Here is a 55,423-nt window from a genome sequence, read left to right on the forward strand (position 1 = left end):
CCGCCGGAGCGGCGGCGCCCGCCGCGGGCGCGCCCTGCGCCAACGCGGCACCGGAGCCCGCCGCGACGAGGAGCGCGGCGAGGGCAGCGCGGCATGCGGCGTTACGCGTGCTGGCTGACTGCTGGATCAAAGACATCAGGAGAACCCTCTCGCTGGCCCGCTCGGCCCTTGCGGCGGACGCGGCCTCAAATCCGCCCGGCTCCTCGCCGCAAATTGCGGCGAGAGCTGGGCCGGCGAACTTCAGCCATTCCATAGCCTTCATTTGCGGACAGTTCCAGTTTCACGCTAACCCGGATTCGGTTCCCGGCAGGAAGCAGCAAGGACGAGAGCGCACGTGCGATTGGCACCAGGCCGCCGCTGGCGGCAGACGATAGCCGCCGCCCTCATCGCGATCCTCGGCCCGGGCACCGCCTTGGCCGCGCCGGCGCACGGCATCGCGATGCACGGCGATCTGGCGCTTCCCGCGGATTTCGCCCACCTGCCCTATGCCGATCCCGAGGCGCCCAAGGGCGGGCGGCTCGGCCTCGCCGCCGTCGGCACCTTCGACAGCCTCAACCCGTTCATCGTCCGCGGCACCGCACCGCGCGGCCTCTGGGACCTCACCTGGGGCAACAATGTCTGGGAGAGCCTGCTCGCGCGCAACAAGGACGAGGCCTTCTCGCTCTACGGCCTGCTCGCCGAGGCGGTCGAGACGCCGGACGACCGCTCCTGGGTGGCGTTCACGCTGAACCCGAAGGCGCGCTTCTCCGACGGCACGCCCGTGACACCGGAGGACGTCCGCTTCTCCTTCGAGCTCCTGGCGAAGAAGGGGCGGCCGAACTTCCGCTCCTGGGCCGATTCGGTGACGCGGATCGATCTCGTCGGCGAGCACGGCATCCGCTTCACGCTCGCCGAGGGTGCGAGCCGCGAGCTCCCGCTCCTCCTCGGCATGTTCCCCGTTTTCCCCAGGCACGCGACCGATCCGGATACGTTCGACAGGTCCGGCTTCTCCGTCCCGCCCGGCTCGGGCCCCTATGTCGTCGGCAGGGTCGAACCCGGCACCCGCGTCACGCTGAAGCGCGATCCCGCCTATTGGGGCAAGGATCTCCCGGTGAAGCGGGGCTTCGACAATTTCGACGAGATCCGCATCGAGTACTTCCGCGACGCGAACTCCTATTTCGAGGCCTTCAAGAAGGGCCTTTTCGACATGCTCGACGAGAGCGACCCGAATCGCTGGGCGACCGGCTACGACTTTCCGGCCGCGCGCGACGGGCGCGTGAAGCTCGAGAAGTTCGAGACCGGCATCCCCCAGCCGATGACCGGCTTCGTCTTCAACACGCGCCGGCAGCCTTTCGCCGATCCGAAGGTCCGCGAGGCGCTGACCTACCTGTTCGACTTCGAGTGGATCAACCGCAACCTCTATCATGACCTCTACCGGCGGACGGCGAGCTTCTTCGAGGGTTCCGAGCTGTCCGCGATCGGCCGGCCGGCCGGCGCGCGGGAGCGCGCATTGCTCGCGCCCTATGCCGGCTATGTCCGCCCCGAGGTGATGGACGGCACCTATGCGCCGCCGGCGGGCGACGGCTCCGGCCACGACCGCGGCAATCTCCGCAAGGGGCTCGATCTCCTCGCCGCGGCCGGCTGGGAGATCCGCGACGGCCGCATGGTGGAAGCCGCCACCGGCAGCCCGCTCCGCTTCGAGATGCTCGTGCTCTCGCGCGACCAGGAGCGGCTGGCCCTCGCCTTCCAGCGCACGCTGCGGCTCCTCGGCATCGAGCTCTCGGTCCGGCAGGTCGACGCCGCGCAATATTGGGAGCGCCTGAAGTCGTTCGATTTCGACCTCATCCAGTGGACCTATCCGTCCTCGCTCTCGCCCGGCAACGAGCAGCGCTTCCGCTGGTCGTCGCAGGCGGCGCGGAGCGAGGGGAGCTTCAACTATGCCGGCGTCGAGAACCCGGCGGTCGACGCCATGCTCGATGCGCTGGTGGCCGCCAAGGACCGGCCGGAATTCGTCGCCGCCGTGCGCGCCCTCGACCGCGCGCTGATCTCGGGCTTCTATGTGTTGCCGCTCTTCCACGCGCCGGAGGACTGGACGGCGCGCTGGGCGCGGGTGGATCATCCCGCCAAGCCGTCCCTCTACGGGCCGGAACCGACGACCTGGTGGGCGAAGGAGGCCGGAAAGTGACGGAAGCCGTCCGGGCGCTTGCCCTCGACGTCGTGTCGGACGTCGTCTGCCCGTGGTGCTATCTCGGCAAGAAGCGCCTGGAGAAGGCGCTCGCCCTCGCCGCCCCGCTCGTGGTGACCGTGCGCTGGCGGCCCTATCAGCTCGACCCGACCATCCCGCCGGAGGGGAAGAGCCGCGCGGCCTATCTCGCGGAGAAGTTCCGCGATCCCGCCCGCGTCGAGGCGATGCATCGCGACCTCGCCGCGCTCGGCGCCGCGGAAGGGATCGCCTTCCGCTTCGAGGCGATCGCGGTCTCGCCGAACACGCTCGACGCGCACAGGCTGTCCCGCTGGGCGCTCGGCGCCGGCGTGCAGGAGGCGGTCGTCGACGCACTCTTCCACGCCTATTTCGTCGAGGGCCGCGACGTCGGCGACCGGTCCGTCCTCGCCGGCATCGCCGGCGCCTGCGGCATGGACGCCGCCGAAATCGCCGATCTCCTCGCTTCCGACGCCGATTGTGCCCGCGTCGAGGAGGAGATCGCGCTCGCCCGCCGGATCGGCGTCACCGGCGTGCCGACCTTCATCGCCGGCGAGCGCTACGCCCTTGTCGGCGCCCAGGCTCCGGAGGCCCTCGCCGAGGCGCTTGCCGCGATCGCGGCCCGTCAGGACGCCGATTCCGCGCCGTGACGGAGCGGCCCGCCGCGGCGTCCCACCCTGACGCTATCGGCCTGCGGCGCCTCCGCTTGTTCTGTCGTCCTGCCCGGGCTGCTTGTTCTGCTCCGGCACCGGGCTGCCTGTTCCGCTCCGGCCCCGTGCCGCTTGCTCTGTCGTCATGCCCGGGCTCGACCCGGGCAGCCATCGGCCTCCCGTTCGGGCCCGCGACCTTCTTCCGGATCGCCGGATCAAGTCCGGCGACGACGACGGAAAATGGCGGCGAGACGCCCTCGACGTGACGCGCCCCGCCGGGCCCTGACGGGCGGCCTCATTCGCCGGGCGCGAGCGGAGGGATGTTCAGATTGCCGCGGAAGAGGTTCTCCGGGTCGTAGGCGGTCTTGATCGCCCGGAGCCGCCGGTAGAGCGCCTCGCCATAGGCTGCGCGGATGCGCCCCGGCGCCTCTTCCTCCGTCAGGAAGTTGACATAGGCCGCCCCCGAGCCGAACGGCTTCGTCGCCTCGAACGCACGCCGCACCCAGCCGATATGGAGGTCGTCTTCCGCGCCCTCCTCCCACGCCCCCTGCACGACCACGCCATATTGTGCGGCGCGGATGCCGACCGCGTTCGTGTCCGGCGCCGTGCGGGCGGGGGCGCCGCCGAGATGCATGACGAGGATCGCCGAGTGCGGCGAAGGATTGGCGGCCGCGCTTTCGCGCAGAACCGCCATCAGACCGTCCGCCATCGCGCCCGCTTCGTTCGACTTCCAGTAGTAGCGGCGGCCGAAGGGCTGTCCGCCGTCGAGGAAGCTCTGGAACGCCACGAAGTCCTTGGGTGCGATCGTATCGGCGGCCGGCGGGCCGAAGGCCTTGAGCCTTGCCATCGCCGCCGCCCCCTCGGCCGGATCGCCGGTCCAGTGCGCCGCGATCGCCGCGATCGGCTTGCCGTGAAGCTCCGCCGGGATGAAGGGCGCCGGCGGCGCCTTCCGCAGGATCAGCAGGCAGGTGAGCTCGTCCGGAGCCTCGGCCGTGATCGCGCGATAGAGCCGCATGACGGCATCGGCGCGCTCGAAGGGATGCACGACCATTCCGCAGAGCGCCTGCGGGCCGTGCCGGTGGGCCCGGAACGTGAACGACGTCACCACGCCGAAATTGCCGCCGCCGCCGCGAAGCGCCCAGAAGAGGTCCGAATGCTCCTCAGCGCTCGCCCGCACCGATCTGCCGTCGGCGGTGACCACGTCTGCGGTGACGAGATTGTCGGCCGTGAAGCCGAACCGGCGCGACGTCCAGCCGAAACCTGCGCCCAGGGTCAGGCCGGCCACGCCGGTCGCCGAGATGATGCCGCTCGGCACCACCAGCCCGTATTGCTGGGTTGCGGTGTCGACATCCTTCCACGTCGCGCCCGCCTCGACGCGGACCTCCATGGCGGCCGGATCGACCGCGACCGCGCGGCGGGTGCTCATGTCGATCGTCACGCCGCCGTCGCAGAGCGCCGCGCCGGCGACGTTGTGTCCGCCGCCGCGGACCGAGAGCGGCAGCCCGGTGCGGCGCGCAAAGGCGATCGCCTCCGCGATCTCGCCGTCGTCCCTCGGCCGCACGACCAGGGCGGGCCGGCGCTCGATCATCGCGTTCCAGATCCGGCAGGCCTCGCCATAGGCGGGGGCGCCCGGCAGGTGGGCGGAGCCCGCCAGGCGTTCCGCCAGCGCTCGCACCGCCTCGCCGTGGTCGCGGCCAGGCTTCTCCGTGTTCATTGCTATCACGCTCATCGCGGTTCCTCCTTGAGAACTGGCTTGAGAACCGGCCCGGATATTCGCCGGCGGGAGGAACGGCGCCAGTTCAGGAACTGAATCGCGGCGGTACAGAAACTGAACTATAGTTCGTTGCACGACACCGATGAATTCCGAGCGAGGCCGGACGCATGGTTCGCGAGAGCTACGGACAGTTCTGTCCGGTGGCGATGGCTGCCGAGATCCTCTGCAGCCGCTGGACGGTCCTGCTCGTCCGGGAGCTCGTCTCCGGCTCGACGCGCTTCAACGAGATCCGCCGCGGCCTTCCCCGGATGTCGCCGGCGCTCCTCTCCAAGCGCCTGAGGGATCTCGAGGAGGCGGGCATCGTCCGGCGCACCGCCTCGTCCGGGGAACCGGGCCTCGTCCAGTACCATCTCACCCAGGCGGGTCTGGATCTCCGGCCGGTGATCGAGACGATCGGCTTCTGGGGGCAGCGCTGGGTCGAGACCGAGGCCTCGCTGAAGAACCTCGACCCGGACCTGCTGATGTGGGACATGCGGCGCAATCTCGAGCCGGCACCCCTGCCGAGGCGCCGTTCCGTGATCGAGTTCATCTATTCCGACCAGCCGGCGAACCGCCGCACCTACTGGCTCGTCGTGCAGCCGGAGGCAGAGATCGACGTCTGCTCGGTCGATCCGGGCTTCGACGTGGATCTCTACGTGGCGACCGACCTGCGGACGATGACGATGATCTGGATGGGGCTCACCCCGCTCAGGGAGGCGCTCGCGGCGCGCAAGCTGTCGCTGACGGGGGACCGCGCGCTCGCCGGCAGCGTGGAGGCCTGGCTCGGCCTCAGCCCCTTCGCCGCGGAGAAGAAGCGCGCTACGGCGTGACGCCGGCAGGTGCCGTCGAGGAGGAGATCGCGCTCGCCCGCCGGATCGGCGTCACCGGCGTGCCGACCTTCATCGCCGGCGAACGCTACGCCCTTGTCGGCGCCCAGGCTCCGGAGACCGTTGCCGACGCGTTTGCCGCGATCGCGGGCCCGACAGGACACCGACGGCCGCACCACGCGGGTCAAGCGGCCGCAGTCGAACGGCATCGTCGAGCGGCTGCATCGCACCCTGCTCGACGAGCACTTCCGCGTCGAGGGGCGCCGCACCTGGTTCGAGACCATCGAGGAAATGCAGGCGGTTCTCGACACCTGCCTGGAGGAGTACCATCAGCGCCGGCCGCCCCAGGGCCGCGGCATGAACGGCAGGACACCGGCCGGCGCCTTCATCGACAGCCTGGCGAGCCCGCCACAGCAGAAGGAGGACAACCCAGCAGAAAGATGAACCGTCAAACAGGCCGCCTGAGCCCCGCTCACAGAAACGGCACTGTCAAGCAATTACCCTGTCTGTATATCCCGCTCCACCGATGCCGAAACACATCCCATAACGGCTTCCTCCCTTACCCAAGCCTGGAACGGAACGAAACTTAGGAGAACAGCTAAGTCTTATGTCAACCGTTCGCTCAATCACTGAACACAATTAGCCCAACAGTCGCGATTCTCGGCATAACAGCGGTGGCGCGCCTCAGTCGTCGTGACCGCCACACAGTGCGAAAATGTTATAGAGCAACTTGCCCGACATTGTCTTTCCACTGCCCTAGGCTCCTTACCATCGGCACATTGGTTGATGCGAATATTGTACATGTAATTACACATGGCATGACATACGGCGCCCGCCGGTTGCTCCCACGGGCATTCCATGTTGCACAGGGTGTCCACCTGTCTGACTTCGTCCTCACAACTCGCAGACACCGCATCTGCTGATAGCGCGGCCAGCAGTGAAAACACTAGAATCGGGAGCTGTCGTGGCTCATTTTTGGCGCACTGGTCTTCCAGGAGTGTTTGCGCAATGAAAAGGTCGCTAGCTTTCTCCAAGTTCGACTTCATCGACGATGCTCCCTTTTTGCGTGTTCTGATCGGTTTATAGGCTAACGTCTCCGAAATACCTTGTGCACAGTATGTCAATGTCCGACCCCGAGTGCTGACGCACCCGCTGTCATCATTCGTTATACAACTGAACATCGATCAGGACAAATGTCCTCATGTGGTGCCAAAGTCGGCCAGTGGAGCAGCGCCGTAGGGCGATCTACAATGTCCTCTTAAGCTTCTTTCCGTGCTAGGCTTGGGCAAGGGAGGAAGCTGTTATGGGACGCGTTCCGGCATCGGTGGAGCGGGAGGCGCGTGCGCACACCCCGCACCAACGGCTTTGTCGAGGGCTTCAACGGCACCGTCTTCGACGAGTTCTTCCGGGTGAAGATGCGCGACACCTTCTATGAGACGGTGGAGGCCCCTCCAGGCCGATCTCGATCTCTGGCTTGTCTACAACACCGAAGGCCCGCACGTTGGCTATCGAAACCAAGGCCGCAGGCCAATCAAGACTCAAGTCATTCGTCACTCAAGAATCTAAAGAGAACACTTTGTCATACGGGCGTAGCCGTGAAGAACCTGCCTCAGGTCCCGTCCTTGTCGATGGCGCTGATTCTGTCCCATCATACAGTGGGACGGAATACCTACCCTCGGGCGCGGACCACTGGAGCACGCTGCCGCCGGAGTAACCTGATCAGAATCTACAGCTTGGGTGTTTCAACAAGAGCTCTCCTGCCGTCCGAGCGACTTGCGTATGTGACCCTATTGACATATCTTAGCTCTTCCAATCAACCGGAGCAAGACCATGCCGGCCGGCTTCAGAACACCTCTCATCCTATCGATGCTCATTCTAGGGCTGATGCCGTTTCCGGCATTCGGATCGTCTACTCTAAACTTAGTTGCAGGCCTAATTTGCATTAAACCGCCAGCCCACGTACCGCGGCTGTTCCAGCTTGATCGCGTTCAAAACGCTTCATGTGTTTACTGTGAAGCGTGGTCTGACCGATGCCGGCAAATGTTGCCAGGCTGTCTAGATAGAAACAACTACTGTCGCCCTGAGGTGGTCTGCCCCTAACCATTCCTTCAGCAGCCAATCGATGCCGATAGCGGCTCACCAGCGGAAGGGGCAAAGTGGATTAACTGATCGACAGACATATCTGGAACGAGTTGAGTCACTGCGCGACTAAAATAATCAATTTGCATTACAGGAGGGGATCATGCGGCTAAAAGGTTGTTTTGTAATACTGCTTACAACGCTTTACTTTGTCGCAAGCCCGGCGTTGTCGCAAAGCGACTTTCTTTTTCAAATGCCTGAGACAAATGGCGATGGGACGGGCCGATTTAGCACCCAGAATCGGCCAACTGTTACAGAGACGTTAGGATTTCTTGGGAGAAAGCTGAGGGGCGCAGAGTCACGAATCCTGAATTACACCTACAATGATTGTATTTTTTTGCGGTCTTTTGAATCGGCTTACGTCAAGGACGGCCATCAATTAGGAGATATTATTGATGTAAGCATACTTGAAGGACCGGCGTTTGGGATCTTTCTAGACTTCCGAGGTGATAACTACTGCGATGGGCGGAGAAATCCAAGAGAGATCTCCTGGCGTATTATCATTGAGTATGAGAAGCTGCAGCATGTACGTGGCGGCAGAATATCAGGTATTCAGTCGTTCAGGTTAATATGTCACAACGATTATAGATGCATTCATATGAAATTTTCGGAGTCCCAGTCTGCGTTACCGTGGTGGAAGTCTTACAAATCATTCATTTGGATTCCGTTTACTGACGACGAAGATCGGATTTTTTCGGCATTTGTTAACATTACAAAATATAATTCCTTTCCCGATGATCCGTTCTGACCGAGATAATATTAATCGCCCTTGGGCTATGACTTAGTCAGGACCAGAATGCCTGTACAGAGAGCGTAATCGGTTGACAGTGCCGCTCCTGTGAGCGGGGCTCAGGCGGCTTGTTTGGCGGTTCGTCCTTCTGCTCGGTTGTCCTGCTTCTGCTGTGGCGGACTCGGCAGGCCCTCGATGAAGGCGACGGCCGGTATCCTGCCGTTCATGCCGCCGCCCTGGCGCGGCCGGCCCTGATTGTAGCCCTCCAGGCAGATGTCGAGAACCGCCTGCATTCGTCGATGGTCTCGAACCAGGTGCGGCGATCTCAGCAGGAGACACGTGAGCGCCCTTCTCACGCCGCCTTCTTCTCCGCCTCCTCGGCGATCCGGACCAGCCGGGTCATGATGCTCGCCGCTCCCTTCAGCCGGTCGTCCTCGCGCGGCCAGTCGCGCTGGAAGACGACCTTCTGGTCGGGGCGGATCTTCGCCATCGCGCCCTGCTCGCCGATATAGCGCACGAGCCCGGCGGGATTGGCGAACTCGTTGTTGCGGAAGGCGACGACGACGCCCTTCGGCCCGGCGTCGAGCTTCTCGACATTGGCGCGCCGGCAGAGCGACTTCACGAACACCACCTTGAGGAGATGCTCGACCGCGTCCGGCAGCGGGCCGAAGCGGTCGATGAGCTCGGCGCCGAAGCCGTCGATCTCGGCAGCGCTCTCCAGATCGGCGAGCCGGCGGTAGAGGCTCATCCGGAGCTGCAGGTCCGGCACGTAGTCCTCCGGGATCATGATCGCGGTGCCGAGCGTGATCTGCGGCGACCAGCGCTCCTCGCCCGCCTCCGCGTCGCCGCCCGCCTTCAGGCTCGCCACCGCCTCCTCGAGCATCTGCTGGTAGAGCTCGAAGCCGACCTCCCGGATATGGCCGGACTGCTCCTCGCCCAGGAGGTTGCCGGCGCCGCGGAGGTCGAGGTCGTGGCTGGCGAGCTGGAAGCCCGCGCCGAGCGTGTCGAGCGATTGCAGCACCTTCAGCCGCCGCTCGGCCATCTCCGTCAGCCGCTTGTCGGCCGGCACCGTGAAGAGCGCGTAGCCGCGCGTCTTGGAGCGCCCGATCCGGCCGCGGATCTGGTAGAGCTGGGCGAGGCCGAACATGTCGGCGCGGTGGACGACGAGCGTGTTCGCGCGCGGGATGTCGAGGCCCGATTCCACGATCGTGGTGGAGAGCAGGATGTCGTACCGCCCGTCGTAGAAGGCGTTCATGATCTGGTCGAGCTCGGAGGGCGGCATCTGGCCGTGCGCGACGGCGACCGTCGCCTCCGGCACCTCGGCGTCGAGGAACGCCTTGATCTCGGCGAGATCGGAGATGCGCGGCACGACGTAGAAGGACTGGCCGCCGCGCACCCGCTCCCTGAGCAGCGCCTCGCGGATCGTGAGCGGGTCGAAGGGCGAGACGAAGGTCCTGACCGCCAGCCGGTCGACCGGCGGGGTGGCGATCATGGAGAGGTCGCGCACGCCGGTGAGCGCGAGCTGCAGCGTGCGCGGGATCGGCGTCGCGGACAGCGTCAGCACGTGGACGTTGGCGCGGATCTCCTTCAGCCGCTCCTTGTGCTTGACGCCGAAATGCTGCTCCTCGTCGACGATGAGGAGGCCGAGATCGCGGAACTCGATGCCCTTGCCGAGGAGCGCGTGGGTGCCGATCACGATGTCGACGGTGCCGTCGGCGATCCCCTTCTTCACCTTGGCGAGCTGGGCGGAGCCGACGAGGCGCGAGGCCTGCTCGACCACCACCGGCAGCCCGCGGAAGCGCTCCTGGAAGGTGCGGAAGTGCTGGCGCGCGAGCAGCGTGGTCGGCACCACGACGGCGACCTGCTTGCCGTCCATCGCCGCGACAAAGGCGGCGCGGAGCGCGACCTCGGTCTTGCCGAAGCCGACATCGCCGCAGATGAGCCGGTCCATCGGCCGGCCGGCGACGAGATCGTCGAGCGTCGCATCGATCGCCGCCATCTGGTCGTCCGTCTCCTCGTAGGGGAAGCGGGCGGCGAACTCGTCGTAGACGCCGTGGGGCGGCGGCAGCTCCGGCGCCTTCCGGGTGAGCCGCATCGCCGCCGTCCGGATGAGCGCATCGGCCATCTCGCGGATGCGCTTCTTGAGCCGCGCCTTGCGGTTCTGCCAGCCGACGCCGCCGAGCTTGTCGAGATCGGCGTCCGAGCCCTCCGGGCCGAAGCGGGTGAGCAGCTCGATGTTCTCGACCGGGAGGAAGAGCTTGTCGCCGCCGGCATATTGCAGCTCCAGGCAGTCGTGCGGCGCGCCTCCCGCCTCGATCGACCTCAGGCCTACAAACCGGCCGACGCCGTGGTCCAGGTGGACCACCAGGTCGCCAGCCGCGAGGCTGGTCGCCTCGGTGATCGCGTCCGCCGCCCGCTTCCTCTTCCGCGCTGCGCGGACGAGGCGGTCGCCGAGCACGTCCTGGTCGCCGATGACGGCGAGATCGGGCGTCTCGAAGCCGGTCTCGAGCGGAAGCACGGCGAGCGCGGTCGCGCCGTTCGGCAACGCCTCCGCCTCTGCGGCCGTCTCCACCGCAACGAGCCGCTCCAGCCCGTGATCGTGGAGGACCTGCGTGAGACGGTCGCGCGCGCCGTCGCTCCAGGCCGTGAGGATCACGCGCTTCTTCGACTTGCGGAGCGCGGCGATGTGCTCCACCAGCGCGTCGAAGACGTTGACGTCGCCCGCCGCGCGCTCGGCCGCGAAGGTCCGGCCGGTACGCCCGTCGAGATCGATCGTCAGCCCGCCGGTCTCCTCGGGCTTGGCGAAGGGCGAGAGCACGGCGTGGCGACGGTCGGCGAGGAGCGAACGCCAGCCCGCGCCGCCGAGATAGAGGGCCTCGGGCGGAACCGGCTTGTAGGGGACCGCGCCGCCGGCGGCCGCCGCGTGAGCGATCCCCTCCTTCCGCGCGGCGTAATGGTCCTCGACCTGGTCGAGGCGCGACTTCACCGCCTCGTCGACGAGATGGCCGAGCACGACCGGCACGTCCGGGAGATAGTCGAGAAGCGTCTCGAGCCGCTCGTAGAAGAACGGCAGCCAGTGCTCCATGCCGGCGAAGCGGCGGCCTTCGGAGACAGCCTCGTAGAGCGGATCGCCGCCGGTGACGGCGCCGAAGGCATCGCGATAGGCCTGGCGGAACCGGCTGATCGTCTCCTCGGTCAGGATCACCTCGCTCGCCGGCACGAGGTCGAGGCGGGGGATCTGGCCGGTCGTGCGCTGGCTCGCCGGGTCGAAGGGGCGGATCGTCTCCAGCGTGTCGCCGAAGAAATCGAGGCGGATCGGCGCCGGCGAACCGGCCGCCCACAGGTCCACGATGCCGCCGCGGACCGCATATTCCCCGATCTCGCGGACGGTCGCCGTGCGGTCGAAGCCGTTGACCTCCAGCCATCCGACGAGCCCCTTCATGGGCGCCACGCTGCCGGCCTTGGCGCGCCATGCCCGCCCCTTCACGATTTCGCGCGGCAGCACGCGCTGGACGATCGCGTTCGCGGTCGTGAGAACGATCCGGGGTGCCTTGCTCCAGTCGTCGAGCGCCAGCGCGTGAAGCGCGCCGATGCGGCGCGCCGAGACGTCGTGGGCGGGGGAGACGCGGTCGTAGGGCAGGCAGTCCCAGGCCGGGAAGGTCATCAGGGAGACGTCCGGCGCGAAGAAGGCGAGCGCCTCCTCGGTCAGCGCGAGACGACGCGCATCCGGCGCCACGTAGACGAGCGTGCCCTCCGAGCGGGCGAGGTCGCCGAGGATGCGGCCCTCATAGCCGTCCGGGACGCCGCCGACGATCAGCCGGTCGTGCTGCTTCAGAAGCGCCGCCGGGCTGCCGGTGATGCTCTTCTTCATAGCGGCTGCCCCGCAATGCCGGCCTGGAAGCGAAGGATGCTCTCGTATACGGGACCGGCGAGCTCCGCCGGCGCCGGCTCGGCGCCCATGATCCAGGCGAGGAGCGCGTTGTCCGGCAGGTCGAGAATCATCTCGAACTCGGCGAGTTCCGCCTCGTCGAGCCGGCCGATCCTCGCATCAGCGAAGCGCCCGAGAATGAGGTCCATCTCGCGCGTGCCCCTGTGCCAGGCGCGATAGAGCGCGCGGCGGCGGCGCAGGTCGAGATCGTGGCTGGAGCGGGTGGAGCCGGTCATTGCCGCCGGATGTAGGAGCCGGCGCCAGCCCCGGTCAAGCAGGCGCGTGGAACCCCTCGACGGCCCCTGCGATCCCGACCGCCTCGCCGCCGCTTTGACCCGCACCCCTGCCGGGGCGATAAGGCGCCATGCGTCCCTCGCTCCTCGATCCGCTCTTCGCGCCGGCAAGCGTCATCCCCGGGGTCGGCCCGCGCGTCGCCGCGCTCCTCGGCCGCTTTCTCGGCGACGGAGGCGAGCCGATCGTCCGGGACGTGCTGTTCCACCTGCCGCACGCGGTGATCGACCGCCGCGTCAGGCCGCCCCTCTGGGCGCTGCCGCAATCCGGGACCGTGACGGTCGAGGGGGTCGTCGAGCGGCACGAGCCGCCGCCCGTCGGCTCGCGCGCGCCCTGGCGGGTGATCCTCGCCGAGGGCGGCGCGGCGGTGCAGGTCGTCTATTTCCACGCCCGCGCAGACTGGATGCTGAAGCTCTTCCCGGTCGGCGCGCGCCGGATCGTGAGCGGCGCCGTCGAGTGGTTCGACCTCCGGCCGCAGATTTCGCACCCGGACTACGTGCTCGCCCCGGAGCGTGCCGGGGATCTGCCCGCGCTCGAGCCGGTCTATGGCGGAACGGCAGGGCTGTCTCCCAAGGTGCTCCGCAAGGCAATTGTCGCCGCACTTGCCCGCCTGCCCGAACTGCCGGAATGGATCCCCGCCGATCTCAGGGCGCGGGAGCACTGGCCGTCCTTCTCGGACGCGCTTCGGCAGGTGCATGAGCCGGCCGAGCCGGCCGACGCCGATCCGAAAGGCCCCGCCTGGCGACGGCTCGCCTTCGACGAGATGCTCGCGAGCCAGCTCGCGCTCGGGCTGGTGCGGGCGAGCGCGAGGCGGGTGCGCGGCGAGGCGTGGCGGCCGGCGGGTGCCGTCGCGGCTGCACTCCGGGCCGCCCTTCCCTTCGCGCCGACCTCGTCCCAGGAGCAGGCGATAGCGGAGATTTCAGCCGATCTCGGCTCCGAGACCCGCATGATCCGCCTTCTGCAGGGCGACGTCGGTTCGGGAAAGACGCTGGTCGCGCTGTTCGCCATGGCCGCCGTTGCGGAGGCGGGCGGCCAGGCCGCTTTGATGGCGCCGACCGAACTTCTCGCGCGCCAGCATTTCGCAACCATGGCGCCGCTCGCCGAAGCGGCCGGCCTGGAGATCCGGCTCCTCACCGGCAAGGACAAGCCGGCCGAGCGCGCGGAGGCGATTGCGGCAATCGCCGCCGGCCGGACCAGGCTGGTTGTCGGCACGCATGCGCTCTTCCAGGGCGAGGTCGCCTTCAAACGGCTCGGCCTCGCCGTCGTCGACGAGCAGCACAGGTTCGGGGTGCACCAGCGCCTGGCGCTCTCCGCGAAGGGCATGAACCCGGACCTCCTCGTCATGACCGCGACGCCGATCCCGCGGACGCTCGTCCTCTCCTGGTTCGGCGACATGGACGTCTCGCGCCTGACGGAAAAGCCCGCCGGCCGCAGGCCGATCGACACGCGGCTCGTCTCGCTCGACCGCCTCCCGGAGCTCGTGGCTCGGATCGGCGGCGCGCTCGCGGCCGGCGAGAAGGCCTACTGGGTCTGCCCGCTCGTCTCGGAGTCCGAGCAGTCCGATCTCGCCGCCGCCGAGGAGCGCCACGCCGCGCTGCGGCGCACGTTCGGGGAGAAGGCGGTACTGGTCCACGGCCGGATGAGCGCCGCCGCCAAGGAGGCGGCAATGGAGCGGTTTCGCAGCGGCAACGGCATGGTCCTGGTCGCCACCACGGTCATCGAGGTCGGCGTCGACGTGCCCGACGCCACGATCATCGTCATCGAGCATGCGGAGCGCTTCGGCCTCGCCCAGCTCCACCAGCTCCGCGGGCGCGTCGGACGGGGCGCCGCCCGCTCGAGCTGCATCCTGCTCTATCGCGGGCCGCTCGGCGAGACCGCACGCGCGCGCCTGGAGATCATGCGCGAGACCGAGGACGGCTTCCGGATCGCCGAGGAGGATCTGAGGCTGCGCGGCGAGGGCGACCTCCTCGGCACGCGCCAGTCGGGCGTGCCGGGCTTCCGGATCGCGCGGGCGGACCTCCATGCGGAGCTCCTGCCCGTCGCGCGGGACGCGGCGCGGCTGATCCTTTCGCACGGTCCGCAGCTCGAGGGCGAACGGGCGGAAGCGTTGAAGCTCCTGCTCTATCTCTTCGGCCGCGACGATGCCGTCCGCCTGATGCGCTCCGGCTGACTATTCGGCCGCAACGGGAATTTCGCCCGCGCGCTCGGCGCCTTCCGCGAGCTCCCTCAGCCTGTTCTGATATTTCGGGGTGACCAGGCCTGCCGATATGACCAGCTTGGCGCCGTCCTCCACCGACATTTCGAGCTCGATCAGGTTGCGCCGCGGCACGAAGAGCAGAAATCCCGAAGTCGGGTTGGGCGTGGTCGGCAGGAACACGGAGATGAGGTCGTCCTCCTCCGGCACCTTGTGCGGAACCTCCCCCTTCGCGTCGGTCGCAATGAAGACGAGCGCCCACAGTCCCTTGCTCGGATATTCGATCAGCCCGACCTTCTTGAAGCTGCGCGCGGATTCCGACAGCACCGTCTCGAAGATCTGCTTAAGGGCCCGGTAGAGGTTCCGTACGACCGGCATCCGGTCGAGGAGGAGTTCGCCATAGCCGACGATTGTGCGCCCGACGAGATTGGCGGTCAGGAAGCCGAGCAGCGTCAGCAGGACGACCGCGACGACGAGACCGACCCCGGGCACCGAGAAGGGAAGATAGGAATCGGGATTGTAGGCCCGCGGGATGATCGGCTTCACCCAGCCGTCCACCCAGTGAATGATGGTCCAGCTGAGATAGATCGTGATCCCGATCGGCGCGGCGACCACGATGCCCGTCAGAAAGTAGTTCCGGAGCCGCATGCCAGCGTGTGACTTTCGCTTGGGCTCCGGCTCGAGTATCGGCTCCAGTTCCATACGACCTGCTCTCGATGGCCGCCGGAGGTCCCGTCAGGGGCGGGCCGAACGCCTCCGGCCAATATAGGAACCGGAGGCTGCATGCCGCAATGGATCGTCTATTCGACGGTGACCGATTTCGCCAGGTTGCGCGGCTGGTCGACGTCCGTCCCCATGACCACTGCGGTGTGATAGGCGATCAGCTGGACGGGCACGGCATAGACGAGCGGCGTGACTTCCTCCGCGGCGTCCGGCAGGACGATCGTCTCCATGGTCGCCATGTGCGTCGCGGCCGCTCCGGCCCGGTCCGTGACGAGGACGATCCGGCCGCCGCGTGCAGCCACCTCCTCCATGTTCGAACACGTCTTCTCGAACAGCCGGTCGTGGGGGGCGATCACGATCACCGGCAGCGTTTCGTCGATGAGCGCGATCGGGCCGTGCTTCAGCTCGCCGGCGGCATAGCCCTCGGCGTGAATGTAGGAAATCTCCTTGAGCTTCAGCGCGCCTTCCATCGCGAGAGGGAAGCTCGTCCCGCGACCGAGATAGAGCACGTCCTTGACCTTGGCGATCTCCTTGGCGAGGCCTTCGATGCGGCCTTCGAGCTTGAGGGTCTGCGAAACCAGCCGAGGCACCTCCATGGCTGCCGTGACGAGGCGTTCCTCGTCGGCGTCGCTCAGGATGCCACGCTGCCGCCCGGCCGCGACGGCAAGGGCGAAGAGGACCGAGAGCTGGCAGGTGAAGGCCTTGGTCGAGGCGACCCCGATTTCCGGCCCGGCGAGCGTGGGCAGCACGAAATCGGCCTCCCGCGCGATCGTCGAGGTCGGGACGTTGACGATCGCCGCGATCTTCTGGCCTGCCTTCCGGCAGTAGCGCAGGGAGGCGAGCGTATCCGCCGTCTCGCCGGACTGCGACACGAAGAGCGCGAGCCCGTCCGGGTCGAGCGGCATTTCCCGGTAGCGGAACTCCGAGGCGATATCGATGTCGACCGGCAGGCGCGCCAGCCGCTCGAACCAGTATTTCCCGACGAGACCCGCGTAATAGGCCGTTCCGCAGGCCGAGATGGAGAGCCGCGACAGCCGGCTGAAGTCGATCGGGGCTTCGGCCGGCAGCATCGTCCGGCCGGTCACGAAATCGACGTAGTGCCCGAGCGTGTGGGAAATGACTTCCGGCTGCTCGTGGATCTCCTTGAGCATGAAGTGGCGGTGGTTGCCCTTGTCGACGGTGAGGCTCGCCGCGACCGCATGGGTCATCGGGCGCTCGACGCGCCTGCCGCCCTCGTCGAAGATCTCGACGCTCCTGCGGGTGATGACGGCCCAGTCGCCGTCCTCGAGATAGGTGATGCGGTCGGTGAAGGGCGACAGCGCGATTGCATCCGAACCGAGATACATCTCGTCATGGCCATGCCCGATCGCGAGCGGGCTGCCCCGCCGGGCAGCGATCAGGAGGTCGTCATGGCCCTCGAAGAGCGCCGCCATCGCGAAGGCGCCTTGGAGCTTGCCGAGGGTTTCCGCCATCGCGTCCCGCGGCGAGAGGCCCCGTTGGAGCGCGAGCGTCAGGAGATGCGCGATCACCTCCGTGTCGGTGTCGCTGCTCAGCGTCCGGCCGGCCTCGCGGATTTCCTCGCGGAGCGCCTGGAAGTTCTCGATGATGCCGTTGTGGACGACCGCGACCCGCTCGGTCGCGTGCGGATGCGCATTCGCCTCGTTCGGTGCGCCATGCGTCGCCCAGCGGGTATGGCCGATCCCGACGAAGCCGGCGAGCGGGAGTTCCTTGAGGCGCGCCTCGAGGTTGACGAGCTTGCCCTGGGCGCGCCGGCGCGTCAGGTGACCTGACTCGAGCGTCGCGACGCCGGCCGAATCGTAGCCCCGATATTCGAGCCGGCGCAGCGCCTCCACCATCAGGGGTGCGACCGGGCTGCGCCCGATGATGCCGACGATACCGCACATGCCGAATTCTCCGGAGAATCCCGAAACGGCCTGATACCCGATCGGACCGGCTGATCTGAATCAAAAAGCATTTCATGGTTTAACGGCCGCTTAGCGACGATCCCTGCGGCCGGATTCGGACCGTCAGCCGCCCTTCTTCGGACGCCCGGCGGCCCAGCCCGGCTTCACCACCTGACGGGCGCGGCCGAGCGCGAGCGCGTCCGGCTCGACATCGTCCGTGATCACGCTTCCCGAGGCGACATAGGCGCCGTCCCCGATCGTGACCGGCGCGACGAGCGCGCTGTTGGACCCGATGAAGGCGTTCCGGCCGATCTCGGTATGATGCTTGTACACGCCGTCATAATTGCAGGTGATCGTGCCGGCGCCGATATTCGTCCCGGCTCCGATATGGGCGTCGCCGATATAGGTCAGGTGGTTCACCTTCACGCCCGCGTCGAGCACGGCGTTCTTGATCTCGCAGAAGTTCCCGACATGGACCCCCTCGCCGACATCCGCGCCCGGCCGGAGGCGGGCGAACGGGCCGACCAGCGCGCCGCTCCGGATCCGGGCGCCCTCGATGTGGCAGAAGGCGCGGATCTCGACATCGTCCTCGACCTCGACGCCCGGCGCGAAGACGACGTTCTGTCCGATCGTCACGTCGCGGCCGAGCCGCGTGTCGTGGGCGAAGTGGACGGTCTCGGGCGCGAGCAGCGTCGCGCCCTCGGCCATCGCGTCGGCCCGGCGGCGGTCCTGGTAGAGCCGCTCCGCCGCGCCAAGCTGGGCGCGCGTATTGATGCCGAACACCTCCGCCGCCGCGATCTCCACCGCCGCCACGCGCAGGCCCCGCCCGTTCGCGATCGCGACCGCATCGGTCAGATAGTACTCGCCCTGCGCGTTCCGGTTGCCGACGGACTCGAGGAGATCGAGCGCGAGCGCTCCCCGAAGCGCCATGACGCCGCCATTGCAGAGCGGAATCGCGCGCTCCGCCTCGCTCGCATCCTTGTGCTCGCGGATCGCGACGAGCTGGCCCTCCTCGACGATGAGCCGCCCGTAACCGGTCGGATCGTCCGGCACCATGCCGCCGACCACGATCGCGGCGCCCTCGCCGAGCGGTGCCCGCACGCGCGCGATCGTCGCCGGCGAGACGAACGGCGTGTCGCCGAACACGACCAGGAGATCGTCGCAGCCCGCCGCCAGCGCCTCCCGCGCCGCGAGCACGGCATGCGCCGTGCCGAGCCGCTCGTGCTGGACATGGATCGTGGCGCCCGGCGCATGGCGCGCGACCGCATCGGCGACCGGGCCGTGATCGGGCCCGATCACCACCGCGATTCGGTCGGCGCCACCTGCCGCCACCGCGCGCAGCACATGCGCGATCATCGGCAGATGCGCGATCGGGTGCAGCACCTTCGGCAGACGGGATTTCATCCGGGTCCCCTCGCCCGCGGCGAGGACAACGGCGAGACAGGTGCGCATCGGCGGTTCGGCTCCCCTCCCCGGGCGAGCACTGCCGCCGAAACATCGGCCGCTTGTCCCGGACCGGTCCGTGCGTTACCCCAAAACCCCGCCCCGAGGAACCCGCGTGCCTTCGATGCCGCTGCCGAAATCCGGGCGCGTCGCGGATTTCGCCGTGATCGCGCTGATGCCGCTCTTCTTCGCCTCGAATCTCGTGATCGGACGCGCCGCGGTCGCCCAGGTCCATCCGTGGACGCTCGCCGCGCTGCGCTGGTGGGTGGCGCTCGCGATCCTGCTGCCCTTCGCGTCCGCGCCTCTCCACGCCCACCGGCGCGCGCTCGCCCGGGACTGGCCCCTCGTCCTCGCCCTCGGATCCCTCGGCATGGCCGTCTCCGGCGGGGTCGTCTATCTCGGGCTCGAGCGCACGACCGCCACAAACGCGATCCTGATCCACACCTCGTCGACCGTGATGATCCTGATCCTGGAGCGGATCTTCCGGGGCCGCGCGATCGGGCTCAGGCAGATGCTCGGCGTGGCGCTCGCCATTGCGGGTGTCGGCGTCATCGTGCTGCGTGGCGATCTCGGTGGGCTCCTCCGGCTCGAGCTCAATTCCGGCGACATCTTCATAGCGGTCGCCGCCCTCGCCTGGGCCGTCTATTCGGTCTCGCTCAGGGCGCCTTCGCTCGCACGGATTCCGAGCATGCCTCTCTTCACCGCGATCGTGATCGGCGGCGTCGTCGTGCTCACGCCGCTGATGGCATGGGAGACGTGGCACACGGGTGCGTTTCCGACCGGCGGCCGCGCCTGGGCGTCCATCGCGGGGCTTGCGCTCGTCCCCTCCGTGCTCGCCTTCTCGTTCTACCAATACGGCATCCGGCGCTTCGGGCCCGCCGTGACGGGCATGCTGCTCTACCTGATGCCGCCTTACGGCGTGCTGATGTCGGTCCTGCTCCTCGGCGAGAGCTTCCGGCCGTTCCACGTCGCCGGCATGCTCCTCGTGCTTCCCGGCGTGATGCTCGCGACCGCGCCGGCCGGCCTGGTGCGCAGCCTCGGGGGCCGCTCGTGACCGCAGGAACCGAGCTCGACCTGGAGACCGAATACAACAACCGCGCCCGCGTGCCGGAACATCCCGCGATCCTGGAGGCATGGCGCCGCGACGCCGCCGCCTACCGCACGGCGCGCGCCCCTCTGGCGAGGCTCGGCCTCGCCTACGGGCCGCATCCGCGGCAGCGCATCGACTTGTTTCCGGCCGAAGCGGAGGAAACGGCCCGGCCCGTCCTTCTCTTCGTCCACGGCGGCTATTGGCAGGCGTTCGACGGCTCCTCCTCGAGCCATCTGGCGGCAGGCGCCAATGCACGCGGGCTGGCGGTGGCGGTCATGAGCTACCGCCTCTGCCCCGAGGTCCGGCTCGCCGAGATCGTCGACGACGTACGGCAGGCGGGTCTCTTCCTCTTCCGGACGACGCACCGGCCGCTCGTCGTCTTCGGCCATTCCGCGGGCGGGCATCTGACCGCAATGGCGCTCGCCACCGACTGGAAGGCGCTCGCCCCCGGCGTGCCGCGCGACCTCGTCCGGGGCGGGCTCGCAATCTCCGGTCTCTTCGACCTCGAGCCCCTCGTCGAAACCTCGATCAACGGCGCGCTCGGCCTCGACCGGGAGATGGCGCGACGGCTGAGCCCGCTCCATCGGGATCCTGGTCGCGGGGCGCGCCTCGAAGCCTGGGTCGGCGGCGAGGAAAGCGGCGAATATCACCGGCAGAGCCGGGCCATCGTCGAGAAATGGCGGGCCCTCGGCGCCTCGACCCGGTTCGAGACGGTGCCGGGCGCGAACCATTTCACCGCCGTCGCCCCGCTCGCCGATCCCGCGAGCCCGATGACGGAGGCGCTTGTCGCACTCGCCGGCCGCTAGCCGGAGCCGCCGCCGCGCGCACGCCTGCACGCGCGGCATCGCTGTACGGTCGCGGGCGAATGCGGCATTGTCGACCGCGGGCGGAGGGAAATGCATGACGGTTCGCATGAACGGCAACGATCAGCACTGTAAGGGCTCATGAGCGTCGAAAGCCCGCTTCTCGCCAATCCGGCCCTCGCCACCAATCCGCACCTGGAAGCGGGCCGCAATCCCTTCATGGAGCGCTTCGGGAGCGTTCCGGAGCCGGCCTGGGAGGAAGCGCTCCTCGCGGCGATCTCCAAGCCCGTCTCCGACGGGCTCGCCTTTCCGCTGATGCCGCCGGCGCCGATGCAGGAGCGCATCCACGGCCATTCCAACGAGCATTCCATGCGGGAGGCGTTCGCGTTCCGCCACACCGTCATGGCGGCGGCGCACGCGCTCGGCAATCCCGTCCACGAGGACATGCGTCTGCTGGATTTCGGCAGCGGCTGGGGCCGGATCCTGCGTCCGTATCTGCGCGACCTGAAGCTTGAGAACATCTATGGCTTCGAGCCGAATCCGTGGTTCTGCCACATCGCCCGCTCGCTCAATCCCTACGTGACCTTCGTGAACGGGCCGCCCTCGCCGCCCTCGCCTTTCCGCAACGGCTTCTTCGACCTCACCGTGAGCTGGTCCGTGTTCTCGCACCTGCCCCGGGAGACCGCGGCGGCCTGGCTGCAGGACTTCGCACGGACGACGCGTCCGGGCGGCCTGATCTTCATCACCACGTGGGGGGCCCGGTTCCTCGAGCTCCTGGAAGGAGATGCCGCACGCCTCGCGGAGGGAGGCGACATTCACTGGTACCACCGCATGGTGATCGAGGCGATCGGCGACCTGACGGCGATGCGCGCGCGGCTGGAAGCAGGCGAGTTCGTCTTCGTCGCCTCCCATCCCGGCAACCCGCTCTATGGCGAGGCCTTCATGCCGGAGAAGGCTGCCAGGGCGCTCTGCACGGACGATCTGGAGCTCGTCCTCGTCAATCAGCGCACGCTCCCGCAGGATCTCTTCGTCTACCGGCGCGATGGCGCGCCCAAGCGGCGGAGCCGCCGCCAGCGTGCGATCGGCAGGCTGTCGCGCCTGGCGCGGCCGCTCAGGCGGAGGCTCCGGAACCTGCGGCCCGCGCCGTAGCCGGCGCGGCGGGAATGCGGTGCGGAACGGTGTGGACGGCGGCCCGACCGGAGGGCCGCGGTCCCTGCGGTTGGCTCGGAGCGGCGGCTATGCTAGGCAACCTCACCGGCGGGCCGGCCCGGCATGTCCGGCCGCATGTCCGCCTGCCCAGGCACGGGCGGGCGACCGGAGCCCTTAGCTCAGTGGTAGAGCAACTGACTTTTAATCAGTAGGTCGTGGGTTCGACCCCCACAGGGCTCACCAATTTCTCTTTATCAATCAGCAAGTTAGATGATTCGGTCTACTTATGGCGAGCAGCGTTGAAGCGCCGGGGTTCTGTATGGGTTCCTAATTTCTGCTCACGCGGATTTGAATGCGAGAAGCGCCCGAAGTTTGCCACTTGATCCGTCTTTCTACCTCCGCCGTGCCCTCGAGGCCTCCGGCGCCGAGCGGTTGCCTAGAACGGCAGTGGACTAGGGTGAGACAAAAAAAGGGCGGGTGAACTTGCCAATAGCAGCAAACGACCGACCGCTCTCGGATGACGATTTCCTCGTCGCCATAGCCGCAGAGCGACGCCAGGACTGGACCGTAGCTCGCGCCTTCGCAGAGGCCTGCGCCGCCGGTGATGTTGAGCTCATGCACCGAGCCGTCGACGCCTTGGATAGCACCACCATCGACGGGTGGCGGTTCGCGATGCGCGCGGTCGCCCGGCTGCCGATCGTCAGTGACGAAATTCGCGCAGCCTTCCTGCCGGTTTGGATCGAGCACAAGATGCTACCGCTTAAAGTCGGACATAGGCCCACAATGGCCGCGGCGCTTCGCATGCTGCTCCCAAGCAACCATTCGGGAGGACCGATACACATTTTCCGCGGCACGCGGGCTCAGGAACGGCGGAGGCGCCTTTACGGATTCTCGTGGTCCAGCCGAATTGATGTCGCACGCGGGTTCGCTGAGCACTGGGCCGAATTGGCCGGCGGCGCGGTGGTTCTGGAAGCGCTGGCGCACTCCTCGGCTATCCTTCTCGTGCGCGAGGAAGAGGGATATTACGACGAGGGAGAGATCGTCATTGATCCGTTCCGGCTCGGCAGTGTCACGGTAGCGGAGCGCCTTCCGAACCCCGGTAGCCCACATACCGGAAGAGACGCTCCCGGTTAACTATCCCTACGCTAGATGCCTCGCCACTTTGCCAGACCTCCGCTCTTCACTCCTGCCCTTCTTCCGCCGGATGGTCGCGAGCTCCGGCCGATCGCCGGACCGCCCGCATCAGTCCTCCTTCACCCGGTGCCGGACGCTCTCCTCGCCCTTGAGGTCGAAGCCGAGGAGGATGGATGTGCGGGCGGCTCAGCCCGTCTCGGGCGGCGCGAATGCCTCGCCGTCCCATGTCCATCCGATGCCGGTCCCGGCCGGACAGGGGATCGCCTCGCCGGCATCCGGCGTCCATTCGGCCTCGCCGTCCCAAAGCGCCACGTTGATGACGATTCCGCCCTCGACGATCGCGTATCTTTTCACTTCGCCCATCGCCCACCTCACCCGATCGAGATCACCCAGCATTCGCCCCGAGCGCCGTCGCCGCCCTTGCCGGAGACGAGGCCGTTCCGCGACGTGCCGCCGCCTCCGCCTGCACCGCCCGGAACGCCACCATTGCCGCCGGCGCCGCCGTTGACCGCATTGCCTCCGGCCCCGCCTGCGCCCGAGGCGGCGGAGGTGAGCATGGCCTCCAAACCGGATATGCTCGCGCCAATCCCTCCGGCGCCGCCTGGCGCGGTGCCGCCGATCGCTTGCGCGATGGTGCCGACCAGCGGCCCAAATCCGCTGTTTCCACCCGCCCCCTCCACGTCGCCGGCGGTCAGGCCCCCGCCGCCGCCCGCCCCCGGCGCGTACTTTCCGCCGCCATTGTTGCCTATGCTGCCGGCCCCGGTGTTCCCTGCACCGCCGAGGACTGACCCCGACATGGGAGGCGTGTATCTGCTGCCGATGATAGAGCCAGCGGTGGAGCTGCTTGTGCTCCCTCCGGCGCCGCCTTGGCCGGTGAGCGCCCGCGCTCTGAGGGAGGGGCCAAAGGACGTGTCTCCGCCCGTACCGCCATCCGCACCGTTGCCGTCTGCCGTCGACTGCGCGGCGCCGCCGGCTCCGCCCGCGCCGATGGTCACGGAGACGGTCGCCGTTAGGCTCGACGCGACAAATTCAGCCTCCGCGAACGAGCTTGGCGCCGCGCCTGCGCCGCCCGAGCATGCGACGCCCGCGCCTCGCAACGCGCCAGAGCCGCCGCCGCCGCCCCCCGAGACACAGGCGACCTTGACCAGCTTCGCCCATGCGGGCTTCGTCCAGGTGCCGGACGATGTAAACTTGTCCACCTGGACCTTCACGGCGGACGCCGCCTCCTCCGGCGAATCCTCCCACGTCACCGGATCAAGCGACGTAACCCACCGGCTCGTGCCATCGTCGAGCCGCGCGCGCGTCCCGACCTTGAGCCGCCAGACCGGGATGTCACCGAGCGCCGCCTCATCAGCGACGACGAGGTCGGCGCCGGCGACGTCATCGACGTCCATGACGGCATATTGGTCGGTCGGATCGGCGCGTCCGATCCGGCCGATAGCGTGGTGTACGACGTCAGCCATCACGCAATCTCCATGACGACGGAATCGGAGGAAGTCGGGTTGGGGGTGCGCAGGAGCAGATAGTCGCGCGTGGTGCCGTCGGCGGTCACGGACACCGTGTCGACGGCGGGCACGGTCTCGAAGCCGAGCACCTTGTAGCTCGCCGGCTCGCCCCAGCCCGCGGGATAGGCGTAGTAGACGTAGTTGCTGCCGCCGTTGACCGAGGCGTCGGCCACGAAGGACCGGGTGACGGTCGTGGCGCGCTCGCTGCTGCCGAGCGCCACGATACCGGCGCTGCCGAGTGTGGCGTATGGCGAGACGCCCCAATAGACGAGCGGCGCCGCGCTCAGCGGCCCGGTTAGGACGGTCGCGAGCTCGGAGCGCGACAGCACGCGGGACCAGGCCAGGAAGCGCCTGTGCCGCGCCTGCAGCGGAGCGGAGTGCCCCCCGAAATAGAGCGTCTGGACGTCGGCCGGCGGTCTCACCGAGATCACGCCAGTCTTGACCGGACTGCCGGCGCTCTCGCGCCAGAAGGCGTAATAGCCCTTGGCGTCGAGTGTGATAGCCATGGAAAACGGCTCGTCGCGCGGGATCGCTTCCGAATAGAAAACCGTGCTTGTGGCCGCGCTGTAGTTCGGCGCGAAAATGAAAGCATTGTTGGCGTAGTAGAGCAGAAGCCCAGGATGGAGAAACAGTGGATCATAGGTTGAAAGAAGACGCACAGTTCCGGAGAGCGTGACGGAGCTCGGCAGTTCGAACCGAAACAGGAAGGTGAGGCCGGCACTGAGCGATTCCGCCGGCGCGCCGGAGGCGAGCACCAGGTTCTGCGGCGGCGACGTGCCGAAGTCGAAGACCGGCGCGCCGTCAAATACGGGGTCCTCGGTGCGTCCGGGATAATCGAAGGCCCCGCTCTTCGTCCATGTGCGGCCGGAAGCGCGGTCGATAACCGGACCTGGGGCGCCGTAGTCCGATGCGTCAGCCCAGGCATAAAGGCCGGGGATCGAGCTGTAAGGCTCGTAACCTGTCTTGGGCTTGTAGCGCGGCAGGTCCGTCCGCCCCGAGGCTAGCGAAGATCGGAAAGCAAAGGCGGTCATAGGAACCTCGAGGTGCTGGTGACAGGAGCGTCGGAGATCATTCCGGCAACCACGGCGGCCGATAGTCTGCGCCCATCTCCTCCGCTCGCCTTGCCGCTGTCTCGGGCCGGAGGCGCGACTGGTTGGTGATCCGGAGCGCGCGGGCAAGCGCCGTCATCATGCGCACATGCCGGTCCAGCGTGGCCGTCAGCTTGGCGAGCCGATCAATGCCGCCCTCGGCTTTGATCCATTCGGGCTCGTATCGGTCTATCTCGGCGCCGATGAACGCCGCCCGCGTCGCCGCCCGGCAATATTCGGCCAGGAGCTTGTGTGTCTCGCGCGGAAACCAGTCGGCAGGGAGCCGCTGCACGACTTCGCGCCAGACAGCGGCTTGCTGATTGGTGAGCCCGCCCGGAGGCGAGGGCCGCGCTGCCGATAGCGGGGTGATGACCGCCAGTTCAGCCGATGATTTTCGTCCGCGCTTCATCGGAAAAATCCACGTTTATGACAGGTTGCCTACCCGCGCCGATCCCTGGAACATCGCCCCGAACTTTCGATCCACGCCCCCCCGGTCATTGCAGCGTCTCCCCATCGCGATCGATGAACGCGGCGAGCTCGGCGACGAGCCGAGGCCGAATAGTCTTGAAGTCTTCGGCGCACTGGTCGAGATGGTCCGCCACCTCCTCAGCCGTCGCGCCTCGGGCGACGAGCGCGGCTGCCGAGTCGTGGAAAACCTCGGCCACGCGGGCGTCGACCAATTCGAGTGCTCGCTGCAGCGCCTCAGCGTTCGTCATGTGCCCCTCGCGTGCTCTTCGCCGCTGCCATGAAGGCGCGGGCTTCCTTCGGTACCTTCGGCCGTGCGGCGAGCTGCCACGCTGCCTTGGCTTCGCCCGGTATTTCACCCGGCTGCGTGTCGCGAAGCGCGACCCACATTGCTGAGTCTTGAGTGACCACAGAGCCGCGGCGGTAGCCGATCGCGCGTTGGTGGACGCCCTCGTACCGGATGCCGCCGGCCTCGAGCGCGGCGATGCGATCCGACAAAAGCCGCTGTCGAAGGTTCAACTCGTTGAGTGCGAAGACATAGTTTTGGGCGAGCAGCACCTCGACAGTCTTGAGGCTGACAGTCACCCGCGCGTCTGCTTCCGATATGCCTGCAGCGGTCTTGATACCGAACGCCTCGGCCGCCGCGACCAAATCCTCATCCTCGAGGATTTCCCCTTGGCGGAGCGCATCGAATAGAGATTCGGCGCGGGCGTCGGTCATGAGCCGGACCCTACCGTCTCGCCCCAGGACACATCCGTGACCATCGCAACTGCAGTGTCGTCGAGGCGGCGGACACCGAACCAGATCGTTACCAAGGCGCCGACGCTATTGGTCTGGAAAAGCGAGATGACATCGGTAGCGGCTGGCGTCGTCGCGTCCATTGTCGGCTCGGCTGCCATCGCTACCGTCGTATCGCCGGAGGCTGTGACGGTGATGGCCTCGAGATCGCCGCCGAGGCGCTGACCATCGAAGAGCGCGATTGTCCCGGACGCAAGCGCGTCGCTCACGATTGCCGGAACGCCGAGGATCGTTCCGCCGGTGAGATCGAAATCCGGGAAGGTTTTGATTCCGGAGGTCCAAGAGAGAAGAGCCGCCTGACGCGCGACATCGGGCGCCAGGCCGAAGACCGGCCGCGAATCGACCGTAAGGCCGACGGCCGTGACGAGCGCGCGAATGTCCTCGGTCGCGGCAGCGGCGTCCGTCCCGGATGACGGAATGCTTGGCGTGCCGCTGTCAGTGACGGTGGAAAGAAAGCCCTCGTCGGTCGTCGCCGAAACGGCACGCCGCAACTCCCGAGTGATGAAAGCTTCGGCTGCCGATCCTCCGGATCGGACCAGTTCCTTTGTGAGAACGATGATGCCCGCGGCTTTTTGGAGGTCGATGAGATCGCCCTCAACCTCAAGCTTGCGGACTGGCACCGCCGCGCCCTCGCCCGCCAAAAAGGCGGTTGCGCGCGCGGTGGTCGCACTGAGGCGCGTCTCGAGGGGAAGCCGGATCATCGCGCCGGATTCGAGGAGAGAGAAGAAAATCGAGGCGTTGCGGAGCGATGCGGCGAAGGTGGTCGAGATGGTCCGAACATCGGTCAGACCGGCCGCGGTGGGATCTCCGGTGTGCATCGCGCTCGATTTGATGGCATGGTCCACGCGCGCCGCGACACCCGATCGAATTGCGCGCTGGACGCTATCGGGCGCGCCGATCCGCGCGGCAACATCGGCCGTGTCTTCATGGCCTACGGCTGCCAATGCAGCAGCCTTGGCCCACAAGGTGAGGCCCGCTGCATCGGCGACGCGCGGAATAGAGATGGCTGCTTTCACGCGAATTGCTCCCAACACTTTCTTGGAAGCTACACCCGCTCGCAGAGCCATGCCGTTACACGTAACGGTTATTCGATCTCTTCGACGCTCACCGCGACCAGATTGTCAATGAGCTGTTCCAGGCCGACCCGAATGCTCGCGAGATCATCGGCCTTGGCTGGCGGGAGAAGGCCGAGTTCGGTGAGGAGGTCGGCCACGGCGGCCTCGTCTACTTCGATCGGCAGAACCCGGAGCCCCCGCGCCTGCCGGCGCCTGTAGCGCCGCTGCCGCTCACCGCTCATGAGAGATACCGGGGGGGAGAGCCGATAGGGCAATGAAGCCGCCCAGGGACCAGTGTGGGCTCAAAAATTCTCGCAAAACCAGATTGACGCCTTTGGGCATCAATCGTGGCAGGGATCGGTACGGGGAGGATTTTCTGCCCAACTTGGGCAGAAAATGGAGCGTGGTCGGCCTGACAAACTGGCCCAAGTTGGGCCGGTTTTCGGTGGGCGTCGAGGTGTTGCATCTTGCAACGAAACCTTCTCGGCACTCAGCCGAACCCACAACGCGGTCTGCTCGTCGCGTTGTTTCGAGCGCCCGCGCGAAGCGCCGCCCGCGATTTTTGAGCCGATTTGCTCGGGAAAATGGCTTGGAAGAGGTCCGATTGCCATCTCTCGCCCGGTGCCCCCCGAGATATCTAGATAGTAGTGACGGAAACCGCACTGAGCCCTGTAGTGACGGAAACCGCACTATGGAATCGGCCGTTTCAGTGCGGAAACCATCACCGAACATTGGCAGAAACCGGCACTGGAGATTTTTCTCGAGGCGCGCGGACCTGACGACTGCGCGGCGGGATTTCGCGGGCCTTTCGGGCGCGTGATTCGGCCTCTTCAATCGTCCTGATCGATCGCCATTCGTCGGTCGGGTTCGCCGCTTCGGTGTGGCGATACGTGAGGCGGAACTTGTTGGGCGCGCGATGCTCAGCATTTCCGGCGCGGCCGTGCTCTGTCACCTCGACGAAGCCAAGGGCTTCGGCTTCGCGTATTGCCGGCGCGATCGCGTGACGATGAATGCCATATCGCTCGAACTGATCGAACGTGACCGGCAGTCTCCCGTTGTCCATGCCGCCGTGCGACGCCAGCTCGATTTCCAGGCGATCAAGAACCCGGCGCGCCGAGAGGCTGAGGACGCGAAATGCGGGGGAGTCGATCATCTCGATCGTTCGGGCGGCGAACTGGCCTGCAATCTTCGTCCTGCGCTTGCTGCGCCCGGTCGCGTCATGCTGCCGACCCTTGATCGGGCGGCCGTTCACGCCGCGCCCCCAGGCTGTAGGACGAGGTGCCAAAGCTCCGTGCGGATGGCGCACTCGAGGGAATGAACTTGCACCTGCACGGCCTCCTCGGAGAGCCCGCGACGCCGCATCGCCGCGGCCTGCCGGTTGAGGATATCGGCGATCAGCCGCTCGGCCGTCCGCGAAGTCGGCGCATCGGCGACGCGCGCCGCTTGCTTGCAGACGAAGGCGCGGCGCCGGACGATCGGGAAGGCGATGATCTCAGCCATGATCTGCCTCCCGTTCGGCAATGCGCGCCGCGAAGGCCGGTTCGGCAGTCGACCGAAGCGCACCCAAAAGTACGTTGTGGATGCACGCCGACTCAAAGAAGCGGTCCGCCGCCTCGCGCTCGCAGCCGTCTCCTGCGAGCCATTCGTCAGCCAGCCGGCGAGCGTGCTTTGCAGCCCATTCGTGCAAAGCGGGCGAGAAGGCCGAGGCTGTCATCGGCTCTTCCCCTCAGCCGGATCAAGCTCGCGATCGCAAGCTGCGTCGGCAAGCCATACCTCGCCGTCGACGACGGCGGGCGCCGGTGGGACGGCCCAGGCTTGCCGTTGATCGAATGCTTCGGTCGCGGCGAGGGACGGCTCGTTGTCGACATCGTCTACCCCGTCGAGCTCGTCGACGAGTGCAATGAGGTTTTCGATCGTTTCCACGAGGATGGCTCGCATGCGCAACGCGCTCGCCACGTTGCGGTCCATCGGCGGGACCAGTTGCGGCTCAGCGTCGGGGATGCACGCCGCGATGAAGCCGAGCGCGGCTGCGCGGGGATCAGCAAACATCGGCGCGCTCCCTCTCATCGGCAAGCGCGCGGCCGCGCTTGAAGGCATCGCTATGCAGTTGTCTCGCGTCTGCCAGTCGGTGCGAGGCCACGACGGCCAGCGTCGAAATCATGTCGACAATTGCGGCGTCCAATGGCTCGGCCGCGCGGTGATGGTCGATCAGGAGCTGCACTGCAGCGTCGACAAGGCCGGTGGCCTCGGCCAGCGGCTCCTCGAGATCGTGCATTGCGGCGCGGAACGGATCGGGATGGTCGTGCACGGTCACGCCCTCCCGGCCTGGTCACGCTCGGCGATGCGGGCTGCGATCCAGGCATTGATTTCGTTGGCGACAAATGCCTTCCGACCCGGTGTCACCTGCACCGGCTTAGGGAAGGTCGGATCGTCTTTAGAGAGCTTCCAGAGAGACGTCCGGCCGACATTTAGCCGGTCCATCACCCGCCTGATCGAGAGCAATTCCATTTGTGTCCATCTCCCTTCATTGGAGTTCGGACACTGAATTTACGCACGTCTCGGCCGCTGTAATTCAGAGCTATCACACAATCTGGTTCTTAACTCTGAATTCGCGCCACGAATCAACTGCAGCACGAGGGTTTCCCTCCAGTCCCAACGCATCGAAGACATCAATCACGAGATCTGCAAAAGGACCTGCTTCCGTCATGCTTTTCGGCGCAGGTGTGCCTTTTCGTTCGGCCCATATCGTCCGGAGGCGTTCGACGATGCCCACGCTCACGAAGTCTCTCCGACCTAGTGACGGCGCCGCATCAATAACCTCATTTCCTACTTGGCTCATCGCGTCAATTATGAGATCCAATACACCGACTATAGTTAGGGAGAGCGGATTTTCGGAGTACAACCCCCTCCCAGACTCGTCTTCTATTTTATGCATCGAGTAACTATGTATTTCCATCCGAGCCCTAATATCTGAATGTAATATCTTCCACGCCTTGGTGAGAGCCCTGGCACATTTCTGCACCTCAGCAAGATGCTCTCGTTCTTGTCGCTGGTTCATTGCTCCTGACCCTCCCGCAGGGAGCCAAAGAGCCATCATCAGCGCTTCCGCATTCTCAGCGTTTGGATCGGGCTGCGGGCCTAGGTGGCGACAGAGCACTTCATCCAAAGTAGCCATACGTCTGTCGAACTCTTCGTCCGACCATCCGCTGAAGGTGTTCATGAAACCGCCTCCGCCCGGAGCGGCACAATCTTCGCCTTTCGGCCAGCGACGATCGCGTCCAGATGCTCCGCCCATTGGTCGAGCGCCCGGCGCTTCTCCGGCTCGTACTGGTTGCGGTTGTAGACCCCGGCGACGCCTGCCCGGAATCCGGAGATGTGATTGAGCACTGCCTCGACTACGTGAGGGGCAATCCCCTGCCCCGCCATCCCGGTTGCGACCGTGCGGCGGATGTCGTGCGGGGTCCACGGCTCGCGCGTCACCTGGAGCTCTCGTCGTGCCGCGCGCGCGATCGCGTTGCTTTCGATCGGCTCGCCGATGCGCGTGAAGAGCGGCGCGTCGGGTTCCTCGCCGGCCTTGCCGAGAACCGGCTCGATTGTCGCCAGCGCGGCCGTCGACAGCGGCACGACGTGCGTGAGCCCGTTCTTCGCCCGGGTGCCGGGAATAGTCCACGTAGCGGCGTCCACGTCGATCTCGCCGCGCGTCATGCCGCAGACCTCGCCAGATCGCTGCCCGGTCAGGAAAAGGAGCCGGATGATGGCTCGCGTAGCATCCGACATTCCGGCTTCGGGAAGCGCGTTCCAGATCGCCCGTACCTCGCCATCCGAGAGGACCCTGTCACGCTTCACGGCCTTTCCGCGCGGCCGGATGCCGATCGCCGGGGAGACAGACAAGTAGTCGCCGTCAACCGCCCAGTTGAACAGTTTCCGGACCACGGCGAGGATCTGCGTCGATTGGGCGACCCGGCCGGCTTCGGCCTTGGCCTCGATGATGTCGAGCACATCCCGGCGCTTGACCGCGAAAGCCTTCATGGCGCCGATCGCGGGGTAGACCTCGCGCTTGAGGAGCCGTTCGTCCTCGGCCCAGGTCTTCTTGTTCCGCTTCGCGTGCTTCTCGATGTAGAGCTCGCCCAGGGCTTCGACCGTGATTGCAGCCCGCTGCGCGCGCTTCGCGTCGGCCGGATCACCTCCTTCAGCGACCGCCGTAACCATCTTCAGAGCGGCCGTCCGCGCCTTCTCGAGGGTGACGGCGGGGTAGCGGCCGATCTTCACCCGCTGTTTCGATCCGTCGCTCTCGCGCGTGTAGACGACATTCCACGTCTTGATCCCGTTCGGGGAGACCCGAAGGGCGAGCCCGCGCACAATCTCATCCTGGTAATCCGACCGGACCTCGACCTTCACCGTGTCACAGAAGCGGCTCGTCAGGTTTTTCCGCGGCATGAGCTCCACCTACTTATGCTCGGCCTACTTATCGCGCTCTGGGTTCCGTATGGGTTCCAGAAATGCGAAACTCGACCGAACGGCCATGAACAATGTGGAACACACAGTTCGTTGTTTCACAAGGGCTTCACCGGCGTTTTGGTGTTTGTCCCCGTTCTGTGCTGTTCATCATGATGCCACTTTTAATCAGTAGGTCGTGGGTTCGACCCCCACAGGGCTCACCAAATTCTTGAAAGAAGACGGCCGCCGATCTGCGTCTTCTGAGCGAGGACCCGGATCATGCGAAGGGTCACCGGACTCGCCGGTTTCCTGAACGACATTCCCGAGCCCGTATGGCTCGGACTGGGGGCGGCCGTCGTCCTCGGCATCGTCCTGCTCGCGATCAGGGCCATCCGCTGACGGAATCTGAACGGCGCCGACCGCAGCCACGGCCGATCTCCGCGGCCGCCGATTTGGCGGTCGCCCTGCAATGCGGTCCCTCTCGCCCAGCCGGAAGGGTATCATGGCGCGATCGAATCGCTTGGCGCCCGCGGAAGCGGTCTCGGGAAGCAGACCGGGGGAGCAGACCGGGCGTTCTCGACCTTCGTGAACGTGTGCTGGCCACGTCGTGCAACCAGCTGCGGCTAAGCATCCTTAACCTGTGATAATCGAAGCAACCCGGTAAAGGAGCGCCAGATGGACAAGAGGGATGCAATGGCCCTTCTGGACGTCATGCGCCTGCAGCGCGTCCACGAACCGCCGGCGATCGAACAGGAGAAGGTCGTGCGGGCCTATCTCTCGATCCGGAACCGGCGCGGAAACGGAACACAGGCAATGACGGGCGTCCGGAGCCGGGACGCCCAAGACATCGGCTGAACCTGCCAGGGCCGGGAACGCGCAGGCCGGCCGCTCCCGTCGCGAAACCGGGCCTCTTCGCGCTCAGCCCGCCTTCGGCAGAATTTCCGGGAAGCTCCGGAGAAGAGCCTGCAGATCCGGCTCCTGCACCTTCCCCGCCGCTTCCGCCGCGTCGAACCAGGCGCGCTTCCGCTCCTCCTGCTCCGGCCAGCTCTCCTCCAGCCTCTCGACCTCGAGCGGATAGACGGTCACCCGACACGGAATGAAGTCCGTGGCCACCTGCTTGTCGTAGGTGTAGCGGCCCAGCGCGGATTTCGAAGGCCTGCCGACGACACCGGCTTCCTCATAGGCCTCGATCGCCGCCGCAACGTGGGGTGCGTGCTTCTTCATCGGCCAGCCCTTGGGAATGACCCAGCGGCCGGTGTCGCGCGAGGTCACGAGGAGCACCTCGACCGTCCCCTCCCGGCTCGTTCGATAAGGCAATGCGGCGAACTGCTTCCGCCATTTCTGTTTGGCCATGGTGCGCTGTGGAATGGTCGGTTGGCTGGGGAAATCGCGATTCGGTCGACGCAAGGCGAACGATCTGTTTCGCCCCTTTGATCCCGGTTGTCCATGTCGGCCTGCCTCGGACGCTGCCCCGACGCGATAGCGTCACGCCGCCGCCCTATCTCACGGTGCGGAACATTTCCGAGCGTGCACGCATGGCCGAGATGGAAGACACAGACGCGACCCTGATGCTCCGCGAGGTCCTCGAGATCCCGGCGGCGTCCGAGCGCCTCCTTGCGCAGCGCGCGGCCTTCGCGTCGGTGGTGGAGCGCCTGCGGCGGGAGGAGCCGCGCGTGCTCGTTGCCTGCGGGCGCGGCAGTTCCGGCCATGCAGGGCTCTATCTCAGGTATCTCGCCGAAACGCGCCTCGGGCTGCTCGCATGCAGCGCGGCGCCATCGGTGTTCACGGCTTATCGCAGCCGGCCTGACATGCGGGGCGTGCTCTATGTCGTGGTGTCCCAGTCGGGCCGCAGCCCGGACCTCGTCGCCACGACGGAAGCGGCGCGCGCGCTCGGCGCGACCACGCTCGCCATCGTGAACGACGAGTCCTCGCCGGTCGCCTCGGCCGCAGAACTCGTGCTGCCGCTCGCGGCCGGCGCGGAACGGTCCGTCGCCGCCACCAAGACCGTGGTCGCCTCGATGATCGCCTGCGCGCAGATCGTCGCCGCTCTTGCCGGAGACGGACCGCTCGCGGCCGCAGTCTCCCGCATGCCGGAGCGCCTCGCCTCGGCCCTCGCATGCGACTGGTCCGCGTGGTCGGAAGCGCTCGCGGCGGCGCCCGGGGCCTTCGTGGCGGCGCGCGGCTACGGTCTCGGGAGCGCCCGCGAAATCGCCCTCAAGCTCCTCGAGGTGCTGCGCCTGCCGGCGATCGGCCACAGCGCGGCCGAGTTTCGCCACGGCCCGCGCTCGGCGGTGACGCCGGCCACGCCCGTGCTTCTGCTGAGGCAGCCGGACGCGACTGCCGGAGGCCTCGACGAGCTTGCCCGCGATCTCCGGAGCGCCGGCGGGGCCGTCTTCCTCGCCGGCGGGCCCGACTTCCTTGCCGGCGGGAAGGGCGGAACGCTGCCCTGGCTCGGCGACGGCCATCCGGCACTCGATCCGGTGGCGATGCTCGCGCCGGCCTATCGCGCGATCGAGGCGGCGGCGCGCCGGAAGGGACTCGATCCCGACAGCCCGCCGCACCTCACCAAGGTGACCCGCACGCTCTGAAGCGCCCTCCGAAAGGCGCCTGTCCGAATGAGTGGCTCATCCCGTCTTGATCATGGCCTCCGGATGCCCAGGATCGGAGGCGAACAGGCCCGAGACGGGTCGAACGCGCGGGATCGCGCGGAAGAAGGGAGCTCCGAATTGGACGCCGCGGATCACGTCGTTGCCGATCAGAGTGCGGCCCTCGCCTTCCTCGCGGACCCGGGCACGCACGGAACGGCCGAACCGCCGACGCGTATCGACACCCACGGGGCGATCGTCTTCCTGACCGAGCGCGACGCCTACAAGGTGAAGCGCGCCGTGAGGTTCCCCTTCATGGACTATTCGACGCTTGCGAAGCGGCAGGCCGCATGCGAGGCTGAGGTCGCGGTCAATGCCGCCAACGCGCCGACCCTCTATCGCGGCGTGCTGGCGATCACCCGTAACGGGCGCGGGCTCGCGCTCGGCGGATCCGGCGAACCGGTCGAATGGCTCGTGCACATGGCCCGGTTCGACGAGCGCCAGACGCTCGACCACGTGGCGGAGCGCGGCGGACTCACCCCATCGCTGATCGGCCGGCTCGTCGAAGCGATCCTGGCTTCCCACCAGCGCGCGCCCCTTCGCGACGGCCGCGGCGCGTCGGAATCGCTCCGGCTCTACCTGCGGCAGAACGCTGCCGCCTACGCCGAATTCCCGGACCTCTTCCCGCCCGCGCGCGCGGGCGCGCTGACCGCGCGCGCCGATGCGGAGCTCGACGCGCTCTGGCCTCTCCTCCTCGAAAGGGGCCGCGCGGGCTTTGTCCGGCGCTGCCACGGAGACCTGCATCTCAGGAACATCGTCCTCCTCGACGGCGAGCCGACGCTCTTCGACGCGATCGAGTTCGACGACGCGATCGCCACCGGCGACGTGCTCTACGATCTCGCCTTCCTGCTGATGGACCTCTGGGAACGCGGCCTGAAGGCGGAGGCGAACCTCGTCCTCAACCGCTATCTCTGGGCCGGTCCCGACGCGCAGCTTCCCGGCCTTGCGGCCCTTCCGACCCTGCTCTCGATCCGCGCCGGCATCCGCGCAAAGGTGCTTGCCGCCGCGATCGCCCACCAGCCCGATGCGGAACGCGGGCGGATGGAGGCGGAGGCGCGCCGCGGCTTCGAGGCCGCGAGCGCGTTCCTGAACCCGGGACCGCCGCGTCTCGTCGCCGTCGGCGGGCTATCCGGCAGCGGCAAATCGACGCTCGCCGCAGCGCTCGCGCCCCGCCTGGGGCGCGCGCCGGGCGCGATCCATCTCCGCAGCGATATCGAGCGCAAGCGTCTCGCCGGCGTCGCCGAAACCGACCGGCTGCCGCCGGAGAGCTACACGCCCGATGCGGCCGCCCGCGTCTATGCAAGCCTGCTCGGGAAGGCGCGCACATGCCTCCGGGCGGGGCAGAGCGTCGTTCTCGACGCGGTCTATGCCGCTGCGGAGGAGCGCCGCGATGCGGAGCGCCTGGCCGCCGAACTCGGGCTCGCATTCGACGGGCTCTGGCTGAGCGCGCCCGAGGCCGTGCTCGCCCAGCGCGTGGGAAGCCGGGTGGGCGACGCCTCCGATGCCGATGCCGCCGTGGTCCGACGCCAGGCCGCCTACGATCTCGGAGCGATGAACTGGACCGAGATCGACGGCACGGGCCCGCTTGCGGCCGTGACGGCGGCAGCCGCCCGGCGCCTGGAAGCTGCCGCGGCAGGGTGATGCGGGGTGGCTGCGAGGCGAAAGGGCGCAACGCCCCCGTCGAGCCCGCCGCCCTCCGCCCTCAGCGGCAGACCTGAAGCCGGCCGTCCGGCGCGCGCAGGGTGGTGGTCGGGCTTTCCGTCACCGGGAGCGAGTCCTGGCAGCGCTGGCGCCAGCCCTCGGGATCCACGGCCCCGCTTGTGCCCGGGAGCTGCTTCACCCGCGGATCGGGGTAGATGCCGCCCGACGGGTTCATGCCGGAGCTCATCACCGCGTGGCGCCCGCCGAGCGGCTGCAGCGTTCCCGCGCCCGCCTCCGCCGTGATGCAGAGGAGGGCCATGGTCGCCGCGCAGAGCGCGAGGAATGCCGAAGGTGAGCGCCTGGGGGTCATGCGGGTTCGGGCCGTTTCGAATCCCTACCTGGGTTGGTTCCGCCGCCGTTCAAGCGTGCGCGGGCCTTGAAACGAAGCCGAAACCCGATCCGCACGACGTGAAATCACGCGGAAGGAATTGAGGATCATGCTGCAAGCGGTCGAAAGGGAGGAAGACCCGATGCCGCAGCACATGCCGAACGCCTCGCAATGGCTCAGCCGGGACTACGGCTGCCCGGACGCCACCTCCGAGGTGAGCGGGATCGCCGGCTTCTACGCGCCGGCGAACCTCTCCGCGTTCGGAACGCGACCGGAGGCGCCAGCCCGCCCGGGTCGGTCGCCTGAGCCGCCTAAGCAGAGCTCCGCCACGTTTGCGCCACACAGGTTGACGACACTCGCCGCGGGGGAAGATGGCGTAAGTGCCGTGTCAGGATAGGTTATGCACACGCCTCTGGAAGTCGCGGTGACGATCAGTCTGCTGGTGGCGGACGCCCGGATGGCGGGCGCCGCGCTCGACATCGCCGCGCGAAGCGAAGAAATCTACGGTCATTTCGAAGCGACCGGCTACACCCTCGAGGAGATCCGGTCGACGCTCTGCGAAGAGGCCAAGGCCGCCGGCGTCCTGGTGAACTGAGGCTCCCGCCCGAGCGAGCCTCGCCGCCGGCAACGGCCCGATCGGCGCGTGCCCGATCCGGAGCAGAGCCGCTTCCCGTCCACGGCGTGCGCAAACGACTGTCTAATGTCCCATTGTGGAACGAACTGAGGGGCTACGGCCTTATCTCCCCGTTCGAAGACGAGGACGTCAGCCCATGCGCCGCCAAGCTCTCGCGATCATCGCCGAGCCCATCGCCGCAATCGCCGTCTGCGCGGCTCTCATCGCCGGCGCAAGTGCCTGGCCCGTGTTGCCGCATCAGAGCGCCGCGGTCAAGTCTGCCGGCGTGAGCGCGCACGAACGGACCGAATTCGCACCGGAGAGGCCCGCTTCGTTGCGGCCGGAGGTCGTCCCGGCCTCGCTCCAGCATCCGGACCGGGCGGACATCAAGGCCGCCGTCTCCACCTTCGTCTGGGCTCTTTCGAACGGGCAGAAGGAGGCCGTGTGGTCCTTCGCATCCGACGAGGACCAGGCGGGCTTCAAGACCGTCGACGACACCTTCCGCGCGATGGCCGGCGCCTTTCCGCCGCTCGCCTATGCGAGCGACATCGCGTTCGAGCGCGTCGACGTCAACGAGGAGGTTTCGACCGCCGTGTTCTACGTCAAGGACAAGCTCGGAATGCAGTGGCGCGCCGCGATCGACCTCGTCCAGGACATGGAAGGCCAGTGGAAGGTGATCGCCTGCGACGTCCAGCCGTCCCCCGGCGTCTCGATCTGAGCGGTTTCAGCCGATCGGCCGGAGGTCGCCCACCTCCCAGCCAGCCCGGAGTCCGGCCGCGAAGTTCTCGAACCGCCCTTCGTCGATCGCCGCGCGGATTCCGGCCATGAGCTGCTGATAGTACCAGAGATTGTTCCAGGTCAGCAGCATCGCTCCGAGCATCTCGCCCGCCCGGATCAGATGGTGGAGATAGGCGCGCGAATAGTCCCGCGCGGCCGGGCAGTCGCTCGCCTCGTCGAGCGGACGCGGATCGTCCGCGTGGCGGGCGTTCTTGAGGTTGACCTTGCCGCGGCGGGTGAAGGCGAGGCCGTGCCGGCCGGCCCGCGTCGGCATCACGCAGTCGAACATGTCGATCCCGCGCGCCACCGACTTCAAAATGTCGTCGGGCGTGCCGACGCCCATGAGGTAGCGCGGGCGCCCCTCCGGAAGGGCCGGAACGCAGGCCTCGATCATGGCGAGCATGACCTCCTGAGGCTCCCCCACCGCCAGGCCGCCGATCGCATAGCCGTCGAACCCGATGCCGGCCAGCGCTTCCGCCGACGCCGCGCGGAGATCCGTCTGGTCGCCGCCCTGGACGATCCCGAAGAGCGCCCTCCCCGCCGGCACGCCGAAAGCGGCCTTCGAGCGTTCCGCCCAGTCGAGCGAAAGCCGCATCGCGCGCTCGATGTCGTCGCGGGCCGCCGGCAGGCGGATGCATTCGTCGAACTGCATCACGATGTCGGAATCGAGGAGGCGCTGGATCTCGATCGAACGCTCCGGAGTGAGCCTGTGCTCCGAACCGTCGACATGCGAGCGGAAGGTGACGCCATCCCGGTCGAGCCGCCGGAGCTTCGCGAGCGACATCACCTGGAACCCGCCGGAATCCGTCAGGATCGGGTGCGGCCAGCGCATGAAGGCGTGCAGCCCCCCGAGCCTCGCGATGCGCTCCGCGCCGGGCCGCAGCATCAGGTGGTAGGTGTTGCCGAGCACGATGTCGGCGCCGAGAGCGCGCACCTGCTCCGGATACATCGTCTTCACCGTCGCCTGCGTCCCGACCGGCATGAAGGCAGGCGTGCGGATGGTCCCCCGCGGCAGGTCGATCGTCGCCGTGCGCGCCGCGCCGTCGCGTGCGGCGATCCGGAACCCGAGCTCACTCACGCGCTGTGGTCCGGATGGAGGAGGCAGGCGTCGCCGTAGGAGTAGAAGCGGTAGCCGTCCGCCACGGCATGGGCGTAGGCCGCCTGCATCCGCGCGAGGCCGGAGAAGGCCGCCACCAGCATGAAGAGCGTCGAGCGCGGCAGGTGGAAGTTCGTCATGAGGAGGTCGACCGCGCGGAACCGGTAGCCGGGGGTGATGAAGATGTCCGTCGCGCCGCTGAAGGGCCGGATCACACGGTCCGTCCCCGCCGCGCTCTCCAGAAGCCGGAGCGAGGTCGTCCCGACGGCGACGAGGCGGCCGCCGGCGGCCCGCGCGGCGTTCAGGCGCGCTGCCGCTTCCGGACGTATGACCCCGGTCTCCGAGTGCATCCTGTGCTCCCGGACGTCGTCGGCCTTGACCGGCAGGAAGGTGCCCGGCCCGACATGGAGGGTCAGGAACTCGGTCCCGATCCCCGCCTGCGCCAGCCGGGCGAGGAGCGCGGGCGTGAAATGGAGCCCGGCCGTGGGCGCTGCGACGGCGCCCGCCTCGCGCGCATAGACGGTCTGGTAGTCCGTGCGGTCGTCGGCGTCGGCCGGCCGGCGGGCCGCGATATAGGGCGGCAGCGGCGGCGCACCGAGGAGCGCCACCGCCTCGTCCAGGATCGCGCCCGCAAGGTTGAAGGCAAGGCGCACGCGACCGTCCGCCTCCTTCGCCTCCACCCGCGCCTCGAGCGCCCCGAGCAGGCAGAGATTGCTATCGTGCCCGAAGCGCAGGACGTCGCCCGGCGCAAGGCGCCGGCCCGGCTTCGCGAAGGCGAGCCAGGTCGCCTCGTCCAGGCGGTCCGCGAGAGTGACCCCGATCTCGAGCGTGGGGGCGCCCTCGCGGTGACGCCGGCCGGCGAGCTGGGCCGGGATCACCTTCGTGTCGTTGAAGACGAGCACGTCGCCGGCCCTGAGGAGGCTCGGCAGGTCGGCGACGGTCCGGTCCTCGAACGGCCGCTCCGGCGCCACGACGAGAAGGCGCGCCGCATCCCGCGGCCGCGCGGGGCGCAGCGCGATCCTCTCTTCCGGCAGGTCGAAATCGAACGCGTCGAGGCGCATCGCGGTCCGGCGGGACGGGGGCGGGACGGCTCAGGCCGCGTCGGCAGCGACGCGCATCGAGACGATGCGGTCCGGGCTCCGCGGAGGCTCACCGCGCTCGATCGCGTCGATGTTCTCCATGCCTTCCACGACCTCGCCCCAGACGGTGTACTGGCGGTCCAGCCAGGGCGCGTCCGCGAAGCAGACGAAGAACTGGCTGTCGCCGGAGTCCGGATCCATGGCGCGCGCCATGGAGACCGTGCCGCGCTTGTGCTTCTCGGTTGTGAACTCCGCCTTCAGCTTCCGGCCGGAACCGCCGGTGCCGGTGCCGCGCGGGCAGCCGGTCTGGGCCATGAAGCCCTCGATGACGCGGTGGAACTTGAGACCGTCATAGAAGCCCTCGCGGGTCAGTTCCTTGATCCGCTCGACATGGCCCGGCGCGAGATCGGGCCGAAGCGCGATCACGACCGGTCCCTTGCTGGTCTCCATCAGGAGCGTGTTCTCGGGGTCCCTGATTTCGCTCATTTCAAGCATCCTTCCTATTTGCCGTCCGCGGCGACGCGCAGGCGAATGATCTTGTCTGGGTTGCTGACCATGCCGTTGGCGCTGCGATCACCCTTCTTGATCGCGTCGACGGCGGCCATGCCGTCGACCACCTCCCCCACGACCGTGTACTGGCCGTCGAGCGACGGCGCAGCGTCGAACATGATGAAGAACTGGGAGTTCGCGCTGTCCGGATCCCGCGCGCGGGCCATGCCCACGACGCCGCGGACGAACGGCGCGTCCGAGAACTCGGCCTTCAGGTCGGGCAGCTCGGAGCCGCCGGTTCCGGTGCCGGTCGGATCGCCGGTCTGCGCCATGAAGCCGTCAATGACACGGTGGAACACGACCCCGTCATAGAAGCCCCGGCGCGCCAGCGTCTTCAGGCGCTCGGCATGGCGGGGTGCGAGGTCGGGGCGGAGCCGGATGGTCACGTCGCCGTCCTTGAGCGTCATTATGAGCGTGTTCTCCGGATCGGCCTTCGTCTGCGCGAGCGCCGGGGCGGCCGAGCCGAGGACGAGCGCCATCAGGGCTGCGATCAATGGGAAGCGGATCATGGCGATCTCCTTGTTGCCGGCGGACGCTGCCCGATCCGCAACGTGATCGACGCGCCCGCGATCCTTCGGGTTCACTCCGGCCGGGCGAGGGCTCCGCGCGCGGCGAGAAGGTCGGCGACGGCCGGGGGCACGAAGGGCCGGATGTCTCCGCCCATCGAGGCCACCTGGCGCACCAGCGTGGCGGTGACATGGCGCGCCTCGGGGCTCGCGGGAAGAAACACGGTCTGGATCTCAGGCGCCAGCGTCCGGTTCATCCCGGCCATCTGCATCTCGTAGTCGAGGTCCGTGCCGTCGCGGAGCCCCCGGATCAGAAGCGTCGCTCCGATCTCCCGTGCAAACGCGATGACGAGGCCCTCGAAGGTCCGCACCTCGAGCGCGACGCCCGCCTGCGCGGCAAGGGGCGCCGCCACCCGTTCGATCAGGTCAAGCCGCTCCCGCGTCGAAAGGAGCGGCGTCTTCGACGGATGGACGCCGACCGCGACGACGAGCCGGTCGCAGACGCCAAAGGCCGCCTCCAGCATGTCGAGATGGCCGTTCGTGATCGGATCGAAGGATCCGGGATAGACCGCGATGCGCAGCCGCGGGCCTGTGCCGTCCTGCCCGGCCGCGCTCATTTGCCTGTCGGGAGACTTGCGTCGCCCTCCTCCAGGCCGCCCTCGTCCCCGGCAGGCTCCGAAATGCGCTCCACGGAGACGACCTTCTCCTCGGTCGCCGTGTTGAAGATGCGCACGCCCTTCGACGTCCGGCTGGCAAACCGGATCCCTTCCACCGGGACACGGATGAGCGTGCCTCCGTTCGAGACCAGCATGATCTGGTCGCCCGATTCGACGGGGAAGGCAGCGACCAGCGAGCCGATCTCGTCGAGCTTCGCGATGTCGGTCGCGCGGATGCCCTTGCCGCCGCGGCCCGAGATGCGGAACTCGAACGAGGATGAACGCTTGCCGTAGCCGCGCTCGTTCACCGTGAGGACGAACTGCTCCGCCGCGCCCATCTCGGCGTAGCGCTCCTGGGAGATATAGGCCTCGCCGGTCTCGCCCTCGGTTTCCTCGATCGTCTCGGCGGCATCCGCAGCCGATTCCTCCGCCTCCTCGCCGGTAGCGGCGCGCCGGATCGCGGAGGATTGCTTCAGATAGGCGATCCGCTCCGCCGGCGTGGCGTCGAAATGATGCAGGATGCTGAGCGAGATCACCCGGTCGCCCGCCGCGAGCGCGATGCCGCGGTTGCCGAGCGAGGTGCCGGTCGCTCCGTTGCCGCCGAAGACGCGGATATCGCCTGCGCGGAAGCGGATGCACTGGCCGAAAGCGCTCGTCAGCAGCACGTCGTCGTTCTCCGAGCAGAGCTCGACGCCCACGATGGACTGGCCCGGATTCTCGAACTCCATCACGCGCTTGCCGAGGCTCGTCCGGGGTACGCAGTCCGACAGGTTGTTGCGCCGGATCGAGCCGACCGAAGTCGCGAACATGACGTACCGTTCAGTCCAGAGCGCCTCGTCGTCCGGAAGCTGCAGCACCGAAGTGATGCGCTCCCCCTCCTCGAGCGGGAGCAGGTTGACGAGCGCCTTGCCGCGCGCCTGCGGCGCCGCGAGCGGCAGCCGCCAGACCTTCATCCGGTAGACCATGCCGCGCGAGGAGAAGAACAGGAGCGCGGTATGCGTGTTGGCCACCAGGAGCTTGGTCACGAAATCCTCGTCCCGGGTCGACATGCCCGAGCGGCCCTTGCCGCCGCGCCGCTGCGCCCGGTACTCGGAAAGCGCGACGCGCTTGATGTAGCCGGCATGGCTCACCGTGACGACCATATCCTCGCGCTGGATGAGGTCCTCGTCCTCGAGGTCTGCGCCGCCTTCCACGATCTCCGTCCGTCGCGGCGTGGCGAACTCGTCGCGGACGGCGCGCAGCTCGTCGGAGATAATCGCCATGATGCGGGAGCGCGAGCCTAGGATCTCGAGATAGTTGCGGATCTCGGCGGCGAGCTTTTCGAGCTCGTCCGCGATCTCGTCGCGCCCGAGCGCGGTCAGGCGCTGAAGCCTGAGGTCGAGGATCGCGCGCGCCTGTTCCTCCGACAGCCGGTAGGTGTTGTCGGTCGAGATGACGTGGCGCGGATCGGCGATGAGCTGGACGAGCGGGGCGATGTCCCTCGCCGGCCAGTCGCGCCCCATCAGGCGCTCGCGCGCGGTCTGCGGATCGGGCGAGGTGCGGATGAGGTGGATCACCTCGTCGATATTCGCGACGGCGATGGCGAGCCCGACCAGCACGTGGGCGCGATCCCGCGCCTTGGCGAGCAGGAACTTCGTGCGCCGGCTCACCACCTCCTCGCGGAAGGCGACGAAGATCTGCAGGATGTCGCGCAGGCCGAGCTGCTCGGGCCGGTTGCCGTTGAGCGCGACGAAGTTCGCGCCGAAGCTCGTCTGGAGCGGCGTGAAGCGGTAGAGCTGGTTCAGCACGACGTCGCCGACCGCATCGCGCTTCAGCTCGATGACGACGCGCACGCCCTCGCGGTCGGATTCGTCGCGGATGTCCGAGATGCCCTCGATGCGCTTCTCGCGAACGAGCTCCGCGATCTTCTCGATCATCGTCGCCTTGTTCACCTGGTAGGGAATTTCGGTGACGACGATTGCCTCGCGGTCGCGCCGGTTCGTCTCGAAGGAGACCCGGCCGCGCATCACGATCGAGCCGCGCCCGGTCTCGTAGGCGGACCGGATTCCCGCGCGGCCGAGAATGATGCCGCCGGTCGGAAAGTCCGGGCCCGGGACGATCTGCTGAAGCTCCGCCATCGTGAGCTTCGGATTGTCGATGAGCGCGATCGCCGCGTCGATCACCTCTGCGAGGTTGTGCGGCGGAATGTTGGTCGCCATGCCGACGGCGATGCCGCCCGCGCCGTTGACGAGGAGATTGGGGAAGCGCGCCGGAAGAACGGTCGGCTCGTGCGTGGAATCATCGTAGTTCGCGCGGAAATCGACCGTGTTCTTGTCGAGGTCCTCGAGCAGCGAATGCGCCGCCTTCTCGAGCCTGACCTCGGTGTACCGCATCGCCGCGGCGGGATCGCCGTCGAGCGACCCGAAGTTCCCCTGCCCGTCGATGAGCGGCAGGCGCATGGAGAATTCCTGCGCCATGCGCACGAGCGAATCGTAGATCGCGGAATCGCCGTGGGGGTGGTACTTACCCATCACGTCGCCGACGACACGCGACGACTTCTTGTACGACTTGTTCCAGTCGTAGCCGCTCTCGTGCATCGAATAGAGGATGCGACGATGGACCGGCTTCAGGCCGTCGCGCGCGTCGGGGAGCGCGCGGCTGACGATCACGCTCATGGCGTAATCGACATAGGAGCGCTTCATCTCCTCCGTGACGGAGATCGGCCGGATGTCACCGTCGCGGCCACCCGGCGGGGTCGTGGATTCGTCTGTCAATTTGGAATCGTCGATGGTTTCGAGACCGGCACGGTTCTAGCCCATTCGGGGCTTGTGCGCCAATCTTCACACCCTAGGATTTGTGTTCTCCGTCAACTACTTACAAGTGCCTTCCGAAAAAATAGCTGCGCCGGAGCAGGATCGGGCGCCTTCCGGGCCAAGATGCCGGTCCCGGCTGTCGCGCCGCCTCCGCCTCTGTCATTCTCCGCGCTCTCGCCCGAGAGGACCCCGTGCAGAGCTACATCTCGGCCTTCGTCACCATCTTCGTCACCATCGATGCCCCCGGGCTCGCTCCGCTGTTCCTCGCGCTCACCGCCGGAATGGCGCGCGAGGAGCGCAAGCATGTCGGGCTCCGGGCGGCCACGATCGCCTTCTGCATCCTCCTGCTCTTCGCCGTCGCCGGGACCGAGATCCTCAGGTTCTTCGGCATCACCATCCATGCGTTCAGGACGGCGGGCGGGCTGCTCCTGTTCTACATCGCCTTCGAAATGATCTTCGAGAAGCGCCAGCAGCGTCACGAGCGGAGCGCCGAGCGGGCCACCACGCTGGAGGAGATGCGCAATCTCGCCGTCTTCCCGCTCGCCATCCCGCTCATTGCAGGCCCGGGCGCGATTTCGGCGACCATCCTTCTCGGCGGCACGTTTCCCGGCCTGATCGAGCGGACCGCTCTCGTCGGCATCATCGCGCTCAACCTCCTCGTCGTCTTCGCCGTCTTCCTGCTCGCCGAACGCGTGGAAGGCTTTCTCGGAGCAACCGGGCGGATCGTGCTCACCCGGCTCCTCGGCATCATCCTGGCGGCGCTCGCCGTCCAGTTCGTGGCCGACGGGATCCTGGCCCTGGCCGGACGGAGCGGCTGACCGGAGGCGCGGCCCGGCCGAACGCGCCTGCATCACCGGCGGGACGGGCCTCGGCCCAGGCCCTTAGGCGCCGGCTGCCTGCCTGGCTTCCTTCACCCGCGCGCCGGCCCGAGGCGACGGTTGGACCGCATTGCCGCGGCCATCCCTGCGACTTCCCCTCCTCAGACCGCCGGAAATCTCCGATCCCGCGCCTCAGAACGGGATCTCGTCGTCGAGCTCGTCGCGGAACGAGCCGCGGCTTCCGCCCGCCGACCCGCCGCGCTCGACCGGCCCCGAACTGCCGAAATCCACCCCGCGACCCGACCGGTCCTCGACCTCGCCGGCGCCGGCACGGCCGTCGAGCATCGTCAGCTGGCTGTTGAAACCCTGCAGCACGACCTCCGTCGTGTAGCGCTCCTGGCCGGACTGGTCCTGCCACTTCCGCGTCTGGAGCTGCCCCTCGACATAGATCTTGGAGCCTTTCCGGAGATATTGCTCCGCGATCCGGCAGAGGCCCTCGTTGAAGATGACGACGCGGTGCCATTCCGTCCGCTCGCGCTGCTCGCCGGTCGCCCGGTCGCGCCAGCTCTCCGACGTGGCAAGCCGGAGATTGGCGATCGGACGGCCGTCCTGCGTCCGGCGGATCTCGGGATCGGCGCCGAGATTTCCGATCAGGATCACCTTGTTCACGCTTCCGGCCATGGTCCTCTCCTGCTGGTCGTCAGGCCCGCAGCGAGCCCGCCCCGCTTTTCCCCCAACCGGCTCCCGTCTGCAAATGGACGCTTGCAGGGGATATGTGTTCACTGTATGTTCGCATCCGTCGCAGGTCAACTGGATTCCGGGCCAGGCGGGAACCCGGCAATAGCGGGAGGACGGAATGGAGCAGCGGCTGAGCCTCGTCACTCTGGGCGTTGGCGATGTACCGCGCGCCGAGCGCTTCTATGCGGCGCTCGGCTGGCGCAAGGCCAACGATCATGCCGAGGTGGCCTTTTACCAGCTGAACGGCCTCGTGCTCGCGCTCTGGGCGCGGAGCGCTCTTGCCGAGGATGCGCGTCTGGAGGATGCGGGCTCGCCTTTCGGCGGGATCGCGCTCGCCTACAATACGCGCGATCGCAACGAGGTGGACACGGTGCTCGCGGAGGCCGAACAGGCGGGCGGCACGCTCCTGAGGCGGGCCGCACCGACGCCCTGGGGCGGCTATTCGGGCTATTTTGCGGATCCCGACGGCCATGTCTGGGAGGTGGCCTTCAATCCCGACTGGTCGATCTCCGCCGATGGGCGGACCACGCTCGGACGGTGAGCCCCGCGGCGCTTGGCCCGCCGCTCCGGCCTTTTGTGGGCGCTCCGGCGGCACTAGATAGGATCGGCGGACGGGATGCTGCGCCGCACCTTCGATCATCCGGTAGAGACATGACCGATCCGCTGAAGACGATCTCCATTCGCGGCGCGCGCGAGCACAATCTCAAGAACGTCGATCTCGACCTGCCGCGCGACAGCCTGATCGTGATGACCGGACTCTCCGGATCGGGGAAGTCGTCGCTCGCCTTCGACACGATCTACGCGGAAGGTCAGCGCCGCTACGTCGAATCGCTGTCCGCCTATGCGCGCCAGTTTCTCGAAATGATGCAGAAGCCGGACGTCGACCAGATCGACGGGCTGTCGCCGGCGATCTCGATCGAGCAGAAGACGACGTCGCGGAACCCGCGCTCCACGGTCGGCACGGTCACCGAGATCTACGACTACATGCGGCTCCTGTTCGCGCGCGTGGGCGTACCCTATTCGCCGGCGACCGGGCTCCCGATCGAGAGCCAGACCGTCAGCGAGATGGTGGACCGGATCCTCGCGCTGCCCGAGGGCACGCGGCTCTATCTGCTTGCGCCGGTCGTCCGGGGACGCAAGGGCGAATACCGCAAGGACCTCGCCGACTTCATGAAGAAGGGCTTTCAGCGGGCGCGGATCGACGGCACGTTCCACGAACTCGCAGAGGCGCCCGCGCTCGACAAGAAGCTGAAGCACGACATCGACATCGTGGTCGACCGCGTGGTGGTCCGGCCCGACCTCGGGACGAGGCTCGCGGATTCGCTGGAGACCGCGCTCGGCCTCGCCGACGGCATCGCGATCGCCGAGTTCGCCGACGAGACCGACGAGGCGGGCGCGCCGCGGCGGCTGGTCTTCTCGGAAAAGTTCGCCTGCCCCGTCTCCGGCTTCACCATCGCGGAGATCGAGCCCCGGCTGTTCTCCTTCAACAATCCGTTCGGCGCCTGCCCGACCTGCGGCGGGCTCGGCACCCAGCAGGGCGTCGATCCGGACCTCGTGGTGCCTGATCCGGACCTTACGCTCCGCGCCGGCGCGATCCATCCCTGGGCGAAATCGTCCTCGCCCTACTATCTCCAGACGCTTGAGGCTCTCGGCCGCCATTTCGGCTTCAAGGTGAGCGACCGCTGGTCGGAGCTCGGCGAGGCGGCGCAGAAGGCGATCCTCTACGGAACCCGGGAGAAGATCGCCTTCGTCTATGACGACGGGCTGCGGTCCTACCAGACGAGCAAGACCTTCGAAGGTGTCATTCCCAATCTGGAGCGGCGCTGGAAGGAGACGGATTCGGCCTGGGTGCGCGAGGAGATCGACCGCTTCATGTCCGCCGCCCCCTGCCCTGCCTGCGGGGGCTACCGGCTGAAGCCGGAGGCGCTCGCCGTCAAGGTCGGCGGGCTCCATATCGGCAAGGTCGCCGAGATGTCGATCCGCGGCGCGCGCGCCTGGTTCGGCGCGCTGCCGGAACGTCTAACCGACAAGCAGCGCGAGATCGCGACCCGAATCCTCAAGGAGATCCGGGAGCGCCTCGCCTTCCTGGACGATGTCGGCCTCGACTATCTGACGCTCGCCCGCTCGTCCGGAACGCTCTCGGGCGGCGAGAGCCAGCGCATCCGCCTTGCCTCGCAGATCGGTTCGGGGCTGACCGGGGTCCTCTACGTGCTCGACGAGCCGTCGATCGGGCTGCATCAGCGCGACAATGCCCGCCTCCTGGAAACCCTGAAGCATCTCAGGGACCTCGGGAACACGGTGATCGTCGTGGAGCACGACGAGGACGCGATCCTCGCGGCCGACCATGTGGTCGACGTCGGACCCGGCGCGGGCGTGCATGGCGGCGAGATCATCGCGCAGGGCACGCCCGCCGAGATCATCGCGAATCCGCGCTCGCTGACCGGCCGGTACCTGTCGGGCACGCTCGCAATCCCGCAGCCCGAAGCGCGGCGCGAGGTGTCGGACGCCCGCCGCCTCCGCGTCGAGGGCGCCTGCGGCAACAATCTGAAGGACGTCACTGCCGAGATCCCGCTCGGCACCTTCACCTGCGTCACCGGCGTCTCGGGCGGCGGCAAGTCGACGCTCCTCATCGACACGATCTACAAGGCCGTCGCGCGCCGGCTGAACGGCGCCCGCGAGCATGCCGCGCCCCACGGGGCGCTCACCGGGCTCGAGTTCCTCGACAAGGTCATCGACATCGACCAGTCGCCGATCGGCCGCACGCCGCGCTCCAACCCGGCGACCTATACCGGCGCGTTCACGCCGATCCGCGACTGGTTCGCGGGGCTCCCCGAGGCGAAGGCGCGCGGCTATCAGGCCGGCCGCTTCTCGTTCAACGTCAAGGGCGGACGCTGCGAGGCGTGCCAGGGCGACGGCGTCATCAAGATCGAGATGCACTTCCTGCCGGACGTCTACGTGACCTGCGACGTCTGCAAGGGCAAGCGCTACAACCGGGAGACGCTCGAGGTCGCGTTCAAGGGCAAGTCGATCGCCGACGTGCTCGACATGACGGTCGACGAAGGCTGCGCGTTCTTCGACGCCGTCCCGGCGATCCGGGACAAGCTGAGGACGCTCGCCCGCGTCGGGCTCGGCTACATCCATATCGGCCAGCAGGCGACGACGCTGTCGGGCGGGGAGGCGCAGCGCGTGAAGCTCGCGAAGGAGCTCTCGAAGCGGGCGACCGGCCGCACCCTCTATATCCTCGACGAGCCGACGACCGGGCTGCATTTTCACGATGTCGCCAAGCTCCTGGAGGTGCTCCACGAACTCGTCGACCAGGGCAACACGGTCGCGGTGATCGAGCACAATCTGGAGGTCATCAAGACCGCGGACTGGATCATCGATCTGGGGCCGGAAGGCGGCGACGGCGGCGGCGAGATCGTCGCCTGCGGCCGGCCGGAGGACGTCATGGCCGAGCCGCGCTCCTATACGGGCCGGTTCCTGCGCGAGCTCCTGGACCGCCGTCCCGGCCAGGGCGAGGGGCGGGCCGAAGCGGCCGAGTGAAGCGGGCTATTTCCGCGCCGGCGCCGCTCCTGCGCCGCGGGCCCGGATCGCCCGCGCGCGCCGGAACGGCCGTCCGTCGATCGCCGCGAGCCCGACGCCGATCAGCGCCATGCCCGCAAACTGACGGGGTTCGAGCCGTTCGCCGAGGATCGCCGCGCCGAGCGCGACCGCGCTGACCGGCACCAGAAAGGTGACGAGCAGCAGGTTGGTCGCCCCGGCCGTCGCGAGCAGGCGGAAATAGAGGATGTAGGCGAAGGCGGTCGAGACCAGCGCGAGCCCTGCAAGCGCCAGCCAGACGGCGGTCCCGGGCGCCGGAAGCTGCCACGGCCGGTCGGCCACGAGCGCGAGCGGGACGAGGATGGCGGCGGATGCGGTGATCTGGCCCGCCGCAGTGCCGATCGGCGTCAGCCCGAGCGCGCCGAAGCGTCTCCCGAAGACGCCGGCACAGGCGTAGCTGAGCGCGGCGGCAAGGCAGGCGAGCTGTGCCGGAAGATCGTGCCCGAGCCCGACAAGCGCGTCCGGTCCGATCATCACCGCAACGCCGGCGAAGCCGGCGGCAAGCCCCGCGATGCGCGCCGTCGTCAGCTTCTCGTCGGGCGTGGCGAAATGGGCCACGACCACGGTGAAGAGCGGCGTCGTGGCATTGAGGATCGAAGCGAGGCCGCTCGCGATCTGCGTCTGTCCCCAGACGATCAGCGCGAAGGGCAGGACGTTGTTGAGGACGCCCATCGCCGCGAACGCCGCCCAGACCCGGGGACCGGCCGGCCGCCTGGCGCCGAGAAGCGCGAGCACGGCCTGGAGCGCGAGGGCGGCAAGCGCGACCCGGCAGGCGACGATGGTGAGCGGCGGCAGGGCGTGCACGGCGATGCCGTTGAAGAAGAAGGACCCACCCCAGAGAATCGACAGCGTGACGAGCATCGTCCATTCGGTCGCGCCCATCACGCTGTTCGCCGCCCTCGCCATGCCAGAACCCCTTCCGCGACGGTGTCAGTAGCGCACCGACGCGGATGGGGCCGCCCGATTCATGCAGGCGTGTGACGGGAGCAATGCGCGCCGGGCAGACCAGCTCTGCCGTTCGCCGGCTGCCCAGTCTGGCAGCAAATGCCTATATCGACGCCATCCAAAGTCATAGATGAAGTGGAGGCGCGTCATGTCGCGCGCAATGTCGACCATCCTTACCAAGCTGCACCGCTGGCATCGCTACCGCCAGACGGTGCGCGAACTTGCTGCGCTTTCGAACCACCAGCTGAGCGACCTCGGTCTTACGCGTGGCCAGATTGAGAGCGTGGCGCGCAGGGCCGTGCAGGCCTGAAACGGCCGACGATACGGATTTGCGCTGAGGGGGCAGGCCGTGGCCTGCCCCTCTCGATTCGGGCGTCCGCGCCCGGCAACTCATGCGGGCCCGGCGGTCGCCGTCGCGGTCCACCGCCGCGACATGTCGCACCGGCCGGCGGAACGGCGCCGGATGCCTGCCGTTGACGTGCTGCAAATCCCGAATCGCAGGAGGTTCAGATGCAGTCGCTCGACGGCAAGCGGATTGCCATTCTCGCCACCCATGGTTTCGAGCAGTCCGAGCTCGAAGTACCGCTGAAAAAGCTGCGCGACGCCGGCGCCCAGGTCGACGTGGTCGCGCCGGAGGCGGGCGAGATCAGGGGCTGGGACAAGAAGGACTGGGGCGGCCCCGTGGCGGTGGACCGGAAGCTCTCCGAGGCGAGTGCGGAGGCTTATGACGCGCTGGTGCTGCCCGGCGGTCAGATCAACCCGGACCTGCTGCGCACCGACCCGGCCGCGCTCGACTTCATCCGCGCCTTCGATGCGCAGAAGAAGGTGATCGCCGCTGTCTGCCACGCGCCCTGGCTCCTGATCGAGACCGGCATTGCCCGGGGCCGGAACATGACCGGCTACAAGTCGATCCGGACCGATCTCGCCAATGCCGGCGCCAAGGTCCACGACGAACCGGTCGTGGTCGACCAGGGCATCGTGACGAGCCGCAATCCGGGCGATCTCGACGCCTTCTGCGACAAGATCGCCGAGGAGGTGAACGAGGGGCGGCACCGCCAGCGCCAGGCGGCCTGATCCCGGACCGGACCGGCGCGCGGGCTCCAGCGCTTGCGGGGCCCGCGCCGGCTCGGCCATAAGGGCTGGATGTCGAACGCTCTTCCTGTTCACGTCGTGGGTGCCGGCCTCGCCGGCTCGGAGGCCGCCTGGCAGCTGGCCCAGGCCGGCGTGCCGGTGATCATCCACGAAATGCGCCCCACGGCGATGACGCCGGCGCACCGGACCGGTGCGTGGGCAGAGCTCGTCTGCTCGAATTCGTTCCGATCCGACGATGCCGAGAACAACGCGGTCGGCGTCCTCCATGCCGAGATGCGCCGTGCCGGCTCGCTCGTGATGGCAAGTGCCGACGCGCACCAGGTGCCCGCCGGCGGCGCGCTCGCGGTCGATCGCGTGGCGTTCTCCGAGGCGGTGACCGCGGCGCTCCGTAGCCATCCGCTGGTCGCCTTCGAGCCGGGCGTGGTGGAGGCGCTCCCCCCGGCGGATTGGGGTCCGACGATCGTCGCGACCGGCCCACTCACCGCGCCGGCCCTGGCGGAATCGATCCGAGCCGAAACGGGTGCGGAAAGCCTCGCCTTCTTCGATGCGATCGCGCCGATCGTGCACCGCGATTCGATCGACATGGACGTGGCCTGGTTCCAGTCGCGCTATGACAAGCCGGGTCCGAGCGGGACCGGCGCGGACTACGTCAACTGCCCGCTCGACCGCGACACCTACCACCGCTTCGTGGATGCGCTGGCGCGGGCCGAAATCGTCGCCTTCCGGGACTGGGAGAAGGACACGCCCTATTTCGAAGGCTGCCTGCCGATCGAGGAGATGGCCGCACGCGGCCCAGAAACCCTGAGGCACGGGCCGATGAAGCCGGTTGGCCTCACGGACCGACATCGTCCGGACGTGAAGCCCTATGCCGTCGTGCAGCTTCGGCAGGACAACGCCCAGGGCACGCTCTTCAACATGGTCGGCTTCCAGACCAAGATGAAGCATGGCGAGCAGGTGCGCATCTTCCGGATGATCCCGGGCCTCGAGCGCGCCGAATTCGCGCGGCTGGGCGGCCTGCACAGGAACACCTTCCTCGATTCGCCGAAGCTCCTCGATCCCACGCTCCGGCTGAGGGCACGCCCGCATGTCCGCTTCGCCGGCCAGATCACCGGCTGCGAAGGCTACGTGGAATCGGCCGCGATCGGGCTGCTGGCCGCGCGCTTCACCATCGCGGAGCGCGGCGGCGCCGTCCCGCAGCCGCCGCCGGCGACCACGGCGCACGGCGCCCTCCTCGGCCATGTGACCGGCGCCGGCCGGCTTCCCGGCGACGAACCGGGAACGTTCCAGCCCATGAACGTGAATTTCGGCCTGTTCGCACCGATCGCGGAGCCGACGGGGAATGCGGCCGGGCGGCGCCCCAAGGGCAAGGAGAAGACGGCCGCCCGCAAGCAGGCGCTCGCCGCTCGCGCGCGCGCCGATTTCGCGGCCTGGCTGGATGCGCAGACCGGCCGCGACGCGGCCTAGAGCGGGCCGGTCCAGTCGCCGGCGCGGAGGAACAGCAGGAAGCGCCCGGCGAGACCGTTCCCGCCCGGCCCGGGGCTTGCCACAGTCTCGAACAGCATGCCGATCCGGCGCCCGCCGAGATCATGCTCCAAGAAGAGCGGACCCGGCACAGCCCGGTTCGCAAGGGCGGCGACGATGTCCGCTTCCGCGATCCGAAGGCTCGCGCCGTCCTGCTCGAACACGAGACCGCCCTCCTCCGTCCTGACCTGAAGCTCCCGCCCCGCCACGGCAATTGCGACCGCGGGCGCCGACATGCCCCATTCGAGCCACGGGACCACGATGTCGTAGCCCGCGACGGAGACGGGGCCGCGCGCGGACTGGTCGGCCGAGTAGCTCAGCCCCGCGGGGCTCGTCACCTGCACCGGCGCCGCGCCGAGGGCAGCGGCGACGCGTTCGAGGCGGTCGCGCCGCTCCGGCAGCCCCAGCGCCGGGACGATGTCGGGCGCGAGGGATGCGACGGCGTCGAGCCGGCCCACTTCGTCGAGAAGGGAAAGGATGGAGCGGACCTCCGCGGCCGCGGCGCGGTCGAGCGGCGCTCCGGTCGCGACCCCGCCCTCGCCGGACGCGGCGGAACGGGCGAGCACGGCCGCAAGCCGTTCGGTCTGGCTGCCGACCGTCGTCGCGATCATGCCCCAGGGGCCGAACGAGCCGAGAAGGAGAAGGAGCGCGGCCGCGGCCGGGATGACCCGGATGTCGCGGCGCAAGCGCCGGAATGCCTGCGCGGCGAGGACAATGACGAGAAAGAGCGCGAAGAGCGCCAGCGCATAACGCCGCGGGGTCATGCCCGCCGAGCCGATCCGGACCGATACGGCATAGGCGAGAAGCAGCAGGGGACCGGGCAGGATCACCGGCCAGCAGCGGAGGAAGAGCCGCGTGCTCGCGCGCGCAAAGGCCTCGAAAGGATCGGCCGCGAGCCTCAGCAGCAGTACCGCGGAGCCGAAGCTGAGCACCATCCAGCCGATCTGGTTCTTCGGCAGTTCGCCCGTGAGAAGGATCTTGAGGCCATAGACGTGAAGGAGCAGCGCATAGGCGACGAGAAGCGGCACGGCTACGAAATCGGAGAGCACCGCGATGCCGGCGACGATGAGGTCGCCGGGATCCACCGAGTCCGTATCCGGCATCGTCCGCGGGATCTGGGAAAGGGCGAAGAGCGGCCCGACGAAGCCGAGGCCCGTCACCCAGATGTGCCCGTAGGTGTCGCCCGGGAGATCGACCTCGAAGAGATATTCGACGGAAGCGAGAATGGCCGAGACGCCGGCCAGGAACACCGCGACGGTGACGAGGGCGAGCGCCGAGACGTTGATGAGACGCCAGACGAATGCCCAGAATCCGGCGCTGCGGGCTCCGCTATAGGCCGCGAGCGGGACGAGGAGGAAGAGTGCGCCCGCCACCGCGAGCGGCGCGATCATCAATTGCTCCGCCCACCAGGTCGCGGCCGCCGCGGCAAGGCCCGCAAGGACCGAGGCGAGGACCCGCCTGCCGGCCGCCATCCTCCGCGATTCGGCGAGGAGGACGGCCACGAGGCCGGCGAGTGCCGCCGAGCCCATTGCGAGCGCGAGGCGCTCCAGGAGCTTGGGGGAAAGGGCATTCGGATCCGCGACCTGCCAGTTTCCGACGGCTGTCAGGGCGGCGATCGCGACCACCGTGACGGGGAACCGCGCCAGTCCTGCGGCGAGATCGCCGGGTGCCGCCCATAGGCG

The 55,423-nt window shown here is 67.9% G+C and carries 54 protein-coding genes, 1 tRNA gene and 3 pseudogenes (1 of these 58 cut by a window edge); 23 read left to right on the forward strand and 35 right to left on the reverse strand.

The genetic code is table 11. The features are described from left to right. Positions 1-262, reverse strand: a 262-nt coding sequence (locus tag E4O86_RS23140) for a hypothetical protein (protein ID WP_205520735.1), incomplete at its 3' end; no start/stop codon positions are given. A gap of 177 nt (positions 263-439) precedes the next feature. On the opposite strand from E4O86_RS23140, the gene E4O86_RS06200 reads away from it, so the two are divergent. After that, positions 440-2,164 (forward strand): extracellular solute-binding protein, encoded by a 1,725-nt coding sequence (locus E4O86_RS06200; RefSeq protein ID WP_161139723.1) that lies wholly within the window; start codon positions 440-442, stop codon positions 2,162-2,164. Further along, positions 2,161-2,829: a DsbA family protein gene (locus E4O86_RS06205; RefSeq protein ID WP_161139658.1), complete on the forward strand. Its 669-nt coding sequence runs from the start codon at positions 2,161-2,163 to the stop codon at positions 2,827-2,829. The genes E4O86_RS06200 and E4O86_RS06205 overlap by 4 nt, the downstream gene beginning before the upstream one ends. A 295-nt stretch (positions 2,830-3,124) precedes the next feature. On the opposite strand, the gene E4O86_RS06210 is transcribed toward E4O86_RS06205, so the two are convergent. Then, on the reverse strand, positions 3,125-4,558 hold the full coding sequence (locus tag E4O86_RS06210; protein WP_205520736.1) for an FAD-binding oxidoreductase: 1,434 nt from the start codon (positions 4,556-4,558) through the stop codon (positions 3,125-3,127). Between the two features lie 152 nt (positions 4,559-4,710). Here E4O86_RS06210 and E4O86_RS06215 point away from each other — a divergent pair, with 152 nt between their 5' ends. From E4O86_RS06215 to E4O86_RS06235, 4 genes and pseudogenes are all read left to right on the forward strand, one after another. Continuing rightward, entirely contained in the window at positions 4,711-5,412 is a 702-nt protein-coding gene (locus E4O86_RS06215) for a winged helix-turn-helix transcriptional regulator (protein WP_161139659.1), read from the forward strand. Between the two features lie 153 nt (positions 5,413-5,565). Further along, a pseudogene (locus E4O86_RS06225) lies at positions 5,566-5,853 on the forward strand (integrase core domain-containing protein); the annotation flags it as partial. Between the two features lie 893 nt (positions 5,854-6,746). Then, positions 6,747-6,970 (forward strand): annotated as a pseudogene (locus tag E4O86_RS06230) (integrase core domain-containing protein); the annotation flags it as partial. 681 nt (positions 6,971-7,651) lie between these two features. Then, positions 7,652-8,296, forward strand: a complete 645-nt coding sequence (locus E4O86_RS06235) for a hypothetical protein (protein WP_161139661.1) — start codon at positions 7,652-7,654, stop codon at positions 8,294-8,296. Positions 8,297-8,397: 101 nt separating this feature from the next. Here the strand turns inward: E4O86_RS06235 and E4O86_RS06240 are convergent, their stop codons facing one another. Genes E4O86_RS06240 through E4O86_RS06250 form a run of 3 tightly spaced genes read right to left on the reverse strand, consistent with a single transcriptional unit; the run spans position 8,398 to position 12,442 of the window. Then, positions 8,398-8,571 carry a hypothetical protein gene (locus E4O86_RS06240; protein ID WP_161139662.1) on the reverse strand — a complete coding sequence of 58 codons (174 nt, stop codon included), beginning with the start codon at positions 8,569-8,571 and terminating at the stop codon, positions 8,398-8,400. Between the two features lie 59 nt (positions 8,572-8,630). Then, positions 8,631-12,149, reverse strand: coding sequence for a transcription-repair coupling factor (gene mfd / locus E4O86_RS06245; RefSeq protein ID WP_161139663.1), 3,519 nt, complete (start codon positions 12,147-12,149; stop codon positions 8,631-8,633). Beyond that, complete coding sequence (locus tag E4O86_RS06250) at positions 12,146-12,442, reverse strand: FAD assembly factor SdhE (protein WP_161139664.1); 297 nt, start codon at positions 12,440-12,442, stop codon at positions 12,146-12,148. The genes mfd and E4O86_RS06250 overlap by 4 nt, the downstream gene beginning before the upstream one ends. Before the next feature lie 128 nt (positions 12,443-12,570). Here E4O86_RS06250 and recG point away from each other — a divergent pair, with 128 nt between their 5' ends. Continuing rightward, positions 12,571-14,667, forward strand: a complete 2,097-nt coding sequence (gene recG, locus E4O86_RS06255) for an ATP-dependent DNA helicase RecG (protein ID WP_161139665.1) — start codon at positions 12,571-12,573, stop codon at positions 14,665-14,667. On the opposite strand, the pseudogene E4O86_RS06260 reads toward recG, so the two are convergent. The 3 genes and pseudogenes from E4O86_RS06260 to glmU all read right to left on the reverse strand — a co-directional run bounded on the left by E4O86_RS06260 (position 14,619) and on the right by glmU (position 18,770). Further along, positions 14,619-15,339 (reverse strand): annotated as a pseudogene (locus E4O86_RS06260) (DUF502 domain-containing protein). The gene recG and the pseudogene E4O86_RS06260 overlap by 49 nt on opposite strands. 152 nt (positions 15,340-15,491) lie before the next feature. Continuing rightward, positions 15,492-17,318, reverse strand: a complete 1,827-nt coding sequence (glmS, locus tag E4O86_RS06265; RefSeq protein ID WP_161139667.1) for a glutamine--fructose-6-phosphate transaminase (isomerizing) — start codon at positions 17,316-17,318, stop codon at positions 15,492-15,494. A gap of 123 nt (positions 17,319-17,441) precedes the next feature. Further along, positions 17,442-18,770 carry a bifunctional UDP-N-acetylglucosamine diphosphorylase/glucosamine-1-phosphate N-acetyltransferase GlmU gene (gene glmU, locus E4O86_RS06270; protein ID WP_161139668.1) on the reverse strand — a complete coding sequence of 443 codons (1,329 nt, stop codon included), beginning with the start codon at positions 18,768-18,770 and terminating at the stop codon, positions 17,442-17,444. 115 nt (positions 18,771-18,885) lie between these two features. Between glmU and E4O86_RS06275 the strand changes: the two genes are divergently transcribed. From E4O86_RS06275 to E4O86_RS06295, 5 genes are all read left to right on the forward strand, one after another. Beyond that, complete coding sequence (locus tag E4O86_RS06275) at positions 18,886-19,815, forward strand: DMT family transporter (protein WP_246206253.1); 930 nt, start codon at positions 18,886-18,888, stop codon at positions 19,813-19,815. Beyond that, on the forward strand, positions 19,812-20,657 hold the full coding sequence (locus E4O86_RS06280; RefSeq protein WP_161139670.1) for an alpha/beta fold hydrolase: 846 nt from the start codon (positions 19,812-19,814) through the stop codon (positions 20,655-20,657). The genes E4O86_RS06275 and E4O86_RS06280 overlap by 4 nt, the downstream gene beginning before the upstream one ends. Before the next feature lie 138 nt (positions 20,658-20,795). Next, a complete protein-coding gene (locus tag E4O86_RS06285) occupies positions 20,796-21,803 on the forward strand; it encodes a class I SAM-dependent methyltransferase (protein WP_161139671.1) in 1,008 nt (335 codons plus the stop codon). Positions 21,804-21,971: 168 nt separating this feature from the next. Next, positions 21,972-22,046 (forward strand) — tRNA-Lys (locus E4O86_RS06290). A gap of 240 nt (positions 22,047-22,286) precedes the next feature. Then, positions 22,287-22,937 (forward strand): hypothetical protein, encoded by a 651-nt coding sequence (locus E4O86_RS06295; RefSeq protein ID WP_161139672.1) that lies wholly within the window; start codon positions 22,287-22,289, stop codon positions 22,935-22,937. 186 nt (positions 22,938-23,123) lie between these two features. Here E4O86_RS06295 and E4O86_RS06300 read toward each other — a convergent pair whose 3' ends face one another. The 16 genes from E4O86_RS06300 to E4O86_RS06370 all read right to left on the reverse strand — a co-directional run bounded on the left by E4O86_RS06300 (position 23,124) and on the right by E4O86_RS06370 (position 32,285). Further along, positions 23,124-23,300: a hypothetical protein gene (locus E4O86_RS06300; RefSeq protein ID WP_161139673.1), complete on the reverse strand. Its 177-nt coding sequence runs from the start codon at positions 23,298-23,300 to the stop codon at positions 23,124-23,126. 8 nt (positions 23,301-23,308) lie between these two features. Further along, positions 23,309-24,400 carry a glycine-rich domain-containing protein gene (locus E4O86_RS23145; RefSeq protein ID WP_205520737.1) on the reverse strand — a complete coding sequence of 364 codons (1,092 nt, stop codon included), beginning with the start codon at positions 24,398-24,400 and terminating at the stop codon, positions 23,309-23,311. Continuing rightward, on the reverse strand, positions 24,400-25,473 hold the full coding sequence (locus tag E4O86_RS06305; protein ID WP_161139674.1) for a hypothetical protein: 1,074 nt from the start codon (positions 25,471-25,473) through the stop codon (positions 24,400-24,402). Before E4O86_RS06305 ends, E4O86_RS23145 begins: the two co-directional genes overlap by 1 nt. A 37-nt stretch (positions 25,474-25,510) precedes the next feature. Then, positions 25,511-25,939, reverse strand: a complete 429-nt coding sequence (locus tag E4O86_RS06310) for a hypothetical protein (RefSeq protein WP_161139675.1) — start codon at positions 25,937-25,939, stop codon at positions 25,511-25,513. A gap of 85 nt (positions 25,940-26,024) precedes the next feature. Further along, positions 26,025-26,246 carry a hypothetical protein gene (locus E4O86_RS06315; RefSeq protein WP_161139676.1) on the reverse strand — a complete coding sequence of 74 codons (222 nt, stop codon included), beginning with the start codon at positions 26,244-26,246 and terminating at the stop codon, positions 26,025-26,027. Continuing rightward, entirely contained in the window at positions 26,233-26,715 is a 483-nt protein-coding gene (locus tag E4O86_RS06320; RefSeq protein ID WP_161139677.1) for a transposase, read from the reverse strand. The genes E4O86_RS06315 and E4O86_RS06320 overlap by 14 nt, the downstream gene beginning before the upstream one ends. Continuing rightward, positions 26,712-27,809, reverse strand: a complete 1,098-nt coding sequence (locus E4O86_RS06325; RefSeq protein ID WP_161139678.1) for a phage major capsid protein — start codon at positions 27,807-27,809, stop codon at positions 26,712-26,714. Before E4O86_RS06325 ends, E4O86_RS06320 begins: the two co-directional genes overlap by 4 nt. 68 nt (positions 27,810-27,877) lie before the next feature. Continuing rightward, positions 27,878-28,090: a hypothetical protein gene (locus tag E4O86_RS06330; RefSeq protein WP_161139679.1), complete on the reverse strand. Its 213-nt coding sequence runs from the start codon at positions 28,088-28,090 to the stop codon at positions 27,878-27,880. A 479-nt stretch (positions 28,091-28,569) separates the two neighbouring features. Next, positions 28,570-29,100: a hypothetical protein gene (locus E4O86_RS06335; RefSeq protein ID WP_161139680.1), complete on the reverse strand. Its 531-nt coding sequence runs from the start codon at positions 29,098-29,100 to the stop codon at positions 28,570-28,572. Then, positions 29,097-29,348, reverse strand: coding sequence for a DUF6074 family protein (locus tag E4O86_RS06340; RefSeq protein ID WP_161139681.1), 252 nt, complete (start codon positions 29,346-29,348; stop codon positions 29,097-29,099). Before E4O86_RS06340 ends, E4O86_RS06335 begins: the two co-directional genes overlap by 4 nt. After that, on the reverse strand, positions 29,341-29,562 hold the full coding sequence (locus tag E4O86_RS06345; protein WP_161139682.1) for a hypothetical protein: 222 nt from the start codon (positions 29,560-29,562) through the stop codon (positions 29,341-29,343). Before E4O86_RS06345 ends, E4O86_RS06340 begins: the two co-directional genes overlap by 8 nt. Continuing rightward, positions 29,559-29,897 carry a hypothetical protein gene (locus tag E4O86_RS06350; RefSeq protein ID WP_161139683.1) on the reverse strand — a complete coding sequence of 113 codons (339 nt, stop codon included), beginning with the start codon at positions 29,895-29,897 and terminating at the stop codon, positions 29,559-29,561. The genes E4O86_RS06345 and E4O86_RS06350 overlap by 4 nt, the downstream gene beginning before the upstream one ends. Further along, positions 29,887-30,162 (reverse strand): hypothetical protein, encoded by a 276-nt coding sequence (locus E4O86_RS06355; RefSeq protein ID WP_161139684.1) that lies wholly within the window; start codon positions 30,160-30,162, stop codon positions 29,887-29,889. Before E4O86_RS06355 ends, E4O86_RS06350 begins: the two co-directional genes overlap by 11 nt. Continuing rightward, positions 30,159-30,356 (reverse strand): helix-turn-helix transcriptional regulator, encoded by a 198-nt coding sequence (locus E4O86_RS06360; protein WP_161139685.1) that lies wholly within the window; start codon positions 30,354-30,356, stop codon positions 30,159-30,161. The genes E4O86_RS06355 and E4O86_RS06360 overlap by 4 nt, the downstream gene beginning before the upstream one ends. Positions 30,357-30,429: 73 nt before the next feature. Then, positions 30,430-31,068: a hypothetical protein gene (locus tag E4O86_RS06365; protein ID WP_161139686.1), complete on the reverse strand. Its 639-nt coding sequence runs from the start codon at positions 31,066-31,068 to the stop codon at positions 30,430-30,432. Continuing rightward, a complete protein-coding gene (locus E4O86_RS06370) occupies positions 31,065-32,285 on the reverse strand; it encodes a tyrosine-type recombinase/integrase (RefSeq protein WP_161139687.1) in 1,221 nt (406 codons plus the stop codon). Before E4O86_RS06370 ends, E4O86_RS06365 begins: the two co-directional genes overlap by 4 nt. Positions 32,286-32,960: 675 nt before the next feature. Between E4O86_RS06370 and E4O86_RS06375 the strand changes: the two genes are divergently transcribed. Then, complete coding sequence (locus E4O86_RS06375) at positions 32,961-33,140, forward strand: hypothetical protein (RefSeq protein WP_161139688.1); 180 nt, start codon at positions 32,961-32,963, stop codon at positions 33,138-33,140. 63 nt (positions 33,141-33,203) lie between these two features. Here E4O86_RS06375 and E4O86_RS06380 read toward each other — a convergent pair whose 3' ends face one another. After that, complete coding sequence (locus E4O86_RS06380; RefSeq protein WP_161139689.1) at positions 33,204-33,638, reverse strand: NUDIX hydrolase; 435 nt, start codon at positions 33,636-33,638, stop codon at positions 33,204-33,206. Between the two features lie 191 nt (positions 33,639-33,829). Here E4O86_RS06380 and E4O86_RS06385 point away from each other — a divergent pair, with 191 nt between their 5' ends. Further along, a complete protein-coding gene (locus tag E4O86_RS06385) occupies positions 33,830-34,873 on the forward strand; it encodes an SIS domain-containing protein (RefSeq protein WP_246206248.1) in 1,044 nt (347 codons plus the stop codon). A 138-nt stretch (positions 34,874-35,011) separates the two neighbouring features. Next, complete coding sequence (locus E4O86_RS06390; protein ID WP_161139690.1) at positions 35,012-36,571, forward strand: bifunctional aminoglycoside phosphotransferase/ATP-binding protein; 1,560 nt, start codon at positions 35,012-35,014, stop codon at positions 36,569-36,571. A 61-nt stretch (positions 36,572-36,632) separates the two neighbouring features. Here E4O86_RS06390 and E4O86_RS06395 read toward each other — a convergent pair whose 3' ends face one another. Then, positions 36,633-36,941, reverse strand: a complete 309-nt coding sequence (locus E4O86_RS06395; protein ID WP_161139691.1) for a hypothetical protein — start codon at positions 36,939-36,941, stop codon at positions 36,633-36,635. A 418-nt stretch (positions 36,942-37,359) separates the two neighbouring features. On the opposite strand from E4O86_RS06395, the gene E4O86_RS06400 reads away from it, so the two are divergent. Further along, positions 37,360-37,554 carry a hypothetical protein gene (locus E4O86_RS06400; RefSeq protein WP_161139692.1) on the forward strand — a complete coding sequence of 65 codons (195 nt, stop codon included), beginning with the start codon at positions 37,360-37,362 and terminating at the stop codon, positions 37,552-37,554. A 175-nt stretch (positions 37,555-37,729) separates the two neighbouring features. After that, entirely contained in the window at positions 37,730-38,290 is a 561-nt protein-coding gene (locus E4O86_RS06405) for a DUF4864 domain-containing protein (protein ID WP_161139693.1), read from the forward strand. A 6-nt stretch (positions 38,291-38,296) separates the two neighbouring features. Here E4O86_RS06405 and tgt read toward each other — a convergent pair whose 3' ends face one another. From tgt to gyrA, 6 genes are all read right to left on the reverse strand, one after another. Continuing rightward, complete coding sequence (tgt, locus tag E4O86_RS23485; protein WP_161139694.1) at positions 38,297-39,427, reverse strand: tRNA guanosine(34) transglycosylase Tgt; 1,131 nt, start codon at positions 39,425-39,427, stop codon at positions 38,297-38,299. After that, positions 39,424-40,506: a tRNA preQ1(34) S-adenosylmethionine ribosyltransferase-isomerase QueA gene (gene queA, locus E4O86_RS23490; RefSeq protein WP_161139695.1), complete on the reverse strand. Its 1,083-nt coding sequence runs from the start codon at positions 40,504-40,506 to the stop codon at positions 39,424-39,426. The genes tgt and queA overlap by 4 nt, the downstream gene beginning before the upstream one ends. Positions 40,507-40,536: 30 nt before the next feature. Beyond that, a complete protein-coding gene (locus E4O86_RS06420) occupies positions 40,537-41,010 on the reverse strand; it encodes a peptidylprolyl isomerase (RefSeq protein ID WP_161139696.1) in 474 nt (157 codons plus the stop codon). Positions 41,011-41,024: 14 nt separating this feature from the next. Beyond that, on the reverse strand, positions 41,025-41,582 hold the full coding sequence (locus E4O86_RS06425) for a peptidylprolyl isomerase (protein WP_161139697.1): 558 nt from the start codon (positions 41,580-41,582) through the stop codon (positions 41,025-41,027). Between the two features lie 71 nt (positions 41,583-41,653). Further along, a complete protein-coding gene (gene coaD / locus E4O86_RS06430) occupies positions 41,654-42,196 on the reverse strand; it encodes a pantetheine-phosphate adenylyltransferase (RefSeq protein ID WP_161139698.1) in 543 nt (180 codons plus the stop codon). Beyond that, complete coding sequence (gyrA, locus tag E4O86_RS06435; protein ID WP_161139699.1) at positions 42,193-44,988, reverse strand: DNA gyrase subunit A; 2,796 nt, start codon at positions 44,986-44,988, stop codon at positions 42,193-42,195. The genes coaD and gyrA overlap by 4 nt, the downstream gene beginning before the upstream one ends. 230 nt (positions 44,989-45,218) lie before the next feature. Between gyrA and E4O86_RS06440 the strand changes: the two genes are divergently transcribed. Then, positions 45,219-45,845, forward strand: a complete 627-nt coding sequence (locus tag E4O86_RS06440; RefSeq protein WP_161139700.1) for a MarC family protein — start codon at positions 45,219-45,221, stop codon at positions 45,843-45,845. A 192-nt stretch (positions 45,846-46,037) separates the two neighbouring features. Here the strand turns inward: E4O86_RS06440 and E4O86_RS06445 are convergent, their stop codons facing one another. After that, a complete protein-coding gene (locus E4O86_RS06445; protein WP_161139701.1) occupies positions 46,038-46,526 on the reverse strand; it encodes a single-stranded DNA-binding protein in 489 nt (162 codons plus the stop codon). A 175-nt stretch (positions 46,527-46,701) separates the two neighbouring features. On the opposite strand from E4O86_RS06445, the gene E4O86_RS06450 reads away from it, so the two are divergent. Continuing rightward, entirely contained in the window at positions 46,702-47,124 is a 423-nt protein-coding gene (locus tag E4O86_RS06450; RefSeq protein WP_161139702.1) for a VOC family protein, read from the forward strand. 110 nt (positions 47,125-47,234) lie between these two features. Then, positions 47,235-50,126, forward strand: coding sequence for an excinuclease ABC subunit UvrA (gene uvrA, locus E4O86_RS06455; RefSeq protein ID WP_161139703.1), 2,892 nt, complete (start codon positions 47,235-47,237; stop codon positions 50,124-50,126). Positions 50,127-50,132: 6 nt separating this feature from the next. Here uvrA and E4O86_RS06460 read toward each other — a convergent pair whose 3' ends face one another. Next, positions 50,133-51,089 carry a DMT family transporter gene (locus E4O86_RS06460; protein ID WP_161139704.1) on the reverse strand — a complete coding sequence of 319 codons (957 nt, stop codon included), beginning with the start codon at positions 51,087-51,089 and terminating at the stop codon, positions 50,133-50,135. Positions 51,090-51,258: 169 nt separating this feature from the next. Between E4O86_RS06460 and E4O86_RS06465 the strand changes: the two genes are divergently transcribed. The 3 genes from E4O86_RS06465 (at position 51,259) to trmFO (ending at position 53,684) form a co-directional block, all read left to right on the forward strand. Continuing rightward, the gene (locus E4O86_RS06465; RefSeq protein ID WP_343039109.1) at positions 51,259-51,438 is read left to right on the forward strand and encodes a DUF1127 domain-containing protein; all 180 of its coding nucleotides are present in this window, start codon (positions 51,259-51,261) and stop codon (positions 51,436-51,438) included. Between the two features lie 200 nt (positions 51,439-51,638). After that, positions 51,639-52,202, forward strand: a complete 564-nt coding sequence (locus E4O86_RS06470; protein WP_161139705.1) for a type 1 glutamine amidotransferase domain-containing protein — start codon at positions 51,639-51,641, stop codon at positions 52,200-52,202. 69 nt (positions 52,203-52,271) lie between these two features. Continuing rightward, positions 52,272-53,684, forward strand: a complete 1,413-nt coding sequence (gene trmFO, locus E4O86_RS06475) for a methylenetetrahydrofolate--tRNA-(uracil(54)-C(5))-methyltransferase (FADH(2)-oxidizing) TrmFO (RefSeq protein ID WP_161139706.1) — start codon at positions 52,272-52,274, stop codon at positions 53,682-53,684. Here the strand turns inward: trmFO and E4O86_RS06480 are convergent. Next, positions 53,681-55,423: the 3' portion of a DUF4153 domain-containing protein gene (locus E4O86_RS06480; protein WP_161139707.1), read on the reverse strand. It continues 27 nt past the right edge of the window; 1,743 of the gene's 1,770 nt are visible here — the last part of the coding sequence; its start codon lies beyond the right edge, outside the window — the gene reads right to left on this strand; the stop codon is at positions 53,681-53,683. The genes trmFO and E4O86_RS06480 overlap by 4 nt on opposite strands.

The sequence above is a fragment of the Propylenella binzhouense genome (assembly GCF_009866965.1).
Taxonomy (GTDB): Bacteria; Pseudomonadota; Alphaproteobacteria; order Rhizobiales; family Afifellaceae; genus Propylenella; species Propylenella binzhouense.

Coding starts and splice junctions, on each gene's coding strand:
- E4O86_RS06200 (WP_161139723.1), top strand. CDS start 440: ATGCACGGCGATCTGGCGCTTCCCGCGGATTTCGCCCACCTGCCCTAT.
- E4O86_RS06210 (WP_205520736.1), bottom strand. CDS start 4,558: ATGAGCGTGATAGCAATGAACACGGAGAAGCCTGGCCGCGACCACGGC.
- E4O86_RS06215 (WP_161139659.1), top strand. CDS start 4,711: ATGGTTCGCGAGAGCTACGGACAGTTCTGTCCGGTGGCGATGGCTGCC.
- E4O86_RS06235 (WP_161139661.1), top strand. CDS start 7,652: ATGCGGCTAAAAGGTTGTTTTGTAATACTGCTTACAACGCTTTACTTT.
- E4O86_RS06240 (WP_161139662.1), bottom strand. CDS start 8,571: ATGCAGGCGGTTCTCGACATCTGCCTGGAGGGCTACAATCAGGGCCGG.
- mfd (WP_161139663.1), bottom strand. CDS start 12,149: ATGAAGAAGAGCATCACCGGCAGCCCGGCGGCGCTTCTGAAGCAGCAC.
- E4O86_RS06250 (WP_161139664.1), bottom strand. CDS start 12,442: ATGACCGGCTCCACCCGCTCCAGCCACGATCTCGACCTGCGCCGCCGC.
- recG (WP_161139665.1), top strand. CDS start 12,571: ATGCGTCCCTCGCTCCTCGATCCGCTCTTCGCGCCGGCAAGCGTCATC.
- glmS (WP_161139667.1), bottom strand. CDS start 17,318: ATGTGCGGTATCGTCGGCATCATCGGGCGCAGCCCGGTCGCACCCCTG.
- glmU (WP_161139668.1), bottom strand. CDS start 18,770: ATGCGCACCTGTCTCGCCGTTGTCCTCGCCGCGGGCGAGGGGACCCGG.
- E4O86_RS06275 (WP_246206253.1), top strand. CDS start 18,886: ATGCCGCTGCCGAAATCCGGGCGCGTCGCGGATTTCGCCGTGATCGCG.
- E4O86_RS06285 (WP_161139671.1), top strand. CDS start 20,796: ATGAGCGTCGAAAGCCCGCTTCTCGCCAATCCGGCCCTCGCCACCAAT.
- E4O86_RS06300 (WP_161139673.1), bottom strand. CDS start 23,300: ATGGGCGAAGTGAAAAGATACGCGATCGTCGAGGGCGGAATCGTCATC.
- E4O86_RS23145 (WP_205520737.1), bottom strand. CDS start 24,400: ATGGCTGACGTCGTACACCACGCTATCGGCCGGATCGGACGCGCCGAT.
- E4O86_RS06305 (WP_161139674.1), bottom strand. CDS start 25,473: ATGACCGCCTTTGCTTTCCGATCTTCGCTAGCCTCGGGGCGGACGGAC.
- E4O86_RS06310 (WP_161139675.1), bottom strand. CDS start 25,939: ATGAAGCGCGGACGAAAATCATCGGCTGAACTGGCGGTCATCACCCCG.
- E4O86_RS06315 (WP_161139676.1), bottom strand. CDS start 26,246: ATGACGAACGCTGAGGCGCTGCAGCGAGCACTCGAATTGGTCGACGCC.
- E4O86_RS06320 (WP_161139677.1), bottom strand. CDS start 26,715: ATGACCGACGCCCGCGCCGAATCTCTATTCGATGCGCTCCGCCAAGGG.
- E4O86_RS06330 (WP_161139679.1), bottom strand. CDS start 28,090: ATGAGCGGTGAGCGGCAGCGGCGCTACAGGCGCCGGCAGGCGCGGGGG.
- E4O86_RS06340 (WP_161139681.1), bottom strand. CDS start 29,348: ATGGCTGAGATCATCGCCTTCCCGATCGTCCGGCGCCGCGCCTTCGTC.
- E4O86_RS06345 (WP_161139682.1), bottom strand. CDS start 29,562: ATGACAGCCTCGGCCTTCTCGCCCGCTTTGCACGAATGGGCTGCAAAG.
- E4O86_RS06350 (WP_161139683.1), bottom strand. CDS start 29,897: ATGTTTGCTGATCCCCGCGCAGCCGCGCTCGGCTTCATCGCGGCGTGC.
- E4O86_RS06360 (WP_161139685.1), bottom strand. CDS start 30,356: ATGGAATTGCTCTCGATCAGGCGGGTGATGGACCGGCTAAATGTCGGC.
- E4O86_RS06365 (WP_161139686.1), bottom strand. CDS start 31,068: ATGAACACCTTCAGCGGATGGTCGGACGAAGAGTTCGACAGACGTATG.
- E4O86_RS06370 (WP_161139687.1), bottom strand. CDS start 32,285: ATGCCGCGGAAAAACCTGACGAGCCGCTTCTGTGACACGGTGAAGGTC.
- E4O86_RS06375 (WP_161139688.1), top strand. CDS start 32,961: ATGGACAAGAGGGATGCAATGGCCCTTCTGGACGTCATGCGCCTGCAG.
- E4O86_RS06380 (WP_161139689.1), bottom strand. CDS start 33,638: ATGGCCAAACAGAAATGGCGGAAGCAGTTCGCCGCATTGCCTTATCGA.
- E4O86_RS06385 (WP_246206248.1), top strand. CDS start 33,830: ATGGAAGACACAGACGCGACCCTGATGCTCCGCGAGGTCCTCGAGATC.
- E4O86_RS06395 (WP_161139691.1), bottom strand. CDS start 36,941: ATGACCCCCAGGCGCTCACCTTCGGCATTCCTCGCGCTCTGCGCGGCG.
- E4O86_RS06400 (WP_161139692.1), top strand. CDS start 37,360: ATGCACACGCCTCTGGAAGTCGCGGTGACGATCAGTCTGCTGGTGGCG.
- E4O86_RS06405 (WP_161139693.1), top strand. CDS start 37,730: ATGCGCCGCCAAGCTCTCGCGATCATCGCCGAGCCCATCGCCGCAATC.
- queA (WP_161139695.1), bottom strand. CDS start 40,506: ATGCGCCTCGACGCGTTCGATTTCGACCTGCCGGAAGAGAGGATCGCG.
- E4O86_RS06420 (WP_161139696.1), bottom strand. CDS start 41,010: ATGAGCGAAATCAGGGACCCCGAGAACACGCTCCTGATGGAGACCAGC.
- E4O86_RS06425 (WP_161139697.1), bottom strand. CDS start 41,582: ATGATCCGCTTCCCATTGATCGCAGCCCTGATGGCGCTCGTCCTCGGC.
- coaD (WP_161139698.1), bottom strand. CDS start 42,196: ATGAGCGCGGCCGGGCAGGACGGCACAGGCCCGCGGCTGCGCATCGCG.
- E4O86_RS06445 (WP_161139701.1), bottom strand. CDS start 46,526: ATGGCCGGAAGCGTGAACAAGGTGATCCTGATCGGAAATCTCGGCGCC.
- E4O86_RS06450 (WP_161139702.1), top strand. CDS start 46,702: ATGGAGCAGCGGCTGAGCCTCGTCACTCTGGGCGTTGGCGATGTACCG.
- uvrA (WP_161139703.1), top strand. CDS start 47,235: ATGACCGATCCGCTGAAGACGATCTCCATTCGCGGCGCGCGCGAGCAC.
- E4O86_RS06460 (WP_161139704.1), bottom strand. CDS start 51,089: ATGGCGAGGGCGGCGAACAGCGTGATGGGCGCGACCGAATGGACGATG.
- E4O86_RS06465 (WP_343039109.1), top strand. CDS start 51,259: ATGAAGTGGAGGCGCGTCATGTCGCGCGCAATGTCGACCATCCTTACC.
- E4O86_RS06470 (WP_161139705.1), top strand. CDS start 51,639: ATGCAGTCGCTCGACGGCAAGCGGATTGCCATTCTCGCCACCCATGGT.
- trmFO (WP_161139706.1), top strand. CDS start 52,272: ATGTCGAACGCTCTTCCTGTTCACGTCGTGGGTGCCGGCCTCGCCGGC.